This window comes from Nocardioides caldifontis, assembly GCF_008087345.1.
In the GTDB taxonomy this organism is placed as follows: Bacteria; Actinomycetota; Actinomycetes; order Propionibacteriales; family Nocardioidaceae; genus Marmoricola_A; species Marmoricola_A caldifontis.
This window is the reverse complement of the sequence record NZ_VHIB01000014.1, coordinates 1-57,125: the sequence shown is the minus strand read 5'-3', so window position 1 is coordinate 57,125 and position 57,125 is coordinate 1. Positions and strand designations below refer to the sequence as shown.

The 57,125-nt window shown below is 68.0% G+C and carries 56 protein-coding genes and 1 pseudogene (1 of these 57 running past the window's edge); 41 read left to right on the top strand and 16 right to left on the bottom strand.

The features are described from left to right. From FIP57_RS20055 to mobF, 6 genes are all read right to left on the bottom strand, one after another. On the bottom strand, window positions 1-926 hold the 5' portion of the coding sequence (locus FIP57_RS20055) for a cytochrome d ubiquinol oxidase subunit II (protein ID WP_148575334.1). Its footprint begins 190 nt before the window's first position; 926 of the gene's 1,116 nt are visible here — the first part of the coding sequence; its start codon is at window positions 924-926; the stop codon falls past the left edge of the window. Then, the gene (locus FIP57_RS20050) at window positions 923-2,377 is read right to left on the bottom strand and encodes a cytochrome ubiquinol oxidase subunit I (RefSeq protein ID WP_238993620.1); all 1,455 of its coding nucleotides are present in this window, start codon (window positions 2,375-2,377) and stop codon (window positions 923-925) included. The genes FIP57_RS20055 and FIP57_RS20050 overlap by 4 nt, the downstream gene beginning before the upstream one ends. 151 nt (window positions 2,378-2,528) lie before the next feature. Beyond that, a complete protein-coding gene (locus FIP57_RS20045) occupies window positions 2,529-3,446 on the bottom strand; it encodes an SH3 domain-containing protein (protein ID WP_148575333.1) in 918 nt (305 codons plus the stop codon). A 130-nt stretch (window positions 3,447-3,576) separates the two neighbouring features. After that, window positions 3,577-4,836 (bottom strand): peptidoglycan DD-metalloendopeptidase family protein, encoded by a 1,260-nt coding sequence (locus FIP57_RS20040; protein ID WP_148575332.1) that lies wholly within the window; start codon window positions 4,834-4,836, stop codon window positions 3,577-3,579. A gap of 149 nt (window positions 4,837-4,985) precedes the next feature. Then, on the bottom strand, window positions 4,986-5,363 hold the full coding sequence (locus FIP57_RS20035; protein WP_148575331.1) for a hypothetical protein: 378 nt from the start codon (window positions 5,361-5,363) through the stop codon (window positions 4,986-4,988). Between the two features lie 107 nt (window positions 5,364-5,470). Further along, window positions 5,471-9,010 carry a MobF family relaxase gene (gene mobF, locus FIP57_RS20030; RefSeq protein WP_238993619.1) on the bottom strand — a complete coding sequence of 1,180 codons (3,540 nt, stop codon included), beginning with the start codon at window positions 9,008-9,010 and terminating at the stop codon, window positions 5,471-5,473. Window positions 9,011-9,320: 310 nt separating this feature from the next. On the opposite strand from mobF, the gene FIP57_RS20025 reads away from it, so the two are divergent. The 25 genes and pseudogenes from FIP57_RS20025 (at window position 9,321) to FIP57_RS19910 (ending at window position 31,420) form a co-directional block, all read left to right on the top strand. Further along, window positions 9,321-9,938, top strand: coding sequence for a hypothetical protein (locus tag FIP57_RS20025; protein ID WP_148575330.1), 618 nt, complete (start codon window positions 9,321-9,323; stop codon window positions 9,936-9,938). A 242-nt stretch (window positions 9,939-10,180) separates the two neighbouring features. Further along, window positions 10,181-10,876 (top strand): hypothetical protein, encoded by a 696-nt coding sequence (locus tag FIP57_RS20020; protein WP_238993618.1) that lies wholly within the window; start codon window positions 10,181-10,183, stop codon window positions 10,874-10,876. Between the two features lie 28 nt (window positions 10,877-10,904). Beyond that, window positions 10,905-11,588 carry an SAF domain-containing protein gene (locus FIP57_RS20015; RefSeq protein ID WP_203231365.1) on the top strand — a complete coding sequence of 228 codons (684 nt, stop codon included), beginning with the start codon at window positions 10,905-10,907 and terminating at the stop codon, window positions 11,586-11,588. After that, window positions 11,588-12,355: a hypothetical protein gene (locus tag FIP57_RS20010; RefSeq protein ID WP_148575328.1), complete on the top strand. Its 768-nt coding sequence runs from the start codon at window positions 11,588-11,590 to the stop codon at window positions 12,353-12,355. The genes FIP57_RS20015 and FIP57_RS20010 overlap by 1 nt, the downstream gene beginning before the upstream one ends. Further along, window positions 12,352-13,827, top strand: a complete 1,476-nt coding sequence (locus FIP57_RS20005) for a TadA family conjugal transfer-associated ATPase (RefSeq protein ID WP_148575327.1) — start codon at window positions 12,352-12,354, stop codon at window positions 13,825-13,827. The genes FIP57_RS20010 and FIP57_RS20005 overlap by 4 nt, the downstream gene beginning before the upstream one ends. Continuing rightward, window positions 13,824-14,684: a type II secretion system F family protein gene (locus FIP57_RS20000; protein ID WP_148575326.1), complete on the top strand. Its 861-nt coding sequence runs from the start codon at window positions 13,824-13,826 to the stop codon at window positions 14,682-14,684. The genes FIP57_RS20005 and FIP57_RS20000 overlap by 4 nt, the downstream gene beginning before the upstream one ends. Continuing rightward, window positions 14,681-15,583, top strand: coding sequence for a type II secretion system F family protein (locus tag FIP57_RS19995; RefSeq protein ID WP_148575325.1), 903 nt, complete (start codon window positions 14,681-14,683; stop codon window positions 15,581-15,583). Before FIP57_RS20000 ends, FIP57_RS19995 begins: the two co-directional genes overlap by 4 nt. Window positions 15,584-15,612: 29 nt before the next feature. After that, a complete protein-coding gene (locus FIP57_RS19990; RefSeq protein ID WP_148575324.1) occupies window positions 15,613-15,801 on the top strand; it encodes a hypothetical protein in 189 nt (62 codons plus the stop codon). After that, window positions 15,770-16,168, top strand: coding sequence for a TadE family protein (locus FIP57_RS19985; protein ID WP_148575323.1), 399 nt, complete (start codon window positions 15,770-15,772; stop codon window positions 16,166-16,168). The genes FIP57_RS19990 and FIP57_RS19985 overlap by 32 nt, the downstream gene beginning before the upstream one ends. Further along, complete coding sequence (locus FIP57_RS19980) at window positions 16,165-16,596, top strand: TadE/TadG family type IV pilus assembly protein (protein ID WP_238993616.1); 432 nt, start codon at window positions 16,165-16,167, stop codon at window positions 16,594-16,596. The genes FIP57_RS19985 and FIP57_RS19980 overlap by 4 nt, the downstream gene beginning before the upstream one ends. Before the next feature lie 26 nt (window positions 16,597-16,622). Then, window positions 16,623-17,012, top strand: coding sequence for a pilus assembly protein TadG-related protein (locus FIP57_RS19975; protein WP_238993615.1), 390 nt, complete (start codon window positions 16,623-16,625; stop codon window positions 17,010-17,012). Beyond that, complete coding sequence (locus tag FIP57_RS19970; RefSeq protein WP_148575320.1) at window positions 17,009-20,110, top strand: LysM peptidoglycan-binding domain-containing protein; 3,102 nt, start codon at window positions 17,009-17,011, stop codon at window positions 20,108-20,110. Before FIP57_RS19975 ends, FIP57_RS19970 begins: the two co-directional genes overlap by 4 nt. A gap of 219 nt (window positions 20,111-20,329) precedes the next feature. After that, a complete protein-coding gene (locus tag FIP57_RS19965) occupies window positions 20,330-20,776 on the top strand; it encodes an ATP-binding protein (RefSeq protein ID WP_338039941.1) in 447 nt (148 codons plus the stop codon). 292 nt (window positions 20,777-21,068) lie between these two features. After that, a complete protein-coding gene (locus FIP57_RS19960; RefSeq protein ID WP_148575318.1) occupies window positions 21,069-21,971 on the top strand; it encodes a bifunctional DNA primase/polymerase in 903 nt (300 codons plus the stop codon). Between the two features lie 346 nt (window positions 21,972-22,317). Beyond that, window positions 22,318-23,142 (top strand): serine/arginine repetitive matrix protein 2, encoded by an 825-nt coding sequence (locus FIP57_RS19955; protein ID WP_148575317.1) that lies wholly within the window; start codon window positions 22,318-22,320, stop codon window positions 23,140-23,142. Next, window positions 23,078-23,380, top strand: a pseudogene (locus FIP57_RS24560) (ParB N-terminal domain-containing protein); the annotation flags it as partial. The gene FIP57_RS19955 and the pseudogene FIP57_RS24560, both read left to right, overlap by 65 nt. Before the next feature lie 39 nt (window positions 23,381-23,419). After that, the gene (locus FIP57_RS19950; protein ID WP_238993614.1) at window positions 23,420-24,121 is read left to right on the top strand and encodes a hypothetical protein; all 702 of its coding nucleotides are present in this window, start codon (window positions 23,420-23,422) and stop codon (window positions 24,119-24,121) included. Between the two features lie 52 nt (window positions 24,122-24,173). Beyond that, window positions 24,174-24,857, top strand: a complete 684-nt coding sequence (locus tag FIP57_RS19945) for a cell wall protein (protein WP_148575315.1) — start codon at window positions 24,174-24,176, stop codon at window positions 24,855-24,857. A gap of 12 nt (window positions 24,858-24,869) precedes the next feature. Next, complete coding sequence (locus FIP57_RS19940) at window positions 24,870-25,964, top strand: M23 family metallopeptidase (protein ID WP_148575314.1); 1,095 nt, start codon at window positions 24,870-24,872, stop codon at window positions 25,962-25,964. 59 nt (window positions 25,965-26,023) lie between these two features. Beyond that, on the top strand, window positions 26,024-26,305 hold the full coding sequence (locus FIP57_RS19935; protein WP_238993633.1) for a DUF6112 family protein: 282 nt from the start codon (window positions 26,024-26,026) through the stop codon (window positions 26,303-26,305). 42 nt (window positions 26,306-26,347) lie between these two features. Further along, window positions 26,348-26,665, top strand: coding sequence for a DUF6112 family protein (locus tag FIP57_RS19930; protein WP_148575313.1), 318 nt, complete (start codon window positions 26,348-26,350; stop codon window positions 26,663-26,665). 47 nt (window positions 26,666-26,712) lie between these two features. Continuing rightward, window positions 26,713-27,993 (top strand): TrbL/VirB6 family protein, encoded by a 1,281-nt coding sequence (locus tag FIP57_RS19925; RefSeq protein WP_238993613.1) that lies wholly within the window; start codon window positions 26,713-26,715, stop codon window positions 27,991-27,993. Next, window positions 27,990-29,453: a PrgI family protein gene (locus tag FIP57_RS19920; protein WP_148575312.1), complete on the top strand. Its 1,464-nt coding sequence runs from the start codon at window positions 27,990-27,992 to the stop codon at window positions 29,451-29,453. Before FIP57_RS19925 ends, FIP57_RS19920 begins: the two co-directional genes overlap by 4 nt. A 63-nt stretch (window positions 29,454-29,516) precedes the next feature. Further along, the gene (locus FIP57_RS19915) at window positions 29,517-29,933 is read left to right on the top strand and encodes a hypothetical protein (RefSeq protein ID WP_148575311.1); all 417 of its coding nucleotides are present in this window, start codon (window positions 29,517-29,519) and stop codon (window positions 29,931-29,933) included. Window positions 29,934-29,944: 11 nt separating this feature from the next. After that, window positions 29,945-31,420 carry an ATP-binding protein gene (locus FIP57_RS19910; RefSeq protein ID WP_238993612.1) on the top strand — a complete coding sequence of 492 codons (1,476 nt, stop codon included), beginning with the start codon at window positions 29,945-29,947 and terminating at the stop codon, window positions 31,418-31,420. A gap of 301 nt (window positions 31,421-31,721) precedes the next feature. On the opposite strand, the gene FIP57_RS19905 is transcribed toward FIP57_RS19910, so the two are convergent. Next, window positions 31,722-32,417, bottom strand: a complete 696-nt coding sequence (locus FIP57_RS19905) for a TetR/AcrR family transcriptional regulator (protein ID WP_148575309.1) — start codon at window positions 32,415-32,417, stop codon at window positions 31,722-31,724. 52 nt (window positions 32,418-32,469) lie between these two features. Here FIP57_RS19905 and FIP57_RS19900 point away from each other — a divergent pair, with 52 nt between their 5' ends. Beyond that, a complete protein-coding gene (locus tag FIP57_RS19900; RefSeq protein ID WP_162529884.1) occupies window positions 32,470-32,910 on the top strand; it encodes an SRPBCC family protein in 441 nt (146 codons plus the stop codon). A 160-nt stretch (window positions 32,911-33,070) separates the two neighbouring features. Here the strand turns inward: FIP57_RS19900 and FIP57_RS19895 are convergent, their stop codons facing one another. Both FIP57_RS19895 and FIP57_RS19890 read right to left on the bottom strand, forming a co-directional pair. Continuing rightward, window positions 33,071-33,397 (bottom strand): hypothetical protein, encoded by a 327-nt coding sequence (locus FIP57_RS19895; protein WP_148575307.1) that lies wholly within the window; start codon window positions 33,395-33,397, stop codon window positions 33,071-33,073. Between the two features lie 231 nt (window positions 33,398-33,628). Next, entirely contained in the window at window positions 33,629-34,300 is a 672-nt protein-coding gene (locus FIP57_RS19890) for a hypothetical protein (RefSeq protein ID WP_148575306.1), read from the bottom strand. 139 nt (window positions 34,301-34,439) lie between these two features. Here FIP57_RS19890 and FIP57_RS24170 point away from each other — a divergent pair, with 139 nt between their 5' ends. Then, complete coding sequence (locus tag FIP57_RS24170) at window positions 34,440-35,945, top strand: helix-turn-helix domain-containing protein (RefSeq protein ID WP_148575305.1); 1,506 nt, start codon at window positions 34,440-34,442, stop codon at window positions 35,943-35,945. 524 nt (window positions 35,946-36,469) lie between these two features. Here the strand turns inward: FIP57_RS24170 and FIP57_RS23395 are convergent. Together FIP57_RS23395 and FIP57_RS19875 are read right to left on the bottom strand one after the other, a co-directional pair. Continuing rightward, window positions 36,470-36,637, bottom strand: a complete 168-nt coding sequence (locus FIP57_RS23395; RefSeq protein WP_162529883.1) for a hypothetical protein — start codon at window positions 36,635-36,637, stop codon at window positions 36,470-36,472. Beyond that, window positions 36,634-37,086: a heavy metal-responsive transcriptional regulator gene (locus FIP57_RS19875; RefSeq protein WP_148575304.1), complete on the bottom strand. Its 453-nt coding sequence runs from the start codon at window positions 37,084-37,086 to the stop codon at window positions 36,634-36,636. The genes FIP57_RS23395 and FIP57_RS19875 overlap by 4 nt, the downstream gene beginning before the upstream one ends. Window positions 37,087-37,140: 54 nt before the next feature. On the opposite strand from FIP57_RS19875, the gene FIP57_RS19870 reads away from it, so the two are divergent. Next, window positions 37,141-37,440, top strand: coding sequence for a DF family (seleno)protein (locus FIP57_RS19870; RefSeq protein ID WP_148575303.1), 300 nt, complete (start codon window positions 37,141-37,143; stop codon window positions 37,438-37,440). A gap of 162 nt (window positions 37,441-37,602) precedes the next feature. Further along, the gene (locus FIP57_RS19865) at window positions 37,603-39,039 is read left to right on the top strand and encodes a dihydrolipoyl dehydrogenase family protein (RefSeq protein ID WP_238993611.1); all 1,437 of its coding nucleotides are present in this window, start codon (window positions 37,603-37,605) and stop codon (window positions 39,037-39,039) included. Between the two features lie 410 nt (window positions 39,040-39,449). Here FIP57_RS19865 and FIP57_RS19860 read toward each other — a convergent pair whose 3' ends face one another. The 3 genes from FIP57_RS19860 to FIP57_RS24165 are packed head-to-tail and all read right to left on the bottom strand — an operon-like array spanning window position 39,450 to window position 41,822. Beyond that, entirely contained in the window at window positions 39,450-41,243 is a 1,794-nt protein-coding gene (locus FIP57_RS19860; protein WP_148575302.1) for a hypothetical protein, read from the bottom strand. Between the two features lie 38 nt (window positions 41,244-41,281). Further along, window positions 41,282-41,641: a helix-turn-helix domain-containing protein gene (locus FIP57_RS19855; RefSeq protein ID WP_148575301.1), complete on the bottom strand. Its 360-nt coding sequence runs from the start codon at window positions 41,639-41,641 to the stop codon at window positions 41,282-41,284. Between the two features lie 31 nt (window positions 41,642-41,672). Beyond that, a complete protein-coding gene (locus FIP57_RS24165) occupies window positions 41,673-41,822 on the bottom strand; it encodes a hypothetical protein (RefSeq protein WP_238993610.1) in 150 nt (49 codons plus the stop codon). A 1,138-nt stretch (window positions 41,823-42,960) separates the two neighbouring features. On the opposite strand from FIP57_RS24165, the gene FIP57_RS19845 reads away from it, so the two are divergent. The 7 genes from FIP57_RS19845 (at window position 42,961) to FIP57_RS19815 (ending at window position 49,057) form a co-directional block, all read left to right on the top strand. Further along, window positions 42,961-44,001: an ArdC-like ssDNA-binding domain-containing protein gene (locus FIP57_RS19845; RefSeq protein ID WP_148575300.1), complete on the top strand. Its 1,041-nt coding sequence runs from the start codon at window positions 42,961-42,963 to the stop codon at window positions 43,999-44,001. Further along, window positions 43,998-44,498, top strand: a complete 501-nt coding sequence (locus FIP57_RS19840) for a hypothetical protein (protein ID WP_148575299.1) — start codon at window positions 43,998-44,000, stop codon at window positions 44,496-44,498. Before FIP57_RS19845 ends, FIP57_RS19840 begins: the two co-directional genes overlap by 4 nt. A gap of 503 nt (window positions 44,499-45,001) precedes the next feature. After that, window positions 45,002-46,258 carry a type IV secretory system conjugative DNA transfer family protein gene (locus FIP57_RS19835; protein WP_238993609.1) on the top strand — a complete coding sequence of 419 codons (1,257 nt, stop codon included), beginning with the start codon at window positions 45,002-45,004 and terminating at the stop codon, window positions 46,256-46,258. Window positions 46,259-46,348: 90 nt separating this feature from the next. After that, on the top strand, window positions 46,349-46,762 hold the full coding sequence (locus FIP57_RS19830) for a single-stranded DNA-binding protein (protein ID WP_148575297.1): 414 nt from the start codon (window positions 46,349-46,351) through the stop codon (window positions 46,760-46,762). Window positions 46,763-46,775: 13 nt separating this feature from the next. Next, on the top strand, window positions 46,776-47,330 hold the full coding sequence (locus tag FIP57_RS19825; protein ID WP_148575296.1) for a hypothetical protein: 555 nt from the start codon (window positions 46,776-46,778) through the stop codon (window positions 47,328-47,330). Between the two features lie 93 nt (window positions 47,331-47,423). Continuing rightward, window positions 47,424-47,723 (top strand): hypothetical protein, encoded by a 300-nt coding sequence (locus tag FIP57_RS19820; protein ID WP_148575295.1) that lies wholly within the window; start codon window positions 47,424-47,426, stop codon window positions 47,721-47,723. After that, window positions 47,723-49,057, top strand: a complete 1,335-nt coding sequence (locus FIP57_RS19815; protein WP_148575294.1) for a hypothetical protein — start codon at window positions 47,723-47,725, stop codon at window positions 49,055-49,057. The genes FIP57_RS19820 and FIP57_RS19815 overlap by 1 nt, the downstream gene beginning before the upstream one ends. Before the next feature lie 97 nt (window positions 49,058-49,154). On the opposite strand, the gene FIP57_RS19810 is transcribed toward FIP57_RS19815, so the two are convergent. Further along, window positions 49,155-50,102: a transposase gene (locus tag FIP57_RS19810; RefSeq protein WP_203231364.1), complete on the bottom strand. Its 948-nt coding sequence runs from the start codon at window positions 50,100-50,102 to the stop codon at window positions 49,155-49,157. On the opposite strand from FIP57_RS19810, the gene FIP57_RS23770 reads away from it, so the two are divergent. The 5 genes from FIP57_RS23770 (at window position 50,089) to FIP57_RS19790 (ending at window position 56,749) form a co-directional block, all read left to right on the top strand. Continuing rightward, window positions 50,089-50,262: a hypothetical protein gene (locus tag FIP57_RS23770; protein WP_203231363.1), complete on the top strand. Its 174-nt coding sequence runs from the start codon at window positions 50,089-50,091 to the stop codon at window positions 50,260-50,262. The two genes, FIP57_RS19810 and FIP57_RS23770, sit on opposite strands and share 14 nt — an antisense overlap. A 727-nt stretch (window positions 50,263-50,989) precedes the next feature. Then, window positions 50,990-51,760: a hypothetical protein gene (locus FIP57_RS19805; protein WP_148575293.1), complete on the top strand. Its 771-nt coding sequence runs from the start codon at window positions 50,990-50,992 to the stop codon at window positions 51,758-51,760. After that, window positions 51,757-52,935, top strand: a complete 1,179-nt coding sequence (locus FIP57_RS19800; protein ID WP_203231362.1) for an XRE family transcriptional regulator — start codon at window positions 51,757-51,759, stop codon at window positions 52,933-52,935. Before FIP57_RS19805 ends, FIP57_RS19800 begins: the two co-directional genes overlap by 4 nt. 166 nt (window positions 52,936-53,101) lie before the next feature. Continuing rightward, window positions 53,102-55,033, top strand: coding sequence for an ATP-dependent nuclease (locus tag FIP57_RS19795; protein ID WP_148575292.1), 1,932 nt, complete (start codon window positions 53,102-53,104; stop codon window positions 55,031-55,033). Beyond that, entirely contained in the window at window positions 55,034-56,749 is a 1,716-nt protein-coding gene (locus tag FIP57_RS19790; RefSeq protein WP_148575291.1) for a UvrD-helicase domain-containing protein, read from the top strand. It abuts the gene before it with no gap. A 146-nt stretch (window positions 56,750-56,895) separates the two neighbouring features. Here FIP57_RS19790 and FIP57_RS23765 read toward each other — a convergent pair. Further along, window positions 56,896-57,125: hypothetical protein (locus FIP57_RS23765; RefSeq protein ID WP_203231361.1), on the bottom strand; the 230-nt coding region annotated here is incomplete at its 5' end.

The following is a 57,125-nucleotide window of genomic DNA, read 5'->3' as shown; positions in this document are numbered from 1 at the left end:
AGCCCGACGGCGACGAGCAGCGCCCGGAGGGTGGCCGGCGCGCCGGCAGCCTCGACGATGGTGGCGCGGTCGACGAGTAGCCAGGGGTACTGAGCGATTCCCCACCCGGTAACCACGGCGGCGACCGCTGTCACTGCCGTGAACCGCGCGCGGCCGAAGCGCCTGGTCGCGAGCAGCACCATCGTCGCGGCGCCGGTGAGGCCGGACGCTGCGATCAAGGGCGCCGCCCGCGTCTGCAGTCCTTCGGTCAGCGTGGGGGCGTCGCTCTGCAGCGAGGGCAGGGCCGCGAACACGACCACGCCGGTGACCGCTCCAACCACGAGCGTCCGCCTACGCAACTGCTCGGCGAGGGTGCCTTGACGGGACCTGCAGGCGTCGGCGCAAAGGAAGACACCCGCCAGGAAGGCGCAGGTCGCGGCCGCGATCGCTCCACCGAACACCGAGGTCGGGTTGAGCCAGGAGCTCCACAGGTCACCGCGGCCGGTTGCGGGCACCCGTCCCGAGGCGATGCCACCGGCCACCGTGCCGAAGAAGAAGGGCGTGATGACGGAGGAGATGGCGAACACGGCCCCGAACACCCGCGCCTGGTTCATCGTCGCGGCGTACTTGCGGAACGCGAAGCTCGCCCCGCGTAGAACGATTCCGAGCAGCGCAAGAAGCATTGGCAAGATGAGGGTCGACATCGCCGACGCGAACGACTCCGGAAACGCGGTCCACCAGGTGACGAGCACGTAGATCAGCCAGACGTGATTGGCCTCCCAGACCGGCCCGATGCTGTGATCGATGAGCGTGCGCAGCTCGGCGCCCTGTCTGCTGCCGCCGGCGGTGAGGTCGTAGAAGCCGGAACCGAAGTCGGCGCCGCCGAACAGCGCGTAGGCGATCACCCCGACGAACATTGCCACGGCCACGGCCACCGCCAGGCTCACCGACCGGATCCGTCCGCCGCAGGAGATGACGAGCGGTTCCGGCTTTGCGCTTCAGGTCCATACGGACTCGGTAGATCGACCTCGCCGGCCCGCCACCGCCGCGCCATGGAACTGAGGACGATCACAGCGCCGATAGTCATCGCGGCGTAAACAACGGTGGTCGCACCCAGCAGCCACCATAGTCCCGAGTTCTCGCCGGCCGCCTCGGGGGTCCGCATCACTTCGTACACGATCCACGGCTGCCGCCCGACCTCCGTGGCGATCCACCCGGCCTCCATGGCGAGTACCGCCAGCACCCCGGAAGCAGCGGCGAGCCGGAGGAACCACCGGTGTCGCAACAGGTCACGGCCGCGCCAGCGTGCGGCCCAGAAGCCGACCGCAGCGAGCATCAGCAGGAACCCAATGCCGACCATGCCCTGGAACGCCCAGTGAGTGATGTTGACCGGTGGACGGTCCTCGACCGGAAAGCTGTCCAGCCCCTCGACCGGCGCGGTGAACGAGTTCCGGGCGATCAGCGAACCGAGGTAGGGGATGTCGACCGACCACCTCACCACGCCGTCGACCAGGACGCCGCCCAGTCGCAACGGCGACGGACTCTCTGTGTCGGTCGCCAGCTCGAACGCGGCGAGCTTGGCCGGCTGCGTCTCGGCGAGACGACCACCGAGCAGATGTCCCACGAATGGCTGGAGCACTGCCGAGACGCTCGCGAACGCGAACGCGACCCGGAAGCCAAGGCTGTGCGGACGATCACCGCGCCCACGCAGGAACCCGACCGCATACACCGATGCGAGCGTGAACCCCGCCACCATGTAGGCCGCCACCCACATGTGCAGGAACTGCCAGAAGGCGTCCGGGTTCAGCAGCACCGCCCACGGGTCGATGTTCGTCACCTGGCCGTCGACGAGGTCAAAACCCACCGGAGCGTTCATCCAAGCATTGACCGCGATCACGCAGAAGGTGCCGACAATGCCGGTGAGTGCCATTGGCAGCACCATCATCAGGTGCTGGCGGGAAGGCATCCGGTCCCAGCCGTAGAGGTAGATCCCGAGGAAGATCGCCTCAACGAAGAACGCCAGCCCCTCGAACGCGAACGGCAGGCCCAGGACGTCGCCGTAGGTCGCCATCAGCCCCGGCCACAGCACCCCCATCTCGAAGCTGAGCACTGTGCCGGAGACGGCGCCGATCGCGAACAGGACCGCCGAGACCTTCGCCCACTTGCGTGCCAGGAGCAGCGCATCCTCGTCGTTGCGCCGTATGCCGATCAGGTGCATCACAAAGATCATCGCGGGAAACGCGACGCCGAAGCAGGCCAGGACGATGTGCCAGCCCAGCGACAGTGCCATCTGCATCCGAGCAGGAAGCAGACCCGCTGGTTCGACCTCCGCGAGCACCTGCACCGCGTGTGGCATCTCGCCAGCGTGGGCGGTCAGGGAGAGAGCAGACTCGAGCACGGCATTGACGCTAAGCACTCGGGACGAGGTTTTGGAGACTTTGTGAAACTTTTCACGAGCGGTGTAAGCGAACTAGATGGCTGCGTCGAAGAGCGACCCTGCAGGAACCCGGAGGCGGACCGCCGACGTCGCCCGTAGGCGGACGTCCTATCTAGTACACGGAGGCGTGCACGTGGTCGTAATGATTCGCGGTCGCCGACCCGCGGTCTTCCATGTAGCGCCATCCCTCTCCCGATCGGTCGACCGACCAGATCTTCTGGGCATGGATGACGTAGTTGAGCCCGAACTCGTTGTAGTTCGCGCGGAGGAACTCCGCGACCTGCCATGCAACGGATCCGCTGACCATGATGTCCACGGCGCGGCCCGAACCGTGGTCGCCATCATCACCCTCCCGGAACGTCCCGTAGCTGGTGATCTGGGGCCAGTTCGCGCAGACCGCCTGGTGAATCGCCGCGATGTTCGAGCTCACGCCCGACGGGACCGTGGTGCCGTTGCTGCACGGCGCTCCGACGCCCGGGGCTGCCCCTGACTGCGCGTCCGTCGACTCAGTCGGGCTGTCGGTGCTCTCATCCGGCAGGGGGTCGGGCTTGGGCTTGCGGTTGGCGAGGTAATCGGCATTCACCCACCGGGTGGCTTGTTGCTTGCCGCGCGGCAGCAGAACCTCGGCCCAATGCCCGACGACCTGACCGGTGACGGCGATCCTAGTGCCCCATTCGATAAGACCTAGCCGCTTGCCCTCCTCTCGCGGAGCTTTCCAGATGTTCAGCGGGGCGGTCGCAAACTTGTGGTCGGTGGCCCTCGGCTTGAGCGCGATGCGCGGCTGCATCCGGGGCGCCGCGCGGCTGACCCGCTCCTCACGCCGACTCGCAAAGGTCCTCGCGTCCAGGGACACAGCCGAGGAACCGGCCGAAAGGGTCTGCTCCATACCGGCATCGGAGCCTGACGTGTCGGCGGTGACACCGACGGCAACAACCGCAGAGGTGACTAACAGGGCAACCAGTGCGAGGACGAAGAGCTTGCCGAACCGCCGGGCGAGGCACGCGGCGGCTCGGTGTCGCATGGTGGTCATACGGATCCATTCGAGGTCGACGCCAGGACAACAGTCAGCGAGTCAAACACAGGCGGTGCCTGACGTCACATCGTGTCGGCTTCAGGCTCCGGATCGACCATAAACTTGTTGAATCGGCCCCGGCGGAGCGCTACAGCCAACCCTTGGGATCGACCGCCAAGCCGTTCTGCAACACAGTCCAGTGCAAGTGGCACCCCGTGGACCAGCCGGTCGTGCCCACGTACCCGATGATCTCGCCTCGCTCGACGCGCTCTCCTACGTCGACTGCGTACCCGCTCATGTGGTTTGCGATCGTAGAGACCCCAACACCCCGACGCGTTCCGTGATCCACAATGATCCGGTTGCCCCATACGGAGCTGTAGTACGCCGAGAGCACCACTCCGCTGGCGGCCGCCCGGATCGGCGTGCCGCAACCCGCGCCTACATCGATCCCGTCGTGGAGTGAGCGATAGCCCCAGATGGGATGCGTCCGCCATCCGAACGGGGAGGTGATGCTCCCATCGACTGGCATACCCAGGACACCGTCGCCATCGACGGCGCCGGTGTAGGTGGTGCTTGACGCCTGATCGAGGATCAGCTGTTGGATGCGGTCACGCTCGGCTTGTAGCCGCTTCAGTGCTGCCAGGTCGGCGCTCTTCGCTTTCAGTGCGACCGAACGAGCCCGCTGGCGAAGCATCACGAGCTCCTCCACGTTCGCCTCGGCTTGCCCGGCCCGCAGCTCGAGGGCCTTCTTGATCCGCAGGTTCTCCGCGGCCGCGCGGCGACTCGCGGCGACGTACTGCCTGGCTGACTCGAGCTCGTCCTCCTTGACCCGGAGCATGACCTCGGTCGCTTCGAGCTGGTGGAGGATCGTGGACTGGACGTCGAGGACGGTGCTCTGAGTGTTCAGGTTTCCTGCCAGCGCGGCGGGATCCTGGGTCGTGAACACCATCGAGAGACCCATGAGAGCTGGATCACCCTGCTCGTACGTCGACACGACGAGTGACCGCAACTGCTGCTCCTGCTCGGCCACCTGAGCGCGGCCCGTGGCCAACCCTGTCCGAGCCTTACGTAGCCGCAGGATCGCGGTTTCCAGCTTGGTCTGCATCCGGGCGTCCAGCGCGGTGGCAGCTGCGAGCTCACTCTGTGTGGTGGCTAGGTGCTCCCGCGCTTGCCGCAGGTCGTCCTGAGCCAGGATCAGCGCGTCGGTGGCGGCTCGCAAGTCGGCGCTGGACTCGTCGAGGCGCTCGTCGGCCATACCGATTCTCTTCTCGACGCGGTCCTTCTTGTCGTCGAGGTCGTCGGCGAACGCTGCGGGAAGGCTTGTAAGAGCCAAAATTGCCGCCGTCAACGCAGCCACACCGGACCGACGCGCGTGCGAGCGTTCGATGGCATAGTGCGGACGTATCATGGAGCGGCCCTCGTGTTCTCAGGCGCTGAACTCGACTCGACCGCCCGGACATTAACTGACATGGCCAACGGCCGGCGGCATTTCGAGCTTCTAGGTGCGTCGGTGTGGCGCCATTGATGTCCTTGCGAACGCTACTTCCCGACAGCGGCTCACAACCGGCCGGCGAGGTCAATGTGCGCATTCACCCGGGAAGCGTCGTCGTCAGGACGGGAAAGCGACCGCTTACGGCGCGTGGAAGGCGCGCGACAAAGGGCAACGGTGATAGCCGTGAAGGTGAACTTGAACGCGTCCCAGGTCGCGATGATGATGACCAGATTCATCGAGCCCGGACCGCCGTTGACGACCCACTCGGTGAGTGCGAACGCGCTGGCCGCGAGAGCCGTCGAGAGGGCGAAGAGCCCCGCGGCGACGCGCAGGCGCGGGCGCGCGCGCCGCGCGTGAGCGACGACGACGTTCGAGGGGGCATATACCTGCAGGTAGCGGTGAGCCAGCGCAGCGCCGCTCACGGCGAGGAGGAAGAGCAACATCACGGTCTCCGTCGGGTCGAGGTCCTTGAGCCTTACGTCCGATCGACACTGGGTCGCTCCTGGGATAATCGCGCCTGTGGATGCGGGTTCAGGAGGGTGGCTGTGGACTAGCCGATGGCCACTTGGTAGGCGGCGAGCGACTGGGGCTCGCAGCCGGAGTGCCCGCCGGCGAGCCGCTGAGCTCGCCGGGCTGCCGTGTTGGCACGCCGCCGCTCGTTCCTTTGGATGTCACTCCGGCTTGGGCCTCCAAGTGGCTGCTCTGAGGTGATGTTGTAGCGATCTCGGTAGGCGGCGACGGTCGCGACCTCTGTCATCCACTGACTCTTCGCGGACGCATTCGGGGGTTCCGTTCCGAGGCGGTTGAGCCACGATGCTCGCGACGCGACGGCACCTACCGCCAAGGCTCGCGCCCTGCTGACGATGAGGTCCTTCCGTTGGTCGAGTGCTTGCCGGTTCTCACAGTCCATCGATCCGACCGCCTCAGGGATCAGGCCGGCAATCAACATCGGCGAACGGGACAGTCCGGCGCCAGGAGTAGCACCAGAGAAGGCCTCGATCCTGTAGCGGAGCACAGCGGCGACGTCGGCGGCATCTTTGAGTGGGTGAGCGGCGACGATTCGCGGAAGAAGACGTTCCAGGTCGTGCCGGTTCGCCTCTGCCAGGCGAAGTGCAGCCGTGAGCGGCCCAAATGCGGCCGAGGAAACCGCCTCGTGGACCTGCTCGTCGGTGAGTCCCGAGCGCTGCAGGAGGTCGGCGAACCGGTCGCGTTGTGCCGCGGCTGCGATGGTCTCGTACTCGGCGGCGAGCTGGGCGATCGATGACCATGTCTCATGCTCGGTCGTGATCGCCTGGTGGGCGGAGGGCTCGGCTCCCGAGTGTTGGAGGACTCCGTGGAGCACCGTCCGCGCGGTCTCGTCCCCGACTCGCGGAGTCGCGTGGCTGTCGTCGGGCTGGTCGAGCGCGACGTAGGCGATGTTTGAGTCACGGCCGCGGGTCATCGAGACGTAGAAGTTCTCGCGCGTCGTCGAGGCGGATGCGACGACATGCGATGTGTCGACGGTGATGCCTTGAGCTCGGTGTGCGGTGACGGCGTAACCAAGGTCGACGTGGTGGGCGACGTACTCAGGCGGCAGCATAAGCGTCGCCGCTAGGCGGCCTCCCGCCCTACGGACCGTCATCGCGCCGTCGCGGCGTACGTCGAGCACGAGCCAGCGGTCGCCGTTGCGAACCCACCCCCCGTTGAGGGCCCGTAGGCGCCGAGCGTTGCGGCGCGTGATGACGATGTCACCAGCCGAGGCGCGTGCCCCGTCGACTAGCTCGACTTCGGGTCCGGTGTCGTCGTCATGAGCCAGGATTCGCTCGGCCCGCGCGCGTGCGTTGAGGGCATGGACCGAATGCGCGGCTTCGGTGACCAGGACGCTGTCGAGGCCGCGTCGCGTATCTTCGCGCCAGGCGGCATACGCGGCGTCGAGCATCTGATCCGTCGTGCCCTCGCGTAGCCGGTCGTGCCGGGCGTAGGAGTCGATAACCGCGGCCTCTCCTCCACGCAGACCGGCCGTCGCCTGCCTCTCCCATTCCTGGTTGAAGCGGAGGATCTCGGTGAGCTCGGGAAGGTCGCTGCCGCGCGCTTCGGCGAGCATCGAGAACGCGCCACCTGCGTCGACGGACTGCAGCTGCGCGTCGTCGCCCACCAGTAGGACCTTCGCACCGGCAGCCGCGGCTACCTCAGTCAGCCGATCGAGCGTGCGAGTATCGGCAAGGGTCGCTTCGTCGATGATGACCAGCTGGCCCGAGCCGAACGTGACGTTGCCGCGGGCGTGCTCATGCAGCCACTTGGCTGTGTTGTCGCACGCGATGCCGAGGTCTTCCGCCAACGCTCTAGCCGCGGCCGCTGACGGCGCAAGACCAACCACGCTTCTCGGCCCACACTCACTGACCCATGCTCTGCGCAGGCCACGCATCGCGGTGGTCTTGCCGGCCCCAGCCGGACCCACCAGCAGGTCGAGGCCTCGTCCCGAACTCGCGACCCTCCCGATGGCATCCGCCTGTTCGGCGCTCAGGCAGCCGCTGGCGACATCGCCCGCCAGGGCCAACGTGACAGCTGCCTGCTCGATGGCCGGCGCGGCGCGAACCTCCGCATGAGCGAGCAGCCGGTCCTCCGCAGCCAGGACGTCGGTCGAGGAGTAGACCGTGGCGTGACGGGGTCGGAAGACGGACGTGCCGTCTTCGCGGCAGAACGCGCCAGGGCTGACCGCGAACTCAGGTGGAGTGAGAGCCACCGAGAGCCCCTGAGCGGCGTCGACGATCAGACCAACGACCGCCTCCCGGTCTGCAACGGTACGAAAACGCCACCCCATCGTCTGCTTCGACGCGGACGCCCAGAGGTTCCAGGAGCGCCACGTCGACCGCTTGGTGCTCACCTCATCCACCACTTGCCTGGCCACCACCTGGATCAGGTCGAGCGATACAGATGCAGCGTCGGCCGCCTCGGGGACGCCGACCGACAAGACCGCACGCGCCCACCGACCCGCGTCACCTCCGGTGATGCGACCTGCGCGCCGGCGCCACTCCCCGGTCAGGTCCGCCAACGACCGGACCTGCTTCTCCGGCCTGGTCGCCAACGTCGCCTGCGCACGCAGCTGAACGATCGTGGCCCTCGACGGCCGGCGGCCGTGCCGCGCCACGTACGCCTCGACCAGCCGGTCCTTCTCCGCCTCGATCTCGCGCGTCCGGCCGGAGAACTCGCGGATGAGCTCCTCGCTGACGCCGGCGATCTCCCACTGGGGGTTCCGGTCCGGCCCACGCTCCCGTGCCTCCCAGCGAAGGCCGAAGGTGCCTGAGAGGCGATCGGCGAGCACCGCGTTGTAGTGGGCGGAGATCGCAGTGACGGCCGCGTGTATGGCGCGGCTGTCGAGGCTGCGCCAGCGGCCGTCGAGGAGCGTCTTCACCTTGTTCGCGATGACGACGTGGGTGTGGAGCTGCGGGTCGCCGGCGCGCGAGTCGTAGTGGTCGAACGCGGCGGCGATGACGCCGGAGACGCCGACCTGGGCGACGGCACCATCGTGATTGGAGATGCCCGTGCGGGTGGCCGCCACCTCCCGCTCGAGGTAGTCAATGACTTCGGCGACGGCAGCGTGGTGAGCCTCGACGATCATCGCTTGGAGGTCGGCGTCAGCCACACCCCACAGGACCGAGACCGACTTGGGCACGCTAAACGTGAAGTCGAAGCCTGCGACCGCTCTGCGGTTGCTCGCGACGCTCTCCTCCGCCTCAATGCGGGCGATCATGTCGTCGCGGTCCTCGCCGCAAACGTCGGCGGGAATCGCGGCCGTGCGGACAGCGATCCTCGCTTCTACGCCCTGGTACTCGGGGAAGGCACGACCGAGCTGGTCGCCAGTGAGCGGATCGCGCCCCAGCCCGATCAGCAGCGCGAGCTGTGCCTCGTGAACCCGGTCTCTCGGTCGGAGTTCGCCCCGGCCGAGCGCGCAAAGGCCCGAGCCGAGCCAGCGCCCGGGCGGCGTGCCGACCTCGGCGTAGTAGCGGGTCAGCGGCGTGGAGAGCGAGCGGTTGCCGTCGCCGGCAGCGACGGTGCGCAGAAGGTACTTGTAACCGTCGCCAGGCGACATCTTCCGGAGCGACACCGTCACGGCAGTACCTCATCCACAGGGCCAAGGTGCGCCTACTTCTCCACAGCCCTCGATCTGCCAGTCGTGTGGCCCCCGGTGGGGAGGTATGGGTGAGCTGAGGCGGCGCGCGGAGAGCCGGTCGTGAGCGGGCGGGTAGCGCGGTGCACCTGGAGAGGGAAGCGATAGGTGGCGGGCGAAGGACTGGAAAGCGGCGATGTCCAAGCGACGAGATCGGGGTTAGCATGCCGAAACAGACGGCGTTCCGGACCGTCCGCGGCGCCATCTACCTCCTCGAGTGCCCGTCGGCTCGCGAGGACAGCAGGACGCGCGCATGACCAGGACACTCGGGGTTAGGGCATGGGCGACCAGCGCCGCGGTGCTGGTCGCGATGACGGCGTGCTCAGGATCCGATGCCGATCCACCGCCCTCGTCCGGCGAGAGTTCCTCGTTGCCATCGACGGGGTCTTCAACTCCTACCCCCTCTGAGTCCGAGCTCGCATCGGCAGCTGCCGAGGACGTCGTTCGCCGCTACTTCACCGTCCTCGACAACCTCCGACAGAACCCGACCGAGCCCTTGAGGCCGCTGTCCTCCGTCGCGACAAGCACGCAACTCGCGGCACAGAAGCGGCTCTTGCAGAGGGAGCGGGGCGAGGGGCTTCGCCAGGTCGGTACGACCGCGGTCGCTCAGCTGACGGTGCAGTCGGTCAATCTGAAGGGCTCGAACCGAGCGGTTGGCGAGGTGCCGATAGTGACGGTGGACGTCTGCTGGGACGTCAGCGGGGCTGACCTGGTCAATAAAAGCGGCAAGTCCGTGGTGAGTCCCGACAGAGAGACGACGGGTTGGACTCGGTACACCGTGGCCAACTATCAGCGGTCGAAGGATTCCGAGGGCGACTGGCGCATTGCCACGAGCCAAGATCTCAGGCAGACGCCGTGCTCGGCCGCTTGACCCGCTTCCTCGGGGGCGTGTTGATGGTCGCCTACTTGAGCTCGCTCACTCAAAGTCCGGCGGGCGCAGCACCGGTATGCCAAGTCACGGATCCGTTGACTGGTCAGTGCACGGTGTGGGTCGAGGCCCCAAGCGCTCAACCAACGCCCGGTGGGACCGACGAGCCCGCAGACAGTGGGTCTGGCGCTGCCTGCTACTGGGACCCAGCCAAGCAGGGGCTGTCCGGTCCGCCGGCGGGACCGGTGGCGTGCTCCTCGGAGTACGGCTACTGGTCGAACCAATACAACTGTTACATCTCCCCGCTGAGGCCGCCGCCTCCGGCAGACGATCCGGCCTGGCAGGGGCATCCGCCAGGGGAAGGCGCGGTCTACCAGTGCTTCCAGCCGCAGACCGGCATCCTCGTGCCCGTCTGGGCGGCTGACACCCCTCCCGGATCCGACGCCGGCCCGACACCGGGTGAAGTCGCTCAGCTCGCTGTCGACCAAATGAACCTGACGGCCATCAACATCGGGATCACCCCAGAGCCTGGGCCTAACAGCGTGGGCATCGTCGGGATGCCGGTCTGGCTCTGGGCAGAGGCGCCGGATGCTCAGACATATGGGCCTGCCACGGCAAGCGCGACCGCGGGCGGCATCACCGTCACTGCCACGGCGAGGGTTCAACAGATCACTTGGGACATGGGCGATGGCACCCAGGTCGTGTGTCAGACAGCCGGGACGCCGTACCAGCCGTCGTACGGCGACCGGACGTCACCGGACTGCGGCCATCTGTACACCGAGTCCAGCGCAGATCAGCCCGGCGGGAGATACACGGTGACGGCGACCTCGGACTGGGTCGTCACCTGGCAGGGAGCAGGACAGACGGGAACGATCCAGCTGGACGGCTTGGCGAGTTCGGTGCAGATCACGGTGGGGGAAGGCCAGGTGCTCGTGCAGTAGCGAGCCGACGCGTGTGAGGGGCAGCGAGATGACCAGTACAGCCGCACGAGACGACCGCCTGGCCGTCACGGACTCGCCGCCGCCTGCCCCTCCGCTCGTGCCGCCACCGAAGCTACGACGCCGACCCGCTTTGATGGCGGCCGCTATCGCAGCGATCTGCCTCGGCGCGCTGCTCGCCGCCTGGGCATGGACCTCGACCACGAACACCCAGGAGGTGCTCGCAGCACGCAACACGATCCCGCGCGGTTCGGTGATCACCGCCGATGACATCGAACGGGTCCGCATCAACGCCGACCCTGCGCTCGAGCCCCTTGCTGCATCGGAGTACGACGCCGTGGTCGGCCGGCGAGCAGCCCTGGACATCGCGGCTGGAGGGCTGCTCACAGCCGAGGCGACGACATTGGTTGTGCTGCCGCCCGAGGGACAATCGATCGTCGGAATCGCTCTCACGCCCGCCCAACTGCCTGGTCTGCCGCTCCAGAGCGGCGACATCGTGCGGGTGATCGTCACCCCGGGCCTCGACGGCGAGGCGCCGTCGGGCAATCCGGCGTTCACATCGGCCGAGGTCGTGGGAACCAGACCGGACGAGGCCACCGGAACAACAGTGGTCGATGTCCTGGTCCCGTACTCGGACGCCACCGTGCTCGCCGCGCGTGCCGCGACCGGCAGGGTCGCACTCGTGCTCGACGCTGCGGCATCAGGAGACCAGTGATGGCCGTCGTGGCGTTCTGCTCCGCGTCGGGCTCCCCCGGTGTCACCACAACGGCTCTCGGGCTGGCACTGCTGTGGCCGCGCCCGGTGCTCCTGATCGAAGCGGATCCGACCGGGGGATCCGGGATCCTGGCTGGTTTCTACCGTGGAGCCACCGAGTACCGGGCCGGGCTGATCGAGCTGGCCCTGTCACCGCTCGACGTCGCCGAGGCGCTACCGGACGTCGCCACACCGATCGAGGGATCGAAGGCGTCGTACGTCGCCGGCACCCGCTCGCACACGCAGGCAGTCGGGCTCCGGGAGCTGTGGGAGCCACTCGCTGAGGCCTGCCACGACCTGGAGGCAACCGGCCAAGACGTTCTCGTGGATGCTGGTCGACTCGGGTTGCTGGGGTCACCGGAGCCACTCCTGGCGGCTGCGGACCTGACCCTGCTGCTGACCCGCACGACGCTTCCAGCCCTGGCCGCCGCGCGATCGTGGGCAGAGTCAGTAAGCCACCGCCGGGTGGCCTGGCGGCAGGCAGGACTCCTGCTCCTGGGCGAGGGCCAGCCGTACCGCGCGTCCGAGGTCGGGAAGGTAATCGGCCTTTTGGTGACCGCGAGCCTTGCGGACGATCCCGACGCGGCGGCCGTCTACCACCGCGGCGCCACGCCTCCCCCTCGCTTCGCTAGCGGCCCCTACATCCGTTCCCTGACAGCGGCAGCCGAGGCGATCCAGGCACAGGTCGCGCGGGGCCGTACCGAACTCCTGGAGGAGGTGAGCCGATGACCGAGGCGCCCGCTGACCATCTGGAGGTCAACGACCCGGCCGGCCTTCCGATCTTTGCTCCGCCATCCGCGAACTTGCACCCGCTCGTTCCGGCGACTGCTCGGCCTACTCAGCCACAGACCACAGCAGTAGCGGCCGTGGACTGGACACTGGTCGCCGCACTTCGCGCGCAAGCCTCAGAGCAACTCAGCCGAGCTGTTGCCGCTGACCGGGGACGGCTCGATCGACAAGCGCAGGAAGAGCTCGGTCGGTCGATCGTCCTCGACCTGATCGAGTCGACGATGGCCGACAGGATCAACGCCGGCGAGAGCACGTGGACGCTTGCGGCGCAAGAGACCCTCGCGCGTGCAGTCTTCGACTCGCTCTTCCGGCTCGGAAGGCTGCAGCCACTGGTCGACGACGACCGAGTCGAGAACATCATCATCGCCGGCCATGACAACGTGATGCTCGAGCTCGTCGACGGCTCGCTGATCGATGGCCCGCCGGTCGCGGACTCAGATGAGGAGCTCATAGACTTCCTGGTCTTCCTTGCTTCGCGCAGCGAGGTAAGCGCCCGTGGGTTCTCCGAGGCCCAGCCGCGTCTGCATCTGCGGCTCGACGGCGGCTCCCGGTTGGCGGCAGCCGCGTGGGTGACGCCACGCCCTTCGGTCGTGATCCGGCGGCACCGGCTGATGGAGGTCACTCTGGAGGACCTCGTCGTTCGCGAGATGCTCACTCCTGTTGCCGCGACATTCCTGGCTGCCGCCGTCCGCGCCCGCAAGTCGATCGTCGTCTCGGGCAGCCAGGGTGCAGGCAAGACCACGCTGGTGCGCGCCCTGTGCGCCGAAATCGACCGGCTGGAGGCCATCGGCACCTTCGAGACCGAGTACGAGCTGCACCTGCACGAGCTCAAGCGCCACAAGATCGTGCACCCCTGGGAGGCACGTCCGGGGTCGGGAGAGCGCGCGCACGACGGTCGGCTCGCAGGCGAGTTCACCCTCGACGACGCCCTCGTCGACTCGTTTCGCTTTAACCTCTCCCGCCAGATTGTGGGCGAAGTCCGAGGCAAGGAGATCTGGGCGATGATCAAGGCGATGGAGTCGGGCACCGGCTCCATCTCGACCACTCATGCCTCCGACGCCGTCGCCGCCGTCCGGAAGCTGGTCACCTGCGCCATGGAGGCTGGCCCGCACGTCACACAGACGCTAGCCACCAGCAAGCTCGCCGCCACGGTGGACCTCATCGTCCATCTCAGCATGGAGACCTTCCACCGCTCCGGCACGATGCAGCGCCGACGGCGAGTCGCCGAGGTCATCGCTATCGCACCGGGTGAGCGCGAGACCGGCTACGCCACCACCCACGTCTTCGCCCCAGATCGCAACGGCATCGCGATGCCGGCCGTGCTCCCCGACGAGTACCGCTCGCTGACCGCCCACGGGTTCGACCTGCCCGGCTACCTCGCCGGTCAAGCGGAACGGGGGCAGAGGCGATGACTGCACTCGTCCCAGCACTCGCCGGCGCACTCGTCGTCGCGGGCATCATCGGAATCGTCGTCGGCGCCCTCCCTTCACCAGTTCCCGAACCGGGCTCGCCCCGCTCGGCCACATTCGCTCGCCTGGGTGCCACGTCGCGTCGCACCCGGCTGTTGCTCCTGGCCGGCATCGGGCTCGGGGTCATTGCCTGGGTCGTCACGGGCTGGGCACTTGCGCTGATCATCGCGCCGGTCGCCGTGATCGGGCTACCCGTTCTGCTCGCCCCTCCCCCGGCAGCTGCACGCATCGAGCGGCTCGAGGCCATGGAGGAGTGGACCCGATCGCTGTCGGGCGTCCTGACCGTCGGACTAGGGCTCGAGCAGGCATTGGTCGCAACACTGCGGTCGACACCAGCACCGATCGCATCCGAAGTGAACCGACTCGTCGCCCGCCTCCGTGCGCGCTGGCAGACCGAGGCGGCACTTCGCGCGTTCGCCGACGAGCTCGACGACTCCACGGGCGACCTGGTGGCTGCCAACCTCGTTCTCGGCGCACGCCGCCGCGGCGCCGGCCTCGCCAGCGTGCTCGACGGACTCGCCGAGTCCGTCGCCGCCGACGTCCGCGCCCGCCGACAGATCGAGGCCGATCGCGCCAAGCCCCGCGCCACGGCCCGCTGGGTCACGATTATCAGCGTGGCCGCGCTGGTCGTCTTGACCCTCTCGGGCACCTACGTCGAGCCGTACCGAAGCCCTCTTGGCCAGGTCATCCTCGTGATGCTGCTCGCTGCATACATCGCCACGTTGATCTGGATGCGTCAGATGGCCATCGGTCGCCCCCAGCCACGATTCCTCGGCGCGCATGCGGCCGGTCGCGCATGACTACCGGGCTCCAGCTGATGATCGTGGCCGGCGGGCTCGTCGGGCTTGGCGTTGCGCTTCTAGCCCTTCGGCTGCTGCCCGCTCAACCCGACCTGGCTGACGCCCTCGAGCGACTGACCCCCGGACGCACCGCTACCCGTAGCGTCACCACTTCGGCGACCACGGGCAAGGAACGCGTCGGGCTCTGGGCCATGCGCGCCCTACCGCCCGGCCTATGGATCCGAACCCCGACCCGCGAACTCGCGCTGCTGCGGATTCCAGTTGCCCGGTTCTACGGGGACAAGCTCACGTTCGCCGGGCTGGGACTGCTGATCCCGCCGTTGCTTGCATACTTCTTCGACGTCATCGGTCTGGGCTTCCCGGTTGCTCTTCCGGCGGTCGCCTCCCTGGGGCTCGCCGCCGTGATGTTCTTCCTGCCCAACTACAACGCCGTCGACGATGCGAAGCGGGCTCGGCTCGAGTTCAGCCGTGCGCTGGCGGCCTACATCGACCTGGTGGCGTTGGAGCGCAACAGCGGCTCTGGCGTGCGTCAGGCCATGGAATCCGCCGCTGCGGTCGGCGACTCGTGGGTCTTCACCCGGCTCAGCGAGGAGCTCACCCGCTCCCGATGGTCGGGCCAGCCGCCATGGGACACGCTCCACACGCTGTCCGACGAGCTCGGACTGCCCGAGCTCGACGACTTCGCCGACATCATGCGCCTCTCCGGCGAGGAGGGAACCAGCGTCTACACCACGCTCCGCGCTCGGTCAGCAGCGATGCGAACCGCCTTGCTCAACGACGAGATCAGCGAGGCCAACGCGATCGGCGAGCGGATGACGATCCCCGGCTCGCTCCTTGGCGTGATCTTCATGGCCTTGCTGGTCACGCCCTCCCTGCTCCGCATGTTCGGCGCCGTCTGACGATAGAAGTTCCGAAGGAAGGACACATCATGGTCGCACTCTTCGCACTACTGGAGGCCTGGAGGGTCGGTCTCGAAGCGCGCTCCCGCTCCCGCGATCAGCGAGGCTCGGTCACAACCGAGCACGTGCTCTGGGCGGTCGCTGTCATCGCGATCGTGGGCATTGTGGTCGCGGCGGTGAGGGCCTATGTCACGAGCCAGGCCGGGCAGATCAAGTAGCGAGCGCGGCTCGGCCTCCGTCCAGCTCGTGATCCTGCTACCCGCGCTCTTCGCGGTCATGTTCCTCGGCATGCAGGCTGCGCTCTACTACCACGCCCGCACAGTCGCGATCGCGGCCGCGCAGGAGGGAGCGCGTGCCGCCGGCAACGAGCAGGGCCAGGCATCCGACGGACACCGCGCCGCGAGGAAGTTCGTCGCTACCGCCGGCGGCGACAGCGTCCTCCAACGCAGCCGGACCAGCGTTGACCTAACCACGACCACCGCGACGGTGACCGTGCAAGGAGTCAGCCTGAGCGTCATACCCGGCTGGGAGCCGGCAATCCGTCAGAGTGCGTCTGTCCCAGTCGAGAGGCTGACGGCACCGTGAGCTGGTGTGCACGCGACGAGGCGGGCTCGGCGTCGATCGAGGCAGCGATCGGCGTGACAGCCTTCGCGCTCTTCGTGGGTCTCATCATCTTCGGTGGCCGGACGGCCATCACCCACCAGTCGGTGGAGGCGGCCGCCGCCGATGCAGCGCGATCGGCCTCCATCGCCCGAACCGCTGGCCTCGCCGAGGAGGACGCCCGGCAGGCGGCGACCTTGAGCCTCGCCGCTCAGGAGATCCACTGTCTGAACGTGGCAGTTCACGTCGATACAGGCGGCTTCGGCACATCGGTGGGGCAGCCAGCCACCGTGGCCGTCACGGTCAGCTGTCGGCTCAATCTCTCCGACCTCTCGGTCCCAGGGGTGCCGGGGAGCCGCCTCATCCAGGCCACGATCACGAGCCCGCTCGACACCTGGCGGGAGCGGTCATGACCCGCCGAAGAGACGAGCGTGGATCGGTGACGATCTGGTTGGCCCTCACCAGCTTCGTCATGATGATGCTCGTCGGACTGGCCGTCGACCTCGGCGGGCAGGTCCGCGCACAGCAGCGCGCTCACGACCTTGCCACCCAAGCCGCCCGCACCGGCGGCCAGCGCGTGCAACCCGCACCAGCGATTCAGGGGCACTACCTCCGCGTCGACCACGCCGCTGCCCGCGGGGCCGCACAGCAGTACCTGATTGCGACCGGCGTCTCCGGGACGGTTGACGTCTCGGCCGACACGATGACAGTGACGGTCGCTGACACGTACCGGCCGCGGTTCCTGTCGCTCCTGGGCATCAACCGGCTCGAGGTCACCGGCACAGCGACGGCCCGCCTCATCCGCAGCGTCGGAGGAACTGAACGATGACCGCACTCAGGAACCGACTCGGAGCTCGCCTGCTCGGGCTCGCCGCGACTATCACGCTGATCGTCTCCGTGCTCGGAACGCCCCTCCTTCTGATACTCATCGACGCCGTTCCCTCACTCGAGGCCTTCAACTGGAACCGGCTCAGTAGCCGCGACGACGGCACGCTTGCCCTCGCCGTCATCAGCCTCGTGGCCTGGGTGGCGTGGCTGATCTTCACCGTCTCCGTCGTCATCGACGTCGCGGCACGACTCCGAGGCGTCCGACCCCCACGCCTCAAGGGGCTCGCGGTGCCACAGCTGGCCGCGGGCCGGCTCGTCGCCACCGCCTCCCTCCTTCTCATCGGCGCTTCGATCGCTGCGCAGACCATCCCCATGCCCAGGGTTGTCTCGCCGCCAGCCGTCGCCGCCCCGACACGTGTGGCGGACGCTCCGGTTACCGAACCTGCGACCGGCGTGGACACCATGCCGGCCGTCCGTCAACAGGCCGACGCACCTAACAAGCCCAACCGCGCCACCACGACGCGGTACACCGTGAAACGCGGCGACAGCCTGTGGAAGATCGCCCAGGAGCGGCTCGGGGACGGCAGGCGGTACGTCGAACTCGTCGAGCTGAATACGGCCATCCTCGACGGCCGCGCAGACTTCATCACCCCCGGACTCGTCCTGCGGATCCCCGTGGACCACCGCGATTCGGAGCAGAGGACGCCGGCCGAGGATTACATCGTCGAGGCCGGCGACACGCTCTCCGAGATCGCCGAGGACGAGCTCGGCCAGGCGACGCTCTACCCCAGCATCTTCGAGGCATCACGCGGGGCACTGCAGCCAGACGGCGGCCGGCTCACGGACCCTGACCTCATCCGGCCAGGATGGTCGCTGACGATCCCGGACGCCGAGCAGCCACCAGACACGAAGCGGCATCGCCCCGAGGAGGTGGCGCGCCCCAATCTCGAGGTTCCGCGCCGGCCCGTCCCCGAGGACGATGCGATTCCCTCGCCCAGCCTCGGCCCGCAGGAGCCCGTCCGAACCGATCGAGCCGCAGCTAACGACGAAGCTGGCTTCCAGGGATGGCCATGGCTGCTGCCAGGACTCGCAGCTTCCGGATCACTGCTCGCCGGCACGCTCTTCCTCGTCGTACGCCGACACCGGCGCACCCAGCTTCGCTACCGCACGCCCGGCCACATCATCGCTCCCCCGCCACCTGAACTGCGGCAAGTCGAGAAGTCGCTCCAAGCCACCGGGCAACCGGCCGCCGACGCCATCGAACGACTCGACCGTCTGCTCCGCTCCCTCGCAGCCGCCACCACTGACTTGCCACTACTCCTCGCGGTCGAGTTGGACGCTCATCGCGCGACGCTGCACCTAGCGGAAGCGGCCGACCTGCCGAGGCCCTGGAACGGAACCGAGAAGCGTTGGTCCGCGGACCTGACGGAGGCCGACAACGCGCCGGACGAGCTCGCGCCGTACCCCCTCCTCGCCTCAATCGGCCAGAGCGAAGACGGCCACATCTGGTTGCTCAACTTCGAGCAGCTCCGGACGGTCGGGCTCAACGGTGACCACGAGAGCGCAGAAGCGCTCGCCCGCCACCTCCTCGCCGAGCTCGCGACCAGCCCGTGGTCCGCGCTCGTCGATGTCGATGCGCTCGGCGTGGGCGCAGAGCTCGCCGAGATCGACACCCTGCGCTTCCACAACCATGAGCGAAGCGACGCGTCACTGCTCGATCGGCTCGAGGTCGAACTGGACCCTGGGCGACGCCTCCCCGGTTTCGACCCAGAGCGGTTCCGAGCCATCGTCGCCGACCGGATGGACGACACGCTTGAGCGGGTCGCCGAGATCATCCTGTCCGGACCCGCGCGAGTCGGCGCCGCACTCATCACCATCGACTCCCCCGCGACCACCGAGCTGCACATCGACCCGCACACGCGCATCCGCCTGCCCGAGCTCGACGTCGAGGTCCACGCGGCCGGACTCACACCCGACGAAGCCACGGCGTGCGCGGCCATCATCTGCGTCACCCGACATGCCGACAACGTCCCGATGCCGTGCCAGGAAGCCGTCGACAGCGAGCTGGAAACATTGATCGACGCCAGCGGCGCCATCCGCCCGGACCTCGTCGAGCCGCGCCCTCAGGGCCCCGCCGGCCAGCAGTCCCACCTTCCGATGGCCCCCGCCGCCTACGAAGCCGACACCGCTGCGTCCGATGCGGATCTCAACCAGCTGGCGCCGGTCGCTCCGCTGCCAACCCGGAGGCGGGTGGAGGACGCCGATCCGACACTCGATGCAGACCTTGCGGCCTGGCACGACGAAGCGCTGCGGCGGCCGCGCCTACACCTGCTTGGACCGGTATCCGCCCGGGCGTACGGGAACCCCTTAGCCATCGCCGCGCGCCGGGCCTTCTATGTCGAACTGCTCGCCTTCCTCCACCTCCACCCTGCCGGCGTCACCGCCGACCAGATCGCTACGGCCTTCGGGCTCCGCAAGGAGCGGGTCTACACCGACCTAGCGACTCTGCGGACCTGGATGGGACCGGACCCGACGACCGGGGAGGAATACCTGCCCAAGCTTCGACGCGGCCGCGGCAGCTCAGACGCGGAGCACTCTCGCTACCGACTGCGCGGCATCCTCAGCGACTACGACCTGTTCCGACGCCTACGCGCGAGGGCACAGGCCCACGGAGTCGACGGCATCCCCGACCTCGTCGCCGCTCTGGGACTGGTGACCGGGGAGCCATTCACTCAGCTACGCGTGACCGGCTGGACTTGGCTTCTCGACGGCGAGCGCTCCGACCACGTCATCACCTGCGCCATAGTCGACGTCGCCCACGTCGTCACAACCCATGCGCTTGCGACAGAGGACCTCGAGCTCGCGGAGCGCTCCGCGACGATCGGTCACCTCGCCGCACCGTACGACGACATCGCGCGCCTCGATCTGATCCAAGTCGCCGCGACCTCAGGGCACCCAGAAGTCGCCGAGCGACACCTCATCGAGGGAGTGCTCAACCGGAGCGACGACGACCGAGGACCGATCGAGCTACCCGAACGGACTGCCGAAATCGTCCGTCAGCGGGGTTGGGAGAGGCGACGTCGAGCCGCGTCGTCATGATCGCCGACGCCTCCGCGCGCAGCAAGACGGTGCAGGGGCCGCCCCCCACGACAAGTCACCCTTGCCCACGCAAAGCGTCGGCACGAGTTTCGACGTGAGGAAACCGCCCCGGTGCTTCTGTACGGACGAGGCGGCTTCGCTTCCTACTACCCGCTCGGTGAGTACCTAGGCATCAAGTGGCGAGCGCCTCGTCGACTGGCGCGGCGCGTTGCTCCGGACATGGTTGCATCGGGCAACCTACTGGGTGTAGGAGTTCGAGGCATCCTTCAAGGACGGGGGCCGATGTTGGAGACCGACGAACATCTTCGCCTCGCGCGACACCCGGCTGAGGCCGAACGCGCTCGGCGTCACGTCGCGGCCTCTTGCCGAGACTTGCACCGTGACGTGGCGATGATCGCGCAGCTGCTGACATCGGAACTCGTCACCAATGCGCTGGAGCACGGCGCTGGCACGATCGAGTTATCGGTGACCCGCTCTCCTGGTGAACTGCGCATCGACGTCTTTGACGAGTCCAGCGAGAAGCCCGTTTCCCAGGCGGCAGGTGCCGCCGAGCTCAAGGGCCGGGGCATGCTGATTGTGGAAACGTTAGCTAGTGCTTGGGGGGTGCAATCACGCCCGGACAGACAGGGCAAGTCAGTGTGGTTCATCCTCCGAACGGTGACGTGACTCTCCAGCAATGCCCCGCAGCTCGACGAGCTCCTTAACGCGGACGCCTCATTCGTGGGGTTCCAGCCATTCGCAGGCGCCAACTCATCGAACCGGCTGGGGCGCTCGCCGGTATCCGCGTGGTCGGTCGAGAAGCTCTTCACGGCTCGGTAGGACCGCAGCATGAGTGAGCGATTCCAAGCATCCCGTTGTCTGAGGAAGCGGTCTGACCTCGGCGAACGCGACCTTCCCCCTCGCTTCGTGATCGGTGGAGGTAGAAAGTCGGGGAGGTATCACCGCCAGCGTTGCCGGCATGAACCAGTCGACAACGACCAAGCCGCGCTGGTCACTGACGACGATGCTCCGAGCGTCCGGGGCCGGCGACCTTCCCACCGCCGCCGAGCATCTCGCCACGAACGGCATTCCCATCTTCCCCTGCGTCCCCGGCGGCAAGCAGCCGTTGACGAAGCGCGGATTCCACGACGCGACAGGGGACGTCGACAAGGTCCACACATGGTGGCGCCGCTCCCCTGACGCGAACATCGGGATCCCGACCGGCGAGCTCTCGGGGGTGGTCGTCGTTGATGTCGACGTACACGAGTCCGGCACCGGCTATGCGGCCTTCGAGCGCGCCCGCGCGGCAGGCCTCATCAGCGCGTGGGGCTGGCTGGTGCGAACGCCATCGGGCGGCATGCACGCGTACTTCCGACCGGCGAGCCTCGAGCAGCGGTCCTGGCAGGCGCCCTCACATCATGTCGACTTCCGGGGCGATGGCGGCTACATCGTGGCTCCGCCCTCCAGGATCGCTGGCGCTGATAGTCAGAGCCGCGCCTACCAGGTCATCGCGGTCGCACAGCATCGACCGCGACCCCTCGACGCCAACGCACTCCGAGCCTTCCTCGAACCGCCTCGGCCGGCCCCACCATCAGTCTCGCTCCCAGCACTCAGCAGCCGTCCGGACAATCTGGCGGCTTGGGTCGCCAACCGACCCGAAGGCGCGCGCAACCGCGGCCTCTTCTGGGCGGCGTGCCGGATGGTCGAGAGCGGGCACAGCTTCGCGGAGGCTTGGTCCCTGCTCGGCGACGCGGCTCAGGTCGCCGGGTTGTCCGAGCAGGAGGCGTTGACGACGATCCGGTCCGCGTACCGCTCCGCCTCTCACCTCGGCCCGGAAACCATCTCCCGCCCTACCCCGGCGGTTGAGGCGGTGGGGATGTGAACACCGAACCCCTCTACCGGCGTCAGGAAGCTGCCGTTCCTCAGCGGCCGCTCACGGAGGCCGTTAGCGAAGGAGTTTCGCAACTGGCTCTGCACGGCGATCCGTCGAGGTCCGTGCCGAGCAGACCTCCGCTCCCGACTCGGTCGATCGCCTGGGTCAGGCCCAGCGACCTGCCGACCGTCGTGGCCGGCCCCCTCGTGGGCCGAGGCATCGACCTCCAGGCCGAGCTCCTCCGCCGCACACGCCGTGCGCCCCTCACTTCCAGCGCACGCAGGCGCATAAGCCGTACCTCCATCGCTCGGCCGCCGTCAGCAACTACGACCACCGAGCCCGAAGGCATCTCGATATGACTCACTCGTTCACCACGTCCGACGGACTCCGCGCCGCGCTCGACCGTCTTCACCGCACCGGTGGATGGGTCAACGACCCGGAGGCCGAACAGCTGATGCGCTTCGCGATGCACAAGTACGGCGCCCTCGCCCGGAAGCACCGCCTCGAGCCGGAAGATGCCGCGGCCGCAGCCTTCGAGGTGATGCGGACCCGAGCGGCCCGGACCGCGCGGGATCCGTGGGGTGTGGTCACTCGCGCGGTCCAGGTCACCCTCATCGCCGAGGACCGAGCCAATGGATTGCTCTGCTCCCCCTCCCAGGCTCGACGAGCACACATCTCGGCCCACCACGACGCCCAGCGTTTCAGCGACCGCGACGCGGCCCTCCTCGACTATCACCCAGCATTCCGCGTCGCGGCCGAACAAGACCATGTCGACGGTCCGACGCACATCGAGCCAGAGCCGACCGGCGCGTACGTCGCCGTCGACGCGATCGTAGGGATGTTTGCCGCCCTGGGTTGGCCGGAAGACACGGCACGGGCCACGATGGAGTACGTCGCCGCCCGACTGATCGAGTGCGGCTCACGCTCCACGGCGCACGAGTCGCTCCGGCGCGATCACCATGCCCGAGCGCTCCTGGACCTGGACCGTGCTACCTGGTCAACGACGCTTCGTGTCGTCCTCGGCAATCCGCACCAGGACGTGAGGTTCACTTCCGCCGGTCACGGGATCCTGCTCCGGCTGCTGGTCGGGCAGTCCGTGGCCGAGCTGCTGGAGGATGACCACCTGGTCGACGAGATCAGCTGCGTGGCACCGAGGAACGTGGGTGCGCGCCATGCCTGACGACCGCGGCCACATCGAGCTCGACCGCCGAATCGAGTCGATCACCGTCGGAGCGCGCCACCGCCGAAGCGTTCAGGACGACCTCGAGCCACTGATGCGCTCAATCGAGAAGCTCGGGCTGCTCCAACCGATCACCATCACCCCGGACGGGCTGCTCGTCTGCGGCGCCCGGCGCCTAGAAGCCGTACGACGGCTGGGATGGCGCACCTTGAAGGTATGGGTCAGGTCGGGGATCTCCGACGAGCTGTCGCGACTCCTCGCGCAGCAGGACGAGAACATGCTGCACAAGCCGCTGTCGCCCATGGAAGCGGCGTCGCTGTACCGGGAGCTTCAGCGGCTGCTCGCCGAGGACGCTGCCCGGCGCCAGGCAGCGTCGCGCTTCGGCGCTGCCGAGCCTCCGGACGGAGTGAGCGGTGGTGCCGACGCGGCACCACCGCCGGGCAAGCGCGGCAAGACGCGTCGAATCGCCTCCGAACTCGTGACTGGCACCGCGTCCTACAACAGGTTGGAGCAGATCACCGAGCTTGAGCGGATCGCCGGGGACCTTTCGAGGCCGCAGGCGATCCGCCAGCTTGCCCGTACCGAGCTCGCCGCGATCGAGGCCGGCGCACCGGTGAAGCCAGCGCACGGACGGGTCATGGCCGCCATCGAGCTCGACAACGCCGGCGACAGGCCGCTGTCCAACGACGAGCTCGAGACGCTTGCCGCAGACGCCCTCGCCCGGGTGCGGCAGTCGGAGTCGCGGAAGGGTCTCCGTGCACTCAAGCGGAAGAGCACGCCGACCTACCGGACGGTGCGGTCCTTCATCCTGACCTGGACCGAGCTCGAAGGCTGGTCCGCGCTGTACGACGTCGACGAGATCGCACGCTCGCTGAGTGAGGAAGAGTGGACCCGCTTCGAGCGGGTGGTCGACGAGACCGTCGACTTCCGAGAGCGCCTCGCCGCGGCCCTCGGCTCCGGACACTCCGAGACCGCCTGACCCGGATCGAGTGGGACACCTGTCCCGCATCCGACTCCGGAAGGTGCCCTCCATGCTCAATCGCGTCGACACCCCGCGATTACGACGGCCAAGGATCCTCCTGATTGTGGCGACTCTGGTCCTGGCGCTCGTCGCGATGGGGACCTATCTGGCGTCGGCTACGACCAGCCGCCACGTCGAGGCACCACCCACCGGGCGCCACACCGTCGTCGGGCCTCGCGAGCCTGCCTCGACGGGACCCGTGATCCGAGAGCTCAGCCCGATCCGACCAAGCAGCGATCCCGAGGCCTTCGCGATCGCGGTCGCTGAGGCGCTGTTCGAGTGGGACACCGCGGAGCCACTCGCCCAGACCGACTACATCGATCGCGTGCTGGCCGTTGCGGATCCCACCGGCGAGGCATCGCCAGGCCTGGTCAACGACATCGCCAACTACCTGCCCAGCCCGGCTGCCTGGGGCGAACTACGCCAGTACCGCACTCGCCAGTGGATCGACGTGACCTCCTCCGAGGTGCCAGATCTGTGGCCGCAGGCGCTCGCGGAGGCTGGCCGCGACGGTCTGTTGCCGGGCACAGCGGCTCACACCATCGAAGGGCTCCGTCACCGAGCCGGCGTGTGGGGGGGCGAGCCGGTCAGCAGTGAGCACGACGTGGCGTTCACCGTGTTCGTCGTGTGCGGGCCGTCCTACCGCACGTGTCACCTGCTCCGGCTGTCGCTCCCCGACCAGCCGCTCGAGTAGCCAAACCACGCCATGGGCAAGACCGTCGTCGCTGCTTTCGTCGCTCTCCTCGTCTTGCCCTCGGCAGCGCTGTTGGGCGTCGCGGCGCTCCTCAACCCAGCAGCCGAGGCGTCATGCCTCCCGGCGACCGACACCACCGAGTTTGTGCCGAGCGAGGTGGGCAGCCCGCCGGGGGCCGGTTCACCGACCCCCGTGGTCTTCCCCCTTCCAACCGGAACCTGGGTGCCCACGAGCGGCTTCGGCATGCGCGTGCACCCGATCACCGGCGTCGCAACGCTCCACACCGGTGCGGACTATGCCGCACCAGCAGGGACACCCATCCTCGCCGTCGCTGACGGCCGGGTGGCGTACTCGGGCCCGTCCAGTGGCTACGGCAACCTCATCCTGATCGAGCACACCGTGAAGGAACAGCAGCTCACCTCGGGGTACGCCCACATGGAATCGGCTGGACTCCACGTGACCCGTGGCGACACCGTCACAGCCGGGCAGCACATTGGTGACGTCGGCTCGTCCGGCTACTCGACCGGACCTCACCTCCATTTCGAGGTTCGCCCCGGCGGCCCCGACGGGGCCCCGGTCAACCCAGAGCCGTGGCTCGCGTCCCGCGGCGCTTCCCAACTCGAAGGCGGCGAGATCTCACCGCCCGGATGCGCTGGTCAGACCGGTGCCTCGGCAACGCCGTACGACGGCGCGGCTGCGAACGGGCTCGTCGACGACCCCACCTCCGACGGCCGGATCACCAAGCGGACCGCGCATGTGCTCGCGGCCATCCAGGAGCGCTTCCCCGGCTCCGGTTGGGCTTGCTGGTCCCCCCGCCCCGGCACCAGCTCAGAACACCCACTGGGCCGTGCATGCGACGGAACGTTCGGCAACTCCATCGGCACCCCGGCCACCGGCGGCGTCCTGACCCTCGGCTGGCAGGTGACGAACTGGCTGAAGGCCAGCGCCAGAGCGCTGGGCGTCGAGTACCTCATCTGGCAGGGACGGATCTGGTCCGTCGCCCGCAACGCCGAGGGCTGGCGTCCGTACGACGGCGGAGGGATGCACGACGCCAGGAGCGTCACCGGGGGGCACTACGACCACGTCCACTTCACGGTCATCGCCTGAAGGCAACCTTCGTCTGTGGCGGGGCGGGACGCGGCGAGCACCTGCTGCACGTGACCACCATGCCGAGTCTCGTCCCTCTCATCGGCCCGGACTTCGGTGCTGTTGCGGGTTCCGGTCAGCTGCGCCGGGTCGTTGGCGCCTTGCTGACCTACGGACTGATCGTGGCGGCACTGATGCTCATCACCTGCGTCGTCGCCTGGGCCCTTGCCTCTGCCGGCGGCAGTTGGCACACCGCCACCAAGGCCAAGACGGGTGTGTTCGTCGCGCTCGGTGGTGCGGTCATGACGGGCGGCGCGCTCGCGTGGGCCGACTGGCTGCTCGGCGTCGGTGCCTCCCTGTAGCGGATCACCAAGACCGTCACTCAGAAGTCACTAGGAGGCTGCATGCCCACGATGCTCGGCTCGATCGTCTCGGCAGGGCTCCTGCCTCTCGACATCAACATCAACCCGAACTCTGACGGCCTCCCCGGCATCGGGCAGCTCAAGTCCGTCGTCGGAGCTTCCATGACCATCGGGCTCATCCTCGCCGTCCTGGCCCTGATCGTCTCCGCCATCGTGTGGGCGATGGGGGCCAACTCGTCGAACCCACACCTGGCGGGGCGCGGCAAGTTCGGCGTCCTCGTCGCGCTGGGTGCCGCCATCATCTGCGGTGCGTCGGTCACCCTCGTGAACTTCTTCTGGAACGTCGGCCAGTCCGTCTGACAGACCGCATTGGAGGGAGGGCACCAGCGATGGTGGATGTGTGCGACGTGCCGGTCATCTCCGGCGTCTGCGACACGGCCGGCGAGGCGGCCGGCAGTCTGGTCACGGCGCCGTTCGACTGGCTGGCGCAGGCCATGGGAGGGGCGGCGCAGTGGATGTTCGAGTCGGTGTGGGCCGTCTTTGACTCCACCACCGCCGTTGACGTCACCAGTGGCGAGTTCAGGGAGGTCTACAGCATCCTGTTCGGCGTCGCGGTCTGCGTGATGCTCGGGTTCTTCATGCTCCAGGTCATCGGGGGGATGGTTCGCCGGGAACCGGCCGCGTTGACCCGAGCGGCCCTGGGTCTCGCGAAGTCAGTGTTGGGTTCCTGTGTCGCGCTGACGCTTCTCGCGGCCGCGCTGGAGGTGACCGACCGACTGTGCATCGGGATCGTCCACGCAGCCGGAACCAACATGAACGAGATGGGCGGTCGCATCGCTCTGCTCGCCGCCGGGTTGAGCTCACTCAACGTCGCTGCGCCAGGGGCCGGCGCGGTCATCACCATCTTCGTCGCCGGCCTCGCGATCGGAGCGGCAACACTGGTGTGGATCAGCCTGCTCATCCGCAAGGCGCTGCTCCTCATCGCGATCGTGTTCGCTCCGATCGCTCTTGCCGGCGCCAGCTGGGATCACACTCGAGGCTGGGTGAGCAAATGGGCCAGCTTCGTCCTGGCGCTGATCCTGTCGAAGGTCGTCATCGTCGTGATCTTCCTGCTGGCAACCGCCCAGGTCTCAGCGCCGATCGACGCCGACCTGAAATCAGTCAGCGAGCCGATCGCGGGCGTGGTGCTGATGCTCATCGCAGGGTTCGCCCCCTACATCGCCTACAAGGCGATCAACTTTATGGGCTTCGACATGTACCACGCGATGTCGGCCGAGCAGGAGGCGAAGGCCGCGGTGAATCGGCCGATGCCGATCCCCATCACGCGGCTCGGTGGCAGCGAGCCGCCCAAGGTGCTCGGGGGCGGCACACCAGGTGGAACGGCCAGTACCGGCCAGGGACCTGTCTCCTCTCCGCCGATGTCAGCGGGCGGGGGCGGTGGCGCCGGTACAGCGGGTGCGTCGGCCGGCGGCGCTGCCGCGGCAGGCGGTATCGCTGCAGGGGCGGTCGTCGCGAGGGAGGCTGCATCCGCGGGGCCCCGGGTGGGAACGTTCGTCGGCTCAGCAGCGACCGGTCACAGTGACACCGCCGGCGAGGTTCAGCCTGCACCCACACCGCTTCCAGGGGTCGCTGACCCGACACCCGCAGCCCCGGGCGGCAGCGCCAACGGGACGGAATTCACGCGATGACCCAGCCGACATCCCCGGTCGCGGATCTCGGACCGACGCCCGTCAAGTTCTCGCGCCTCGCCCGTCGTGGGGTGATCCTCGGCCTCTCCGCATCCCAGCTGGTGGTCGCGGGGATCGGAGCCGGAGCGTTGGTGCTCGCCCTGTACGCCGGCGGCTCCATGCTGCTGGTTGCCGTTCCGTCAATGCTGGCGTGCGTAGCGCTCGGCTGGGTGCGTGTCGGCGCCCGGAAGCTGATCGAGTGGCTTCCGATCGCCCTCCGTTGGTGCTGGCGCTCGACCGGCGGACAGCTGGTGTTTCGGCGGCGGATCGCGAAGCCGAGGCCCGCGGGCACCCTCGCGCTCCCCGGCGATGCCGCGCGGTTACGGCAGTGGCTCGACCCGGAGACGGGCGCGGTCATGATCCACGACCCTCACCAAGCGACACTGACGGCGGTCGTGGGCGTCGCCCACCCCGCGTTCGTCCTGCTCGACCCCGGCGAGCAGGAACGCCGGGTGGTCGGCTGGAGCCGGGTCCTGGCCACCGCATGTCGCTCCGGCCGGATCGCCTCCCTGCAGGTCATGGAGCGGACCCTTCCCGAGTCGGGCCGGGGCTTGGCGGAGTGGTGGTCCCACCACGGGCGAGATGACGGCACGTGGGCGTCCTCGACGTACGGCGAGCTCATCAAGCGCGCCGGCCCCGCCGGCGAACGGCACGCCAGCACCGTCTCGCTGTCCCTCGACATGCGCTGCGCCTCCCGCGCGATCCGGGCAGCGGGAGGCGGCATCCGTGGCGCGGCCGCCGTCCTCCGTCAGGAGATGTCGACCCTCATCGCCGCGCTCCGATCCGCAGACCTCTCGCCGAGCGGGTGGCTCGAACCGGGCGATCTCGCGCTGATCCTGCGCACCGCGTACGACCCCGCCGTTGCCGGCGCACTCGAACGCCACGGCGACCTCGGCCGCGACCTGGCGACCGCCGGACCCGTCGCAGTCAGCGAGAGCTGGAGTCGCGTGCGCAGCGACTCCGCCTACCACTGCGTGCTCTGGGTCAGCGAGTGGCCACGGTCGCTCGTCTTTCCCGGATTCCTCGGCCCCGTACTGCTCTCTTCGGGCGTACACCGAACGTTCTCACTCCTTTACACGCCAGTTCGCGCCGACCAAGCTGCCCGCGACATCCGCAGGAAGAAGACCGAGTACGTCTCCGACGCCGCGCAGCGACAGCGGATCGGGCAGATCGAGGACGCCCGGCAGTCGGCCGAGTTCAACGACGTACTCCAGCAAGAGGCCGACCTCACCGCCGGCCACGGCATCCTCCGCGCCACTGGCCTTATCGCGATCAGCGCCCGGGATCCCGCCGAGCTCGAACGGGCGGTCTCCTCCCTCGAGCAGGCGGCGATCCAGGCCTCCTGCGAGACGCGGCGGCTGTGGGGCCAGCAGGCCCAGGCGTTCTGCGCGGCCGCCCTCCCGCTCTGCCGACCACTCTGACCCGAACCGGCTTCTCGTCGCCTCGCGCGCACCTGACTCAGAAGTCAGCGCGAGGAGGATCCGATGCCCACCTTCGAGAAACCGTCGGTCGATGCAGATGAGGCACAGCAGGCGTTACGAGGACTCGCGCATGCGACCCGGTCGATCAAGGACCCGCAGCAGCTCTACCCAACACTCGGGTCAGTGGCCGCGGCGGCAGCCTCGATGAGCCAGTCGCTCCACCAGTTGGCGTCCTTTCACGACGGCCCGGCGCGGCGGACCGGCTGGGCGCCCGGCGATTCAGCCGGCGACTCGGCCGGTGCCCGCGCAGCGTCCTACCGGGTCTCATGGGAACTGCATCGCGCGGGCGAGATCCTTCGGTACGTTTCCGAGGCGATCAGCCACGCCCAGGAGGCGGAGGCCACCCTCGTCTACCACCGGGAGCTGCCCGACCCAGGCCCAGTGACGGGCCGCGCGGCCGTGAACGGAATCGACCTGTGAGCGAAAGAGACGTGACTCGACTCCACAGCTCCGTCCTGGTCACGCCGGGCCGCGAGAGGCGACGTGACCGCAAGGCGCGCAAGGCCGCTGCCGCCGCGCTGCTCGCCGATGATCGAACCGCCCGCCGGGCGGCTGCACGAGCGAAGGCAGCAGAGCTTGCCGCGGAACGACGGGCGACCGTTGTCCTGCCGAAGTCCGGCGAGACGGGACTGGCTGCCCTGCGAACGCCCGGACGGCTGCGACTCCCCCGCCATCAGGACACCTCCGCGACTCTCGCCGGCGCCTACCCCTTCCTGGCGGAGGGCGGACTCGGCGCCGACGGGGTCTTCGTCGGTCAGGACCTCTACAGCGGGAGCTCGTTCGTCTACGACCCGTGGGTCCTGTACACACGCGGTCTGATCACCGCCCCGAACGTGGTGCTCGCCGGCATCGTCGGCTCCGGCAAGTCTGCGCTGGCGAAGAGCCTCTACACGCGCTCGATCCCGTTCGGCCGACGCGTCTACGTCCCTGGCGACCCCAAAGGCGAGCACACCGCCGTCGCCGAAGCCGTGGGCGGGAAGGCAATCGCGCTGGGACACGGCATGGCGGCCCGGCTCAACCCGCTGGACGGGGGCCTGCGGCCAGGAGGCGTCGACGACACCCAGTGGGAAGCACAGGTGACCGCCCGCCGCCGTGACCTTGTCGGCGCACTCACCGAGACCGTCCTCGACCGAGGGCTCACCCCGCTCGAGCACACCGCGGTCGACGTCGCCGTCGCCCATACCCTTCGGACCAGCGAGACCCCGGTGCTGCCGTTGGTGGTCGACCGCCTCCTCTCCCCCGACCTCATCGACGACCCGGACGGCCGACTCACCGACGACGGCCGCCTCGTCGGTCACGCACTTCGGCGCTTGGTAGCCGGTGACCTAGCCGGACTCTTCGACGGCCCCAGCACCGTGCGCTTCGATCCAGCATTGCCGATGATCTCCCTCGACCTCTCCCGCGTGACGGAGAACGCCACCCTGATCTCGGTCCTGATGACCTGCGCATCAGCGTGGATGGAGTCAGCCCTCCTCGACCCCTCCGGCGGCCAGCGGTGGGTGGTCTACGACGAGGCGTGGCGGCTGATGTCACACCCGGCACTGCTGCGGCGCATGGATGCCCACTGGCGCCTCGCACGGCACTACGGCATCGCCAACATGCTGATCTTCCACAAGCTCTCCGACCTCGAGAACGTCGGGGACCAGGGTTCGGCCATGCGCGCCCTCGCCTCGTCGCTGCTCGCGAACGCCGAGACCCGCATCGTCTACCGCCAGGAGTCCGACCAGCTCGGCTCGACTGCCTCAGCGCTGGGACTGACCCGTACCGAGCAGCAACTGCTTCCGACGCTCGGCACCGGCCAGGGGCTGTGGCGGCTCAAGAACCGCTCGTTCGTCGTCCAGCACCAGCTTCACCCCGCCGAGCTCGACCTCTTCGACACCACCGGGCGCATGACCGGCGCTGGCTAGAAGCTCCAACACATTTTGACGGTCTGGCCCGGAACCTGAGCACGTTCGCGATCGGCCTAGCGCATAGTCGCTTAGGGTGACACGAACTCTCGGACTCGCGGACGTGCTTCGGCGAAGGCCCGCGTCCCGGTTACGACGTCCGGGCGGGTCTTGCGAGACGCCGAGCGGATAGCCCGGTTTCCAGACCTGCACTTGTTCGCTCTCGCTGCTCACTTGGGGCGGGCGCGATTGGGCGGAGGTCCCGGTCGAGGCCGCGTACATAGGGTCCGCGCGAGAGGGGGTCCATTTGCGGTCCTGGGCGCTATCGCGTCCACTCCGATACGTGATCGCCGAACGACACGCCCTCGAGGGACTTTACCTGGATGCGACGGGCCCCGAGCAACTGGTGCGTCAGCGTGGCGAACAACCAGGCCTTGTACGCCGAGACCGTCCAGCCGGTTCCCTCGACGAGACCGGTGTAAGTGTCGTGGCCGAAGAGCACGACCACCAAGTCTGTGCCGCGCTCCACATCGAGCCCGGGACGGAGCCCGCCGAGTTCGGCCAGTCGCGTGACCAGGGCGTGCTGGCCGGCACGTCGGCCGGCGGTGACCCGAGTCCAGTACTCACCGATAGTGGGGTCGGCTGCGGCTGCCGCGTTCATAGCCGGCCAGAGCGGGGCTGCGCGCTCGAAGATGGCCGTTCCGTGTTCGATCGCCAAGGCGAGGGCTCGCTGCGGTGACGGACTGGTCATCGCCTCGCGTATCCACGCGCGCTGAGCCACCGGAGGGGCCGACTCGGCGCCGGCGGCGGTCACCTCCATCACCTCGCAGAGCAGTGCCCCCTTGGTGCGGAAGGTGTAGTAGACCGTCTGCACCGCGACTCCGGCTTCCGAAGCGATCTCGTCCATCGTCGTGGCGGCGTAGCCCTGCCTCACGAACAGCTCCCGGGCGCTGTCGCGCATCCGTTTCCTGGTTCCCCGTGCTCGCTCGGCGCGGGACGGGGTCTTGACGCCGGCCATGCCGCGGATTCTACTAGAGGCAGCACTAGTTGAATCTCTAGTCAGGCGTCCCGTGGCAGTCCTCAAGAACTCGGTTGTGATCGGGTGCACGGCCGAGGATGCCTTCGACTATCTGTCCGACCACCGCTCCGAGTTGGAGTGGAACCCTGCCTGCCGGGAGATGGAGAAGCTCACCGAGGGTCCGGTCGGCATTGGTACGAAGTACCGCGCCAAGTGGAGTAACAGCCCGTATGTGGAGCTGGAGACGGTGGCCTATGACCGGCCGCGCACCTGGACCATGCACAACGGTGGCCCGATCGAGGTGAGGTTCACGTGCACCCTCGAACCAGTGGCGGAGGGCACTCGGCTCACGAGTGACTTCGCGCCGACCCCCCACGGCTGGTTCCGACTGGTGTTTCCCGCGTTCTTGAGGGTCATGCGGCGACAGGAGAAGCGCAACATGGACTTGATCAAGAGCGCCTTGGAGCGCCGCGTCCAAGCGGGACCAGCCTGACGATCCGGCTCGCGGGGGGCGTCGGCGCTGCTTTCGGGCGTGGGGTTGGGGACTCACGGCGTGTTCGCGTCCGACACTTCGCCTCGACCGGCCAGGTCTGGAAGTCATGGGCTCACCCTCATGGTCTGCGGCCGATCCGAGTTGCGATGCGCGGCGCGGCTCACCTTGACCGCCGATTCCTTCCTGGCGTCGCGGCAGTCGTCCGACGGCGCGAACCGGAGTGCTCCGGCCACGCCAGAGCCACCAGCGCGACTCTCGCGATCCCGAACAGCCAGGGAACGGGGAGGGCGAAACCGATCCAGAAGACTGCCTCCACCGGGAGCAGTCCCAGGTTGAGCACCGCGCCGGGCTTAGGCATCCTCCACAGCAGCCAACCCGACAAGACCGCGGCCAGCACAACACTGGCGTACGCCAGAAGCAGCGCGATCACACGGTCGTTCAAGAACCGCGCGGACCAGGGACCGGCGTACATGTCGAACAGGCCCACAGCGAAGGGAGCCTGCGCTTCTCGGCGAGGAAGATCGCGACAAGCACGGCCGGCGCGCCGAACATGGCGGCATATGCCCAGGTCACCAACGCTGCCGTCCGTGGTCGGTTCATCGAGGTTCTTCCCTCGATCGCTGCTCATCTGCGCGCGTAGACGCCTGGGGCGCCGAAGCCTCGCATATCGGTTGCCGTGAGCGCGGTACGGCCGCCGAGGGGCGCACCGAGTTACTCGTCACTGCAGTGGCTCCCGTCCCAGGCCCTCCTGGATCATCGCTAGCCCGAGGGCCATGACGGCGAGCGCATACATCCCAACGGCGACCGGGAGCGCCGGCGTGAACTGCAGCGGCACCATCGCGACCATCCAGACTCCTAAGACAAGCGCCGAATAGCGGCGCCAGCCCGACCAGACTCCCGACCGCAGTGCGGCTGTGCCAGCCATGATCAGACCCACCGCGGTGACCAGCGTGCCGACGCCGAAACACGACAGCGCGGCGACGGAGACTGGGTCTTCGAGAGCCCTGTCGTACGCGAGCAGCGACAGCGCGTGGGCGACGACGTACAGCGAGGCGCCTGCAACGGCGAGCCGCCCTCCGACGCGGCCGGCCGCTGTGGGCGCGGCGCCGCTGCGCGCGAACGCGATGAGGCCGACCACGATCAGCACCTGGGTGATCCCCCAAATCAGTGACGTGGTGATCGCGGTGGCGCCCGCCCACGGGTAGGACAACTGCTCGTCGGAGATCGGCGAGGCGTTGCGGTGGGCCGCGGTGATGAGGGCGCCGTCGCCCTGCACGGCGCCGGCGATGATGGTGAGCAAGCCTGGTGCCAGGGCGGCGCGCAGGTTGGGGCGCAGGTCGGGGCTGAACGATTGAGTCGTGGAGGTCGGCTGCACGGAGTGGGTCGTCATGGTGGTCCTCCTGGGACGGCACTGTTGGGTGCTGTCGACGTTAGGAAGACCCGCCCCGGGTGCACATGAGGGGAACCACTCAAGAGTGCGACCCTCGAGACGGCGACAGTCCAGCATCGCGCGCCCTACCGTGGTGCGCGTGGACGACGATCTTTCCGACCAGCTCGGCCGGGCTCGTGAGCAATACGCCGCGGGCGCCGTGGCAGACGCCGTGCGCAGCTGCGTTGCCGTTGTCGAGGGCTGCACCGAGAACACCGACCCGGCGCTGATTGCGGCTGCGGCCACGTTGGTCCGCCGGCCAGTCGATCCCCTCCTACGCGCGCGAATGCACGCGTTGGCCAGCGACGCGCTCGCACTATTGAACCGCTCGGGGCCCGCAGGCCGGGAGGCGGCAGCACCGGTGCTGGCCCAGGTCGAGGCGACCCGCGACGTGTTCCGCGGAAGCGACCTAGCCGACGTCGACGGCGAGACCGATGCGGAGATCGAGTTCGCCGAGATCCAGGCGCGCGTCGCCGCCCTGCAAGACCCACTGCTCGCGCACGACCGGCTAGCGTTCGCACGCCGCGCGGTTGCGCTGGGCCTTACCGTCGGCGACCGGGAGATGCAGGCTTGGGGCCGGCTGTGGTCGATGGACGTTCACGCCGCCAACGGTCGACGCGTGGAGCTCTTGGGTGAGCTAGCAGCGCTGACTGTGCTCGCCGAGCAGTTGGGTCCGGCATGGCAGTCGCGGGTGCTCCTGGTGCGCGCCTCACAGGCACTCTTAGATGGCCGGTTCGACGACGTCGTACCCCTTGCCGAGGACGCTGCCGGAATCGGCGGAGAGCACAGCGACGCGGCGTTCCTGCGGCTCCCGTTCGCGTTCGAGGCCGCGCGTCACCAGGGCACTGCGAAGCCTCTGCTCGAGGCGGTGCGCGAGGAGGTCGAGCACCTCCCCTTCGTCGCACGCACCTGGCTGTGTGTGGCGCTTAAGAGTGCGGGCCTCCGCGCGGACGCTGCCGACGAGTGGCGAGCGCTCGCGGGTCATGTCGCGGCTGTGCCAGTGGAGGCGCCGGAGTTCTTGATGGCGATCGCAGACGGCGCAGATGTCTGCGCCTGGCTGGGTGACGAGGCCACCGCGGCGAAGCTGTACGCCACCCTCCTGCCTTACGAGCACCAGCACGTCATCGCTCACGCCCATGCGCCTTACCAAGGCCCCGTCGGCCTGGCTCTCGGCCGCCTGGCTCGAGTGCTCGGCAACCTCACGGGGGCGGAGGGCCATCTGCGGTCCACGTTGGCGAGTACCGAGCAAGTCCACGCCCTCCCGTCAAAGGCGTACGTGCTCGCCGAGCTCGCCGCCGTCGAGCCGACCCGCTCGCGCGCCCGCCGCGAGCACGCCCACGGCGCCCTCGAGCTGGCGCGGCGACTCGGCATGGCGCCGCTGGTCGACCAGCTCGACGCGCTGCTCGGGTCAGGCGAGGGAGACCCGGTGCTCACCCCTCGCGAGGCCGAGGTGACGGCGCTGGTCGCGCAGGGCATGAGCAATGCCGCGATCGCTCGGCAGTTCACCTTGTCGGAGCGCACCGTCGAGAACCACATCAGCAGGATCCTGTCAAAGCTCGGCCTGACCTCGCGCACCGCACTGGCTCTCTGGCACGAGCGGCGCTGACGACCACCCTCCCCCTGAGTGAGACAGACGTCAGCGGCGGGACCAGCGCGTGAGCAGCGCAGCGTGCCTGCGCATCCTGCCCCGGGCTGAAGCGCGGAACACCGCACGAGGAACCATTAGCGACACGAGTGCCACGGGGCTCCGCGTCGGCGTCGCCGATCCCGAGAGCGGATCCTGCACTAGCGTGCTCCGCGAGCCGAACCCATCGACTTCAACGGGGGCCATGGGCCTGACGGCCTGATGCGTACCGAGCAGCAACTGCTTCCGACGCTCGGCACCGGCCAAGGGCTGTGGCGGATCTAGAACCGCTCGTTCGTCGTCCAGCACCAGCTGCACCCCGCCGAGCTCGCCCTCTTCGACACCACCGGGCGGATGACCGGCGCTCTTTAGAAGTTCGCGCGAATATTGACGGTTTAGCGACGAACCTGAGCGTCCAAGCCAGTCCTTGATCGGGCGCGGACCCTCAGGTTCAGTGAGCAGTGGGCGCGATGGGTGTTGCGTGCTTTCTGGTCCCGTGGCCCGGACTAGCGGTGGCCGATCGGCAGCACCCAACGGAAGGCGCTCAGCAAGGGCTGGCGGCACCAGCACGCCGCCGAGCAATGGCACCGTTGAAAGCCCGCCGCTTCGGCGGCCCGACTCCCCAGCGCCGCAGCAAGGTAGAGCGTGACCGGCATGATGATGCGGCGCCTCATGCCGGTGAACCTACCTCTGGGCCCACGGCATCCTTGCGTGGTCGTGAGGCAGGCGGCTGGGCGATGATGTGGCAGATCGCCTCGTGGGAGCAGTCGGCCGGGTCGAGCCGACCGCTGAGGCTGATCAACTGGCCGAGCTCCGCTTCGAGGGTGGCCAGCTCGCGTTGCCGCTGCTGCACGTCGAGCAACTTGGCGGCGAGCAGCTCGTCCACGTGTCCGCACGGAGCGGCGCCTTCGCGGCGCAGGTCGAGGATCGTGCCGATCTCGACCAGGGTGAGGCCGGCGGCTTGGGCGTTGCGGATGAAAGCGAGCGTGGTGAGTGTCGAGTCGTCGTACTCGCGGTAGCCGTTGGGGCCTCGATGCGGTTGCGGCAGCAGTCCCCTGCGCTCGTAAAAGCGGATGGTGGCGGTCGGGACCCCGACCGCCTCGGCGACTTCTCCGATGCGCACGATCTCACTTTACCGCTTGACCTTGCACCGCGGTTCAAGGTTTAGCGTCTGGGCATGGACATCACGCTGCTCTACTTCGAGGACTGCCCGAACTGGAAGGTCGCGGACGAGCGCCTGGCCGTGATCGCAGCCGAGCGCGGCGACGTGACGGTGACTCGCCGACTGGTTGAGACCCCAGAGGACGCCGAGCGCCTCGGGTTCCTGGGCTCACCCAGCATCCAAATCGACGGCGTCGACATGTTCGCCGAGCCCGGCGCACACGTCGGGCTGGCCTGTCGGAGATACGCGGTCCCCGGTGGCCACGAAGGCGCACCGACACTCGACCAGCTCCGCGGGGCGCTCGCCGATGCGTGACGGGGTGGGCGCTGTCGGACCAGTGGCCGCCGTCGTCGGCGCAGTCGGCATCTGTTGCGGACTGCCGGTGCTGCTGTCGCTGGGGGTGCTCGGTGCGGTGGCCGGCATGTCCCTCCAGAGCTGGGCCCTGATCGGGGGCGGCCTCGTGCTCGTCGTCCTCGGGTGGGTGACGCGGGTGCCACGCCGGAGATGTCCCGAGTCAGACGTCAACGAGACCGCCAACAACACGTTGAAGGAGAACCGCCGATGAGCGAAAGCTATGACTTGATCGTCCTTGGCGCCGGGATGGCCGGTGTGGCGTCTGCGAACAAGTGCGCCAGCCAGGGCTGGCGCGTCGCGATCGTCGACCCGCTGCCCTACGGCGGCACGTGCGCGCTGCGGGGGTGCGACCCGAAGAAGATCCTTCGCCGCGGCGCGGAGATCATCGACAGCGCCCGCCTGATGGAGGGCAAGGGCATCGACGCGGGCGGCCTGTCGATCAATTGGGGCGACCTGATGAAGCACAAGCACGGATTCACCGACCCGGTGCCGGAGAACATGGAGGCCGGTCTGAACCGCAACGGCGTCGAGACGCTCCACGGCCCGGCGCGTTTCACCTCTGAGCGACAGGTCGACGTCGGCGGCACCCGCTACGACTCCGACCGCTTCCTGATCGCCACCGGCGCCAGGCCCCGCCCTTTGGATTTCCCGGGACACGAGCACCTGATCGACAGCACCGGCTTCCTCGACCTGGACGACCTTCCGTCACGGATCCTGTTCGTGGGAGGCGGCTTCATCTCCTTCGAGTTCGCCCACATCGCCGCCCGCGCCGGCGCGTCACCGGTCATCGTGGACCGCGGCGAACGACCCTTGAAGGGATTCGACCCCGACCTCGTCGAGATGCTGGTCGCCCGTGGCGCCGAGATCGGCGTCGAGCTGCGACGCTTGGCCGAAGTCGTGGCTGTCGAGCCGAACGGCCGTGGCTACATCGTCACCCTGGACCGGGCCGGAGTCCGCGAGAGCATCGAGACCGACCTCGTCGTCCACGGCGCGGGTCGTGTTGCGGACCTGAGCGGCCTTGCCCTCGACGCCGCCGGGGTGGAATGGGGCGAGCGTGGCCTGAGCGTCTCCGATCACCTCCAGAGCACCACGAACCCGGCCGTGTGGGCTGCCGGTGACTCCGCGGACACCGAGGGGATGCCGCTGACGCCGGTGGCGGTCATCGAGGCCAAGGTCGCCGCCTCCAACCTGCTCAAGGGCACCACGACGGCCCCCAACTACAGCGGCATCCCTACGGCGGTGTTCACGATTCCCGAGCTCGCCGGTGTCGGCATGCTGGAAGCGGAGGCTCGCGAGCAAGGCATCGACCTGACCGTCCGTCGTAGCGACACCAGCGGCTGGTACTCCAACTACCGCGTCGGCGAGACCACCGCGGCCGCGAAGGTCCTCATCGACCGGTCCACTGACCGGGTCGTGGGCGCCCATCTGCTGGGACCCGAGTACGGCGATCTCATCAACACCTTCGGCCTAGCCATCACGCTCGGGCTCACGACCCGTCAACTCAAGTCGACGACGGCCGCGTACCCGACCGTGGGGTCCGACCTGGGGTCCATGCTCTGAGAGCATCGCTCCGGCCCAGGCACCAACGTAGGCCTTGTAGTGCCACGCTCCGGGCGACGATCCGGCTCAAGTAGTCGCGTTCCGGGTGACGACGGGCAAGTGCTGTAGCCCCTGTCCGTAGGCGAATCGGCTTGCGGATTCCATCGCCCGAGCCGCAAGCCCCTCAATCTCGTTGATTTTTTGGGGGGACGCTGGTTGACCTGCGCAAACGCTGGGCGATGTGTGGCGTCCCCCCGCGACCTGGGGCGTTGGGGGGACGGATGCGGGGACGCTGAGGCGCCACGCTTCGGCCCGTGACTGAAGCCAGCCGCTGTGCAGTGTCCGAATCGTGCGCGTCATGGTTGCTTATCCGTGGTGTGCGGATGTTGCGAGGACTCTCGACTGGTGCCGCGTGGCTTCCGAGGACGTGGTCATCGCGGGGTGTCCTGCTGGTCCACGTCTCTCAGGTCCGGATGCGCGACGGTCTTGAGGTAACGGGTGGCGCCTTCGACGCTGAGTCCGAAGAGATCGTATATGCGGCGGACGTCGCCGCCGGTGGCGTGGATCTCGTGAAGGATGCGGTCCTCGCGCAGCGCCCGCGGGCGTACGGCGCTGTCCTTCCAGGGAAAGGACGGGCCGCTGGGGACGAGCCGCGGCGCGGTGCGCCGGTTGATGAGCAGGTACGGGTTCGCCGTGGCCGGCCAGGTCCGGTTGCGGTGGTCGAGCCAGGCACTGAGCCGCGTCCGCACGGGGACTGCGAGGGGGATGTCGCGACCGTCGAGGTGGAGACGGCCGTCGACGATGTCGGTCAGCTGGAGTTCGCGAACCTGCTTGCCGGTCAGGCCGTGGAAGGCCACCAGGGCCACGGCGAGCGCGACGGCCGGGTTCAGCGAGTCCAGCTCGGCCCGGATCAGCGCGGGGTCCAGCGGCATCGGAAGATTCGTCGGCACGCGGGTCAGGTCGATGCCGCGCATGGGGTTGGTGAAGACGAGTCGGCGGCCCTTGAGGATCTTGAACAGCGACTTCAGGCCGTTCTCCGCGAAGTGGCGTCGGCTGGTGTCGGCGGGCAGGGCCGCGAGGGCGGTCAGGATGTCGTCCTGGCTGATCTCGGCGAACGACTGGCGCCCGGCTTCGACCCACGTCTGCACGACGGGTGCGAGTCCTTGGATGTGGATCTCGACGGTCTCGGGTTCGCGGGGCAACTGGCGAGGTGCTTGTCGGGATCCGCCGAGCATGATCTGAAGCCACAACTGGAGGTGCTCGCGAATGGCGTCCGGGAGGGCTCCGGACTCGATGAACTTGGCGTTGAAGTACCGCTCAACCCGGGTCGGGACATCGTCGATCAGAAGTCCGGCTTCCGCGAGGACGTCGAGGGTGGAGGTGATGGTGCCGTCGTAGCGGCGCAACGCCACGACGTCACGGGCGCGGACCTTCGCGGTGGGAGTAGGCCGCAGGATCTGGAGCAGCCTCAGGGACTGGATCACAGCATTGCGCTGCTTGACGCTCCAGCCATAGCGGCGGGCGTGATCGGCGACGATGGCCGCGCAGTACCGGGTCAGCTCGCTGTCCTCGACCAGGAGGCGTTGGCGCAGCACCTCAGGGTCGGGGTCCATGTCGAACAGGGTCAGCTGTTCGAGCGCGTGGTCGTCGAACCTGGTGCCCGTTTGGTAGGGCAGCTGGTTCTTGTTCTTCTTCGACCAGCGGCCGTCCCAGCGGACGTAGTCGGGCACCGGTGTCACGCGCCGCTTGAAGACCATGTTGGCGAAGAACAACTGTTGGCTGTCGTTGTTGGCGCTGGCCAGGTCGGGGGCACGGGCGGGCCCTTGCTCAAGGCGGGCATTCTCAAGGCAGAGACGACAGGCGTGGCGGTCGCTGACGTGACTGTCTCGGCCGCAGTAGGCGCAGGTGCCCTTCGGGTAGTGCGTCTGCCACCAGCGGCACGACCAGCAGGTCCAGTTGTGGCGTGGGTAGACACCCCAGGCCAGACACCCCTTGCAGGCGCCGATGTGCTCGGGGCTGCGGGGATGGCACCGGCTGCACAGCCCCTGACTGAAGTAGTCGGTGCGGGAGCGGCAGCGGTTGCACGGAGGCGCCGCGAACGGGCCGCCGGGCAGGCACTGATAGCAGAAATCGACCCTGGGGCTGGTCCACGCGACTCGCTTGGCCTGGCAGGCGTTGCACTTGGGCGGCAGCCGCAACGCCGCGTGGGGGCCGGGCGCGGGCATGCAGTGCTCGTCGATTCCGTCGTCGATGTCGGTGCGGACTACAGCGGTGGGGTCGAGCGCGGCTTGCCGAGCCGCGGTGTGACCGCCGGCGGCGTGCCACCGCTGCCGTTCGGATCGCCATTCCCGTTTCCGCCGTTGCCGTTGGCGGCGTCGGTGTTGCGGGGACGACGCGCAGCGACCTTGTCCGGCTCGGGTGTCATCAGGTCGTTCGGCGTGCACTCGAGCACAGCGCACAGCACGTCGAGCTCTTCGAGGCGCATCGTCGGCGGAGTCCCGGCCCACCACGACGACATCTTCCCCGCGGAGATCTCGAGCCCGGCATCTGCGAGCATCCGCCGCAGTTGCGCGGACTTCCAGATCCCTCGTTCGGCGGCACGGAGCCGCAGGCTCCACTGCATCTGGATCCTCTCCTTCGGTTCTTCGGTCGGGTCAGTTGTTGCGCATGCCCAGGCGGGCTTCGATGCGGTCGCTCGCGCTGTTCCACGCGCGTTCGATGTGGTCACTGCGGACGTGGAGGTAGCCCGACGTCGTCGCCAGCCACTGGTGGCCAAGGAGCTCTTGGAGCGCCTTGATGTCCATACCGGCCGCGTACAGCGACGAGGCGCAGTAGTGCCGCAGCACGTGTGGCGTCATCCGACCCGACCACGCCGGCAACCACTCGTCGACCTGGATTCCCAGGGCGGCGCAGCGCGTTCGCGCCGACACGTCCGCACCGATCCAGATCGCGGTCGAACCGCTCAGAGGGCAGCAGCGGCGCGTCCGGGTCGGCCCAGTCGTGGCCATACTGCGGGCGGACCTCGGCCAGCCACCAGTCGATCAGCTGGTTTGCGCCGTTGATCGCTGGCACCAGCCGTGGCTTGGGTCCGCGGCCGCGCGAGCCTTTGCCGTGGCGGACGTGGAGCTTGCCGAACTCACCCAGATCGGGACGCCAGTCGCGAATGTCGAGCATGACGGTCTCATTGATCCGCAGCCCGAGTCGGCGCCACAACGAAGCAGCAAAGTAGTCGCGGGCCGCCGGGAGGTACTTGCGTGCCTGCGCAACCGACCCGCGCCATGCGGTGAACAGGGAGTCGATTTCCTCATCGGATGGCGGCACCCGGACCTTGCCCAGCGATACCCCGGACTGGCGGTTGAACTCATCGATCGGCTGCTCGACCAAGACACCAGTCGCGCGACGGATCGTGCCCTCATAGCGGGCAATCACGAACTCGTAGAAGCCCGCCAGCGCGCCAGCCTTGCCCGCCCGGGTCGACACGCTGAGCCCCATCCGGCGCTGCTGTGCCAAGAACACGTCAGCGTCCGCACAGGTGGCCTCCCACAGCGGAGTCGACAGAGACCGGGCGAACTCGATGACGATCGCCCGCGTCCCGCCGATATGGCGGTCAGTCAAACCTGCCGCCGACATCGCCAGCGCGTACTGGTCAACCAGCTCCTGCTCAAAGTCCTGGATCGCCTGCGCACCTATAAGTGCCGGATCAACAGCGCTGCCACCCGGCAACGCCACCAAGCCCATCAGCCACCGAGTTCAAGCGAGGCGATCATGCGTCAAGAGTACAACGAAACGGTCAGCCACAGTGACGGATCATCACTCTTGACCCTACTCGGCGTGAAACCGGCGCCACCTGCACGAACACCATTCGGGGCGCATAGACGTACGAACGAACCTGAGCCCCTAGAGATTAGCTGACGTTCACCTAGCCCGCGAGGAGGTTGACCAATGACCAACGACCACTCGCAACGCGCAGCCAAGCTCGATGCGCTGCACCAGCGCCTGTCCGAGGCCGTGGCCGGACTCGTCACGGGCGAGGACTGGAAGCGTGCCATGGAGTTCGCAGCACGTTTCCGCGCCCGCTCGTTCAACAACACCTTGCTGATCTACGTTCAGCACCACGCTGCCTACGAGGCCGGCAAGGTTCCCCAGCCGACCCCGACGTACGTCGCGGGGTTCAAGCAGTGGCTGGCTCTCGGCCGGACGGTCAAGAAGGGCCAGTCTGGGTACCAGATCCTCGCGCCGGTGACCGCGCGATTCGCCTCGGCCACCCCAGGAACCGAGGGTTCGTGGCATCGCCTCGCGCGCGGTGAGCGGCCCAGTCCCGGGGAGACGGTGCGGTCCCGGATGATCGGGCTGCGACCGGCGTACGTCTTCGACGTCTCGCAGACCGCTGGCGACCCGATTCCCGAGACGCCCAAGCCGGCTCTTTTTCGCGGGCAGGCGCCCGAGGGCCTGTGGCAAGGCCTGGCCGACCAGATCGGCGCACGTGGCTTCGAGCTGCGGCTGGTTTCGAACGCGACCGTGCTCGGCGGAGCGAACGGGCTGACCGATTACCTCACCCGCGAGGTGTCGGTGCGCATGGACATGGACGACGCCGCTCAGGTCAAGACTCTCGCCCACGAGCTCGGCCACGTCATGCTCCACGGCCCCGACAACGTCGACGCGGTTCTCCATCGCGGCATCGCCGAGGTCGAAGCGGAGTCGACGGCGCTGATGGTTGGCGCTGCCCACGGCCTCGACACCGCGTCGTACACCGTCCCCTACGTCTCTACGTGGGCGAGCAGCGTGCCGGGTAAGGAACCGGTCGAGGTGGTGCAGCAGACGGCCGAGCGGGTGCGTGGCGCGGCGCTCAGCATCTTGGACGACCTCGCGACGCAGCAGATCGGCGTGGGCGACCCACCTGGGTTCGATCGCGAGCCTCCCGGTGCGGGCCGTGCTGTCGTCACCGTGGCGACCAACAGTGAGTACGTCGGGGTGCGGCTGTGACTCTCCTCGGCAACGCGCCGTCCCGTCCTTGCCGCGTCCCCGTCGTACTGCCGCTCGTCACAGTGACGGCGCAGTCCGACGGCACACTCCGCATCGAGGTGAACGGCGGCCAGTACGGCGGCGCCGTCGCCCGCGCCGACCTCGGACCCGTGCTCGACCGGATCACCGATGTGTTCGACTCCCCCGTCCGAGTGGAGGTGCATGAGCTGGATGGGTCGACGTTCGTCGACGTCCTCACCGCCAGGACCGACAACGTCCCGGACGCGCAGATGTTGTTGCCGGCAAACACAGCGCCGGTCCTCGGCGAGATCGGCGGTGCCGGCTTTGCACCGGGCGAACCCGTTGCAGTGGCGGTCGTCGTCGCCGACCGGACGGCCGACGTGAATGGATCCGTTTCGTTCAGGGTGCCCCCGGCGCTGTTGGCCGGGCGGATCGGTGACGTCGTGCTGTTGGGCCGCAGTTCCGGGCTCGCCTCGATCCGCATCGACCACCCGTGAATCCGCAGGCGCGTCCGGTTGACGACGCGCTGGTCAACCTGGGGTTGATCCTCGTCGCGGCCGTGTGCGCGCTCGCCGGGCTCCTGTGGGCAACAGGCCTCCTGGCGGCACTGCTGGTCGGGGCTCCGCGGCCGACCGGCGGCATCGAGACAGGCGCCAGAGTGCTCGCCACTCCTCAGTCGCCCGGCGCCGCGTTGGGGAGCCCATCCGTCTCCGCTGCGGCGTTCTGGCTCGTCTTCCTGCTCATCGCAACGACGACCGCGGTGATCGGGTGGTTCGGCTGGCGCAGGTTCGCCCTCGCTCGCCAGCGTCACCGGCGCGATCCGCGGCGCCTTGCCGGAATCGCCACCGCTCACGACGTCCGGGCTACCGCGTCCAGTCGAGCACTGCTCAGGCGAGCCGGGACCCTCCGGCCCGCTCTCGCGAAGGCAGTCGCAACAGACGTCGGCTACCTGTTGGGACGGTCTCGGGGTCAGGAGGTCTGGGCTTCCGTCGAGGACTCGATGCTGGTGATCGGGCCGCCCCGCTCGGGCAAGGGGCTGCACTTGGTCATCAACGCGATCCTCGACGCGCCCGGTGCCGTGGTCACTACCTCGACACGGCCGGACAACATCGCAGCGACCCTGAGGGCCCGCCAATCCCGTGGGCCGGTGGCGGTCTTCGACCCGCAGCGCCTCGCCGCCGGACTCCCGACCGGGTTGCGGTGGTCACCGATCCGCGGCTGCACCGACCCGCTGACCGCGATGATCAGGGCACGGGGCCTGGCGTCGGCCACCGGCTTGTCCCGCGGCGGCGTCGAGTCCGGTGGATTCTGGGAGGGCAAGACAGCGGCCGCTCTCCAGGCACTTCTCCACGCCGCGGCGCTTGGCGACCGAGCGACCCGCGACCTGTTCGACTGGTCCCTCTCGCCGGCCGCCTCCAGGGACGCGGTGGCGATCCTCTCCAGCCATCCCGAGTCGGCCACCAGTTGGGCCGATTCGCTGGACTCGATGATCAACAGCGACCCCCGGACCCGCGACTCGATCTGGATGGGCGTCTCTCAGGCACTCTCAGCTCTTGCCGACCCACGCGTGCTCGACGCCGTCAGTCCCCGTCCGGGCGAGGACTTCGACCCTCACCGTTTCCTCTCCTCGAACGGGACCCTCTACCTGCTCGCCACGGGCGCGGGCGCCGGCGCCTCGTGGCCGTTGGTCGCCGCCTTGCTCGAGGACCTTGCGGAGACTGCCCGGCACCTCGCGGCGAGGTCACCGAGAGCCCGCCTCGACCCGCCCCTCCTCTTCGCGCTCGACGAGATCGGCAACCTGTCACCTCTTCCCTCCCTACCCGTCCTGATGGCGGAGGGAGGTGGCACCGGGATCACCACCATGCCCGTGCTCCAGTCGCTGTCCCAGGCCCGGGACAGGTGGGGCGACCACGCCGCCGGCGCGATCTGGGACGCCTCCATCGTCAAGATCGTCCTCGGCGGCGCCTCCGCGTCGCGCGACCTGCAGGACCTCTCCACTCTCATCGGCGAACGCGACGAGCTCACGGACACCACCTCCGTTGGCGACTACGGATCCCGGTCCCTCCAGCGCTCAACACGACGCGTCCCCGTCATGCCGCCCGAGGCCATCCGAACCCTGCCCTTCGGCACCGGCATCGTTCTGCTCCGCAGTACCGCGCCCCTCGTCGTCGACCTTCGCCCATGGACCAGCCGCCGCGACCACGCACGGCTCCGTGATGATCGCGCCGCCGTCGAGGGCGAGCTCCAGGGACGGTGATCGATCGGTACGGCGGTGCGGGACCGACGGCGCACCTCACTGTCGAGAGCGAGCGCCGGCAGTGGCGCCGTCGAACGATCGGGAGCCAGCATGACGATTCCGACCCAGTTGAGCCTCGTGGCCTTCATCGCCTCCACACCTGAGCTGCACTTCCTGAGCGACGGCAAGGCCCGGTTCTACGCCCGCATCGGCGTCGAGCACTTCCGCAAGGAGGTCGACGGCAGCTTCACCAAGCTCGACCCGAGCTTCCACGACATGGTCATCTTCGAGAAGACGGCCGAGACGGCGTACGCCCGGCTCCGCAAGGGCGACGTCTTCGTTGCCAGCGGCTACATCCACGAGTACGACGGCAGCCGGAACGGAGAGACCATCATCCGGGAGGAGTTCGTCGCCCGCCGCATCGGTCACGACATGCAGCGATGCGCCTATGAGGTGGCCCGCCGGCAGGTCGAGGCGCCTGACTCGGTCCCGACGCCTGCCCCGCAGCCTGCCGTCGGCATGTGACCGGAGCGACGCCTTGAGCGAGGTCGAGAAATTCGGTCCAAACGACTACGCCAACTTCAGTGGTACACCTCAGGAGCCGGCGCGGCCCGTCAACTGGAACCTGCTGACCGCCGTCGAAGCCGAGGTGGAGTGGCGCGACCTCGATCGATGGGTGAAGTGGCTGAAGAACACGTTCGGCCTCCCGCCGGCGATCGTGCCACCGCTCTGGCACCGCCACGACGAGCTGATCTGGGAGCTCTCCGCCCTCCACACCCACTTCCTCAACTGCTACGACCCGGACGCCTCACCCTCCGCCCCGATCGGGTGGCTACGCGACTTCGCCGACGCCCGCAACCGCCTACGGGACTGGGTGTCGACCTGCGGCACGCGACTCGACCGAGACCGGGCCAGCCGGATCACCACCTGGCCCGGCGAAACACCACCGGCGCAGGCTCCCGAGATCCCCATCGTGGACCGCGACGAGGACTTCGAGGACTTCCTCGACGCGGACCTCTCAGCCCGCCGGGACGTCGAAGCCGCAGCCCTCGAACTCGTGGGGCAGCCACGGCCGCTGCGCGACCCGTTGTAACGAGCGGCTCTCCACAGCGTCCGCTGCATCCGACACCGACTCGCCCGCGGAGGCCGATCATCGCAACCACAGGTCTGTGAAAGGACACCGCCGATGCTTGTCTCGCACGCCCCGACACTCGCCGACGCCCGGTCCTGCGTCGCGGCCCTATCTGACCAGGCCAAGGACGCCCATGCCTCGTCAGCTTACGAACGGGTCATCCTTCAGCTCGACCGGATCCACGACGACGACGTACCGGCGGTCGACAGCGAGGAGCTTCCCGAGGACCGTGAACTTCTCCTCGCCGGCGCGACCACGGCGATCGAGCAGCTCAGCGGCCACGGCGTCGACGCGCTCGACATCGAGCTCGTGCTCGCCACGCTCGACGACGCCCAGCAGATCGACGAGCTGTGATGTACGGCGAGAACGGAGGGCGACTCCGCGCCGAGCTCGCCCAGCTCCTTCGCCAGCACCGCATCCAACAGCGGCTCGGAGGCGCGGGCAGCCACACCATGCCGGTCACGACCTCGCCTGCCCAGCGCACAGAGTTCGGACGCCAGATGAACCGATTCCGACTCTCCGCGTTGGTCTGGTGCCGGCAAACGGCCGTCGCGGTAGGCCCGTTCGCCACCAGCAATCTCGCGAAGCCACCGGCCAATCCCTTCCGCACTCCCAAGCCTGACCCGGGGCCACTCGCCGCTCTCCACCAGGCTCTGGACGAGGCGGCCGCGGCATCCACCGCCCGTCTCCCACATCTCGAGGAGTTGACGACCCCACACGACGTCCCGATCGTCGAGAGCTGGCGGCAAATCGCCCGCGCGGCCGCGCTCGGAGAACACGACTTCGGGGCCGGGCTCAACGATTCACTCACGGCGCAGCAGTGCCAAACCGTTGTCGCCGACGTCGCAGCCATCACCCAGGCCCTGGTCACCCTCGACCGCCGATACCTCCGCATCCCCGGTTGGGAATCCCTCGCCAACGCGCCACGCCTCGGATGGGCAGCCCTCGCCTGCGCGCTCGACTCGAGCCTCGAGCCGCCTGACTACTCCGTCGACCTCCGCGGTTGGAGACCACCAACCAAACTCATCAAGGGCCCCGCCAGGCCGGGACTGGTCGGCGTCCTGCAGGCCGAGCACAACCTCGTGCTCCGGATGCGGTCCTTCCCTTCCGCTATCAACCTTCGCCTGGTCGTGGACTCACAGAAGTTGCTCTCAGCCGGCCTCGCGCGACTCGCCGCCCCGGTCGACCGCAGGCTGGCAGACAAGTGGCTCACGCGCGCGACGACGTACGCAACATTGCAACGAGAGCTCCGCGACGTGGGTGGGCGGCTAGGCACTGGCGGACCGGCCGTTCTTGAAGGCGCCAACGCCGTCAGTCGCCTCAATGCGCTACCGGCGGACACCTCGGTGGATCCCCGTGTGCTTCATGGGTTCGACGTCCTGTTCACCAGCCTCGACACTCGGATTGCCGACGTCATCGAGCAGGGCATCAGCCGGGACGCCTACTTCCTCCGCGTCAAGGTTTCGCGGGTCGTCGAGAACAGCGGACAGATGGTTGCTCCGACCCAGGAGCGGTTCATGCCACTGGCCGATGCACAGCATCCCGCCCTCGATGAACTCGTCCGCTCGAAGCTGCGCCCCGCCCCGGAGGCGCCGACGCCGCCGACTGGTGCGGCGCGCAGCCGGGCCGAGCTGCATGCAGCGATCGTCCACTCCCCCGATAAGCGTAATCATGGTCTGTCGGCTTAACGCTGCCACTCATCCGTTCGAAATCTGTTTGTATAGGGACGTGCTAGGCATCTAGCGGAAGCCCTTCGAGGCGCCACGATTCGGCTCCCTTCTGTTGTCAACCGGCTGCGGTGAGGACTCTGTTTCGTCGGGACTTCCGGGAGGTCGATGCCGCGCGTAGCGTCGGTTGTGCGGGTCCGGGAAGTGGCTGATCCGAAGTGTCGATGTGCGGGGGCAGGTCGGCCGCGCAGGATTCTTGAGACGCCCCGCAGTGCCCTCCCGGACCCGCCTCGGAGTTCGTGCCGGCGGCGAGTTCGGCGTCAGCGACGAGCTGCCGGTAGATGACGTCGGAGAGCCTGCGCTTGAGGCAGCGAAGCGCCTCGAGGGGCTTCTTGCCCTCGGCTCGCTTGTGTCGGTAGTAGGTCCGACCGTCGGTGTCGATGCGCAACTGAGTGACCGCGGCGATGTGGATCATGTGGTTCATCCGGCGGTTCCCGGCTCGCGACAGCCGGTGACGGTCGTGCTCGCCGGAGGATGCGTCGAGCGGTGCAGTGCCGGTCCAGGAAGCGAACCGGTTGCGGTCGGCGAAGCGCGCGACGTCGCCGACGTCAGCCAGGATCCGTGCGGCAACCACAGGACCGACGCCGTGGATGTCCATCAGCCTCGAGCCCCGGGCCAGCACGATGGCCTTGAGCTCGGCGGTGGCCTTCTTGATCTTCGCCTCGACCGCGATCAGTTCGGCCAGCTCGTCGGCGGCGATGCGGCGACGGGTCCTCCCGGCGATGTCCCGCGGACGGACAGAGGCGAGCATGGCCTTGGCCTGGCCGGTGGTGATGTCGCGTTTGGCTTGTCCGGGCAGGAGTTCGGCCAAGAGCGCCTGCAGCCGATCGACGGTCTGGACCCGACGCCGAGTCAGCGCCTCGCGGCGGTCGGTGAGCATCCGCAGGGCCTCGAGCTCGCCGTCGACCTGCAGCAGCCGCAGAGTCTTGGTGCGGACAGCGACGATCGCGATCGAGTGGGCGTCTCGGGCGTCGGTCTTGCGGTTGTGCCCGGTGTCGAAGAGCAAGGAGCGCCTGGCGCTGCGGCCCGCGTGGCGGGCGCCGGATGCGGGCCGCGAGCTTGGCTGGAACATCGACGACCTGCTCACGAGCCTCGAGCAGCCGCTGGGCCAACGGGCGTCCGACACCGTTGGCGCCCTCGACCGCCCAAACCCGGTTCGGCCATGACTTCGCGTAGGTCCGCATAGCTCGGTAGCCGGCCCGATCGGTGGCGAACCGACCAGAACCCAGCAACGGTTCGTGGTGGTCGACGACCTCGATAGTCGCTGACAGCTTGTGAGGATCGACCCCGATGATGACCTGCTCCATGGCTGCTCCCGCCTGTGCTCGTACCGACGTGGACGGCGAGGTGGGCATTGCTACTACGAGCAGGGCAGTCCCTTCTTGAGCCACGCCTCGTCAGCGGTGCCCGGCGGACTGCAGACCGGTTGCGAGCCACACCCGCGCACAGGTGGGCAGCCCAATAGAGAGCGAACCCGCCGAGCACCTAAGCCGAGTCTGGCCAGACACCGGCCCTACGGGAATCGGCTAGTAGCCCACTATGACGCGGGCTCTCCGCCCTTCGACAGGAGGTCGATCAGGCCCTGGCGTTCGCCCGAGCGCCCGATGTTGGTGGTTCCGGATCTGTCCGAACCTGCTGGCTGCCATTGTGCTTGCTCGCCCGGGGTCGTCAGCGCGGCCGCCGTGCCGGCCGAGTCAGCAGCGTCGTGTTCGTGACTGCCGGAGCCTGGCAATCCCCCACGGGTGCTCGAAATATACTCGTCTGCGTTGCGATCAAAGTTACAGGCATGTAGTTTGTGATCGAATCGAAAGTTCGACCTGGCTTGGCAGCTGGAGGGGAACCGGCGTGAGTGATGGCAACGGGGGCAGTCCCTGGGCTCGAAGGCGGCTTGGGATGCAGAGCGCAAGGATTCAGCACGAGATCTCACTCGCGATGCGCGATGCTCAGGCCGACGCCGTGCGAGCACAACTGGCGCAGTCGTCGACGTCCAAGGACGCTTACGGGCACACCCTCTTCGTGGCGCAGCACGAGATGCTCAATGACAGGCTCCGCAAGATCCCGGGCGTCGTTCTGCGCCGTCCGGCCGGGGTCCGCAGTCGCTTCGAATTCCCAGTCATCGACGAGACCAATGTCGTCCTCGTGCCGCTTCGAGTGTCGTCGGACCCGCGCAAGCGCAGGCAGGAATGTCGGATTGACATGTCGCAGCTGCGCGTGGCGATCCTCGGGGTTGCTCCACGCCGTCCCGACGACCAGCGCAGTATCGACGATATCGAAGACCCCGACGCTGCTGACCAACGCTACGCCGAGGAGATGGAGGCGTTCGAGGAGATGTCTAAGGCCGGCTGCGCCGTCGTCATCGGCTTCGGTTCGACCGTCGACGGCATCTTCGAGCTCGGCCTTGGAGAATTACTGATCGAGGATCACGTCATCGGCGAGGTGTCCTGGCCGCACTGGCAGCCTCTGAGGATCCTCGACTTGGACCAGCAGGAGCCCATCGCGCCTCCGTTGCATGCCGTCCGCAGCGCTTCGAATGTCGAGCGGTTCGACGCGATTGGTGTGGATGACGACCTTGGGCTGAGGCTGCGCCCGCAGCGCGAAGAGTCTCCTTCCGCTGAGGAAGAGGTCGAACCGCTCGCGGCTGGGAGTGAGGCTGAGGGCGAGTGACACGTCGCAAGGACGTTGCCTCCCATCTGACGCTCTTTCAGGAGCCTGTTTCGACGAGCGGTGGGGCCGCGCCTGGAGTATTCGATCCGGCGAGGCTTACCCAGGCGCGGCGCTTGGCTGCGATGACGAAGAAGGGTGCCGCCGAAGCCTTGAAGGTGTCGGCCGTTGCGGTCGGCCAGTGGGAATCGGGCTCCCACCCTCCTCGGCCTGACCACCTGCGACGCCTGGCGGAACTCTTCGATCTTCCGCCCGAATTCTTCATCGCGGGGCGTCCGTACGCACGTCTTGAAGGTTCGGCGGCACACTTTCGCAGCCTCCGGCGAACGCCAGCTCGCGAGCGCGAGCGAGCGCTCGCATTCACCGAGCAAGTCTGGGAGCTCACCCATGCCCTCGAGCGACTCGTCCAGATCCCTCCTGTCGACCTGCCCGGCTTCTCTGCGGGCGAAATCGACCAGAGCATCATGCCGTGTGATCCGGTCAAGGCCGCCCGCGAACTGCGACAGCGCTGGGGCCTGCCCCCGGGACGTATTCCGCGGATGGTGCGGCTCCTAGAGCAGCACGGAATCATCGTCACGCTGACGCCGTTCGCGGGTGATGCCACTGCCTCGGTCGATGCGTTCTCTACCTCGCACCTGCCACGTCCGATCATTGTTCTCACTCCCGATCGCGCCGACGACGTCTACCGGCATCGCTTCACTGCTGCACACGAGCTCGGGCACCTCATCCTTCATGGGGACGCAGAGCCCGGGGACGCCGAGCAAGAACGTCAGGCAGATCAGTTCGCGGCGGAGTTCCTAACCCCAAGCGCGGAGGTCCACCCGCTTCTTCCACGCCGGATGGACCTCAACGCACTCGCCAAGCTGTCGGCCGAATGGGGGGTAAGCGTCAGTTCCATGATCTACCGCTGCCGCGAGGTGGGCCTCATCTCTGAGGCCGCCTATCGCCGCGCCTTCCAGAGACACAGCCAGCTTGCCGGTCTCGGCTTGTTCCATCCGCAACCAGTGGCTGACTACCCCGGGGAAGTGCCGAAGCTGCTCACCGCCGCCGTCGCGCTCGCAGGCCAGCACGGCGTCACTCTCGGCGATCTCGCAGACGAACTGCGCCTATCACCTCAAAGGATCCGCAACCTTGTGGGGTGGCGCGACGAGAAGCCGGTGCTCAGGCTCGTGGACTGAGTTTGTGCCGTTGCCGGATGCCGCGGCGCGCGCATGGATCGAGCGGCCCCGGGCCCGCCCCGCTTCGTTCCGTGTCGAATGGCGGCAGGGGAGCCACCGATGTGGCATGGTTCTGCCGCGAGCCGGCCGATCGGGGGACGGCGCACACTCAAGGGACGGGCAAGGCGTGCGGGTTCGACGCATCCGGATCAGGAACTTTCGCGGCGTCAAGGAGGGCGAGCTCCTCCTCGACGGGCACACCTTGCTTGTGGGCGCCAACAGCATCGGCAAGTCGACGATCTGCGAGGCACTCGACCTGGTCCTCGGCCCAGAGCGCATGCTCCGCCGGCCGGTTGTCGACGAGTACGACTTCCACGACTCGCGCTACCTCACGGATGACGACACCGGCGACGACCCGAGCATCCTCATCGAGGTCGTCTTGGTCGACCTGTCCGCCCGTGCTGAGCGGCGGTTCGGAGGCCACCTCCGGAAGTGGAACCACGAGCTCAACGACTTCGCGGACACCCAGCCGGACACGATCGACCTGGCTGACGCGCACCCATGGTGCCTGCCGCTGCTCTTCTGTGGCCGGTTCAACCCGGCCGAGGATGACTTTGAGGGGGGCACCTTCTTCGCCCACCCCGAGCCGGTCGTTGACGACCTCGCCACCGAGACCGACGAGCTCGGCGGCGGCCGTCGAGTGTTCACCAGGGATGACAAGCGGCACTGCGGATACCTCTATCTACGGCCCAATCGCACCGGCTCCCGAGCCCTCAGCTTCCAGCGTGGCTCGCTGCTCGACACCATCATCCGGCTGGAGACTGACACTGGCCTCGAGCTGTGGGAGAAGGTGCGCAAGGACCTCGCTGAGGTCGACCTCGCGGCCGGCTCGAGCCTCGAGAGCACTCTGGACGGTGTGGAGGACCGGATCGCGAGGTTCCTCTCACTGAGCGCCACTGGCGAGGATGTGCAGGTCCACCCCTCCGATCTGACTCGCGAGAACATCCGCGAGACGCTGCGGGTGTTCATCGCCAGCAACCCCGGATCGACCCCGGTTCCCTTCAACCGGCTGAGCACCGGATCTCTGAACCTGCTCGTCTTTGCACTACTCACCTACATCGCCGAACTCAAGGGCGACGACTCCGTCATCTTTGCGATGGAAGAGCCCGAGATCGCCATTCCCCCGCACGCGCAGCGGAGGTTGGTCGACTTCGTCACCCGCCGCATGGGACAGGCAATCGTGACGTCACACTCGCCCTACGTCATCGAGCGCTTCACCCCGGAGAGCCTCCTGGTGGTCTCCCGCGACCCTTCCGGGAAGCTGTCCGGCCGGCCGATCGAGCTCCCGACCGACTTCAAGGTCAAACGGTACCGAGAGAACCGGCGCCAGTTCGCCGAGGCGGTCCTGGCGCGGGCCGTCCTAGTGGTCGAAGGCGCCACCGAGGCGGCGCTGATTCCGGTCGTCTCCGACGTGCTCGACGCCGACTCTTCCCTCGGATACACCCACCTCGACCTAGCCGGCATATCAGTCTTCGACGCCGGCAACGACAGCTCGGTTCCCCTCTACGCGCCGTTGTTCAAGAGCCTCGGCAAGCCCGTCTACGGCATCCATGACACACCCACCACCCCCTTCGACGAGGACCGGGTCCAAAAGACCGACGACTTCACCCACTACCAGGAGATCCCGTACGCCGGAGTCGAAGACCTGCTCGTCGCCGAAGTTCCGGCTGCCGTCAAGCGGCGATTCCTGGCCACGGTCAGCACCAGGGAGGACTACCCGGTCCACTGCGGCTACCTAGCCCCGGGCAGTGACGACGATGCGGTCGACCACCTCGTGCGGAAGGTCCTGATCGCACGCAAGGGCGCCAACGACGGCTACGCGCCTCTGCTCGTCGGGGAGGCCCGTGACATGACCGAGCTGCCCGCCTCACTGGTTGCGTTCCTAACCCTCATCGATGCTGACCTGGCGCCAGCAGCTGTACCGACAGCATCCACCGATCTGGCCGGCGACCCTTCGGCCGCGGCCTCCCCCGGCGAGTCGCAGCCGACCGATGAGCCTGCCAACTCAAATGCCGATAGCTCCGGCGCTGTCGCCCCGAGCGCGGGCGGCGGAACTTAGGTGGGACAGCTCCAGCTCGACGAGACGCGACGGGCCATTCTCGACGCCGTCGGCCACGTGCTCATCGAGGGCGGCCCGGGATGCGGCAAGACGACCATTGCGCTGTGGAAGGCACGTGAGAGCCTGCCCCAGCTGCAGCTGGATCAGCGAGTTCTGTTCCTGTCCTTCTCTCGTGCTGCCGTACGTCAGGTCACCGACCGGATGGTCGGCGTCCTGAGTCGCGGCGACCGCGAGCGGATCGAAGTCCGCACCTTCCACGCGTTCTTCCTCGACGTCGTCAGGTCGCATGCTCGGCTCCTGACCGGGAAACCCGCCAGGTTCATCACACCCGAGCGCGAGTCCCAACTCCGCGCCGACCACGTCGGTGACTGGCAGACGGAAACGATCCGATTGGCACGAGAAGAGTCGGTCTTTGTCTTCGACACCCTTGCGCCTACGGCCGCGAGCCTGCTCGAGGGCTCGGACACCGTCCGTTCGCTCTACAGCGCCATGTACCCGCTCGTGATCGTCGACGAGTTCCAAGACACCAACCGTGACCAATGGCGGGTCGTCCAAGCGTTCGCCAGCGAGAGCACCGTGCTGTGCCTCGCCGATCCCGACCAGCGGATCTTCGAGCACCTCGACGGAGTCGACGAGCACAGGTTGTCCGAGGCCAAGCAGTTCCTGCGCCCGACGACCTTCGACCTCTCGGCCGACAACCACCGAAGCCCCGGCGGCGGGCTCCTGGACTACGCAAACGCCGTCCTCCGGAACCGGCCCGCTACGCCGCCAGAGGACGTGCGCTTCCGTTCGTATCGCCGCCTGCCGCCAGAGTTGATGGCGCACTGGGCGGTCGCTGTGGTGGCGCAGGCCGCCAGCCAGCAACTCGGCCCGACGCCGACGATCGCTGTTCTGACAAGAGCCAACTCGCTCGCGGCCCGGGTCTCGGAAGCACTCGAGCACGAGCAGACGATGCCCAACAGCTCGGTCCTGCCCCCGGTCGAGCACGTCCTCCACTGGGACCCCGAGCTTGCCGCCTCCGCTGGGCTCGTCGTCGCCAGTGTTCTCGAATGGCCCCACCTGAGCACCGCAGAGGCAGTCATCCACACGCTGACGCAGATCGCCGAGTACTACCGAGTGAAAGTTGGTCGCGGCACGCACGGTGCACGCCGCACAATCGCGACCACGGACCGCGCTATCGAGGCTGTCCGCGCCGGACGTGCGCCGTCCTCAAAAACGGCGAAGATCCTCATCGAGCGCGCCGGAGACTCAACTGAGTTCACAGGTCAACCAGTCCGCGACTGGCAGGCAGCGCGCGCCCGGCTCGCCGGATCGACCGAGCTCAACGAGGTCTTCAAGCAGGTCAGGCTGTTGCGGTTACTGCACGCGACCGACGCGCTCGCCTGGGCACTGCTCGACGCATGGGACGGTGACGTCGGGTATCGGGACGCCGTCGGTTCAGTCCGAGTTGCCCTCGCAGAGGAAGCAGTCAACGCCGCCCGACAGGATCCGCCGGCGGTAAGTGTGATGACGATGCACAAATCGAAGGGTAAGGAGTTCGACGCCGTCGTCATCGTTGAGGGCCGCTATGACGGCCCTCTGATCAGCGGAGATCCCCGGCAGGCCGATGCTGACCGCCGGCTCCTTCGGGTTGCGATCACCCGGGCCCGGCATTGGGTCGTATTCATCCGCCCCGAGGGCGCGACTCCACTGACACCAGTCGAGCCGCGGTCTTGAACACATGATTCGACCAAGGATCGCGACTCTCGACATCGGGTGCGTTGTGCCGCTTTCACTAAGCGTCATTCCGGCGCTGGCGCTGGCAACGTAGATCTGAGCGAAACCGCCACACAACTGAGGGCTAGATGGGAAAGAAGACCGTCCTACGATTCGCCTTCGAGCTCGATGGTGACGATCGAAGCCTTGGTCTCCGCCTCCCTGGCTGGCGGGTGCTCTCCAACGGCAACGACGTCTACGTCACTACTAAGCCCGGATCCACCGACGATCGCTCTGCTGACGGTGTCGTGGGCGTGCCGTAGCGCAAGGATGCCCTTGCGGGCTGGGAGATTGGGACTTGCGACGGTTCCAACGCTCTCAACCCGAAGGGCATCTC

Excerpts from the sequence above, each read along its gene's own strand:
- FIP57_RS20045 (WP_148575333.1), bottom strand. The coding sequence starts at position 3,446 with ATGACCACCATGCGACACCGAGCCGCCGCGTGCCTCGCCCGGCGGTTC.
- FIP57_RS20040 (WP_148575332.1), bottom strand. The coding sequence starts at position 4,836 with ATGATACGTCCGCACTATGCCATCGAACGCTCGCACGCGCGTCGGTCC.
- FIP57_RS20035 (WP_148575331.1), bottom strand. The coding sequence starts at position 5,363 with ATGTTGCTCTTCCTCCTCGCCGTGAGCGGCGCTGCGCTGGCTCACCGC.
- FIP57_RS20025 (WP_148575330.1), top strand. The coding sequence starts at position 9,321 with ATGACCAGGACACTCGGGGTTAGGGCATGGGCGACCAGCGCCGCGGTG.
- FIP57_RS20015 (WP_203231365.1), top strand. The coding sequence starts at position 10,905 with ATGACCAGTACAGCCGCACGAGACGACCGCCTGGCCGTCACGGACTCG.
- FIP57_RS20010 (WP_148575328.1), top strand. The coding sequence starts at position 11,588 with ATGGCCGTCGTGGCGTTCTGCTCCGCGTCGGGCTCCCCCGGTGTCACC.
- FIP57_RS20005 (WP_148575327.1), top strand. The coding sequence starts at position 12,352 with ATGACCGAGGCGCCCGCTGACCATCTGGAGGTCAACGACCCGGCCGGC.
- FIP57_RS20000 (WP_148575326.1), top strand. The coding sequence starts at position 13,824 with ATGACTGCACTCGTCCCAGCACTCGCCGGCGCACTCGTCGTCGCGGGC.
- FIP57_RS19995 (WP_148575325.1), top strand. The coding sequence starts at position 14,681 with ATGACTACCGGGCTCCAGCTGATGATCGTGGCCGGCGGGCTCGTCGGG.
- FIP57_RS19990 (WP_148575324.1), top strand. The coding sequence starts at position 15,613 with ATGGTCGCACTCTTCGCACTACTGGAGGCCTGGAGGGTCGGTCTCGAA.
- FIP57_RS19985 (WP_148575323.1), top strand. The coding sequence starts at position 15,770 with ATGTCACGAGCCAGGCCGGGCAGATCAAGTAGCGAGCGCGGCTCGGCC.
- FIP57_RS19970 (WP_148575320.1), top strand. The coding sequence starts at position 17,009 with ATGACCGCACTCAGGAACCGACTCGGAGCTCGCCTGCTCGGGCTCGCC.
- FIP57_RS19965 (WP_338039941.1), top strand. The coding sequence starts at position 20,330 with ATGGTTGCATCGGGCAACCTACTGGGTGTAGGAGTTCGAGGCATCCTT.
- FIP57_RS19960 (WP_148575318.1), top strand. The coding sequence starts at position 21,069 with ATGAACCAGTCGACAACGACCAAGCCGCGCTGGTCACTGACGACGATG.
- FIP57_RS19955 (WP_148575317.1), top strand. The coding sequence starts at position 22,318 with ATGACTCACTCGTTCACCACGTCCGACGGACTCCGCGCCGCGCTCGAC.
- FIP57_RS19950 (WP_238993614.1), top strand. The coding sequence starts at position 23,420 with ATGCTGCACAAGCCGCTGTCGCCCATGGAAGCGGCGTCGCTGTACCGG.
- FIP57_RS19945 (WP_148575315.1), top strand. The coding sequence starts at position 24,174 with ATGCTCAATCGCGTCGACACCCCGCGATTACGACGGCCAAGGATCCTC.
- FIP57_RS19940 (WP_148575314.1), top strand. The coding sequence starts at position 24,870 with ATGGGCAAGACCGTCGTCGCTGCTTTCGTCGCTCTCCTCGTCTTGCCC.
- FIP57_RS19935 (WP_238993633.1), top strand. The coding sequence starts at position 26,024 with ATGCCGAGTCTCGTCCCTCTCATCGGCCCGGACTTCGGTGCTGTTGCG.
- FIP57_RS19930 (WP_148575313.1), top strand. The coding sequence starts at position 26,348 with ATGCCCACGATGCTCGGCTCGATCGTCTCGGCAGGGCTCCTGCCTCTC.
- FIP57_RS19920 (WP_148575312.1), top strand. The coding sequence starts at position 27,990 with ATGACCCAGCCGACATCCCCGGTCGCGGATCTCGGACCGACGCCCGTC.
- FIP57_RS19915 (WP_148575311.1), top strand. The coding sequence starts at position 29,517 with ATGCCCACCTTCGAGAAACCGTCGGTCGATGCAGATGAGGCACAGCAG.
- FIP57_RS19905 (WP_148575309.1), bottom strand. The coding sequence starts at position 32,417 with ATGGCCGGCGTCAAGACCCCGTCCCGCGCCGAGCGAGCACGGGGAACC.
- FIP57_RS19890 (WP_148575306.1), bottom strand. The coding sequence starts at position 34,300 with ATGACGACCCACTCCGTGCAGCCGACCTCCACGACTCAATCGTTCAGC.
- FIP57_RS23395 (WP_162529883.1), bottom strand. The coding sequence starts at position 36,637 with ATGAGGCGCCGCATCATCATGCCGGTCACGCTCTACCTTGCTGCGGCG.
- FIP57_RS19870 (WP_148575303.1), top strand. The coding sequence starts at position 37,141 with ATGGACATCACGCTGCTCTACTTCGAGGACTGCCCGAACTGGAAGGTC.
- FIP57_RS19860 (WP_148575302.1), bottom strand. The coding sequence starts at position 41,243 with ATGCCCGCGCCCGGCCCCCACGCGGCGTTGCGGCTGCCGCCCAAGTGC.
- FIP57_RS19855 (WP_148575301.1), bottom strand. The coding sequence starts at position 41,641 with ATGCAGTGGAGCCTGCGGCTCCGTGCCGCCGAACGAGGGATCTGGAAG.
- FIP57_RS24165 (WP_238993610.1), bottom strand. The coding sequence starts at position 41,822 with ATGGACATCAAGGCGCTCCAAGAGCTCCTTGGCCACCAGTGGCTGGCG.
- FIP57_RS19845 (WP_148575300.1), top strand. The coding sequence starts at position 42,961 with ATGACCAACGACCACTCGCAACGCGCAGCCAAGCTCGATGCGCTGCAC.
- FIP57_RS19835 (WP_238993609.1), top strand. The coding sequence starts at position 45,002 with ATGCTGGTGATCGGGCCGCCCCGCTCGGGCAAGGGGCTGCACTTGGTC.
- FIP57_RS19830 (WP_148575297.1), top strand. The coding sequence starts at position 46,349 with ATGACGATTCCGACCCAGTTGAGCCTCGTGGCCTTCATCGCCTCCACA.
- FIP57_RS19820 (WP_148575295.1), top strand. The coding sequence starts at position 47,424 with ATGCTTGTCTCGCACGCCCCGACACTCGCCGACGCCCGGTCCTGCGTC.
- FIP57_RS19815 (WP_148575294.1), top strand. The coding sequence starts at position 47,723 with ATGTACGGCGAGAACGGAGGGCGACTCCGCGCCGAGCTCGCCCAGCTC.
- FIP57_RS19805 (WP_148575293.1), top strand. The coding sequence starts at position 50,990 with ATGCAGAGCGCAAGGATTCAGCACGAGATCTCACTCGCGATGCGCGAT.